This is a genomic window from Nitrosomonas supralitoralis, assembly GCF_003011925.2.
GTDB lineage: Bacteria > Pseudomonadota > Gammaproteobacteria > Burkholderiales > Nitrosomonadaceae > Nitrosomonas > Nitrosomonas supralitoralis.
In genome coordinates, this window is the sequence record NZ_PXXU01000005.1 from 1 (window position 1) to 57,671 (window position 57,671).

Sequence of the window (57,671 nt, forward strand, 5' to 3'; positions counted from 1 at the left end):
TGAAACTGGGTATATAGGTGTCGCTTCAGCGGCTCGCAAACAGCCCCTTTGAGGGGCTCCAGCGATAAGCCTCCGGCTCTGCCGGAGGTAATTTAACTTGGCAAAAGAAGTATTTCAGATTCACGGGGTGGATATACACGGCAAGGCTTTGCTACGTAAGCAACTGCGCCGCAGCGAGATGGCGAGGTTCTTTGCCAATCTGGATCCCTGCCTGATTGGCATGGAAGCCTGCGGTAGCTCACACCATTGGGCGAGAAAGCTGGGCGAATTTGGGCATACTGTCAAACTCATGTCACCCCAGTTCGTCAAACCTTATGTGAAGACCAACAAGCATGACATGGCAGATGCAGAAGCGGTTTGTGAAGCAGTGAGCCGACCCAACATGCGTTTTGTACCGATCAAAAACGTTGAGCAACAGGCCATCCTGTCGATACACCGTGCTAGACAAGGCTTCGTCAAAGCCAGAACCGCGCAGGCAAATCAGATGCGTGGTTTACTCTCTGAGTTTGGTGTTGTGATACCTCAGGGCATCCGATCCATCAACAAACGTATACCGGATATACTGGAAGATGCCGAGAACGGTTTACCAGGTACCCTGCGCAAGTTATTGGAAAGACTGAACACTCACCTCAAGGAATTAGATCGACAGGCGGAAGAGCTTGAATTGCAGATCAAGCTATGGCACAAGGAAAACGAAGCCAGTCAAAGACTTGAAGCCATTCCCGGCATTGGTCCGATCACGGCGAGTGCCATTGTGGCAACTGTGGGAGATGCTGCGGGATTCAAAAACGGAAGGCAGCTTTCGGCATGGTTCGGATTGGTTCCAAAAGCCAATGGGTGAAAAAACCCATCAATATCCTGATTAGCGGCCCAACCGGCGTTGGTAAATCCTGGATCGCTTGTGCCCAGGCAAACAAAGTATGCAGAGAAAGCCATACCGCTTGGTATCAGCGCCTGCCAAGATTGTTGCAGGAACTGCCATTGGCCAGAGGCGATGGCAGTTATGTCAAGCTGTTGGCACGTCTGGCCAAAACCGATGTCCTGATTCTGGATGATTGGGGACTGGAAAAATAAATTGCAGAACAGTGCCGTGATTTGCTGGAAATCCTGGAAGACCGACATGGATCACGCGCGACGATCATCACCAGTCAATTACCCATGGATCAATGGCACGCCATTATTGGTGATGCAACCTTGGCAGACGCCATTATGGATCGATTGGTTCATAACGCCTTTAAGATCAATTTAAGAGGAGAATCTATGCGAAAGAAACAAGCTAAATTGACAGAAACTGACTAACCAAGTAAAAATAAAAAACCTGCGTCGCTTCGCTTCGATAGGGTGGCAGCTTTTACCGATTTAGGTGGCAGCCTTCGCGTGGAATCAGTGGCAGCATTCAGTGGAATACGCATCCCGGCAATGGGCTCCTAACTTAACTGGTCTCGATCGATTCTTTTTTACCTTTCATCGATGGCATGCCAATCTGAGAATACTGGAGATCGACGAAATCAAAACGCTCCCCACGTTCCATTTCCTCGAAATGCTAATCGGCACTCTCAGGTGCGAGTATCTTGATCAGGCGGAAATGATGTGTTGGGCAAAGGCAAATATCAACGAGTACCGGTGGAAATCACATTGCCGAGATTTACTTCATACACCGATGGCAGCGTGAATTGTAATTCGCCACCTACAGGCATGCCAGCTATCTGTTTCAAGCCGCTGGTTTTGAGTAAAATGTTAGGAAAGGTCCAAATGTTACGTAGGTAATTTTCTCTTCCTGATTTTTACCCAAAGTTATTTTGGATTAGTTGTTTACTTTAAAATTGATTCAAAATTTTGATTATTTTAATAAATATAGAGGAATAAATCATGGGTATTGAAGTAAGTGGCCTTTCTGGTCTTATTTTATTAATCCTTAATGTATGGGCGATTGTTAAGGTTGTACAAAGTTCAGCGGGCACAGGAAACAAAGTGCTATGGATCGTACTAATATTGCTTCTGCCTATAGTTGGTCTTATCCTATGGTATTTTTTAGGTCCTAGATAGATAAGTGGCATCGCAAATTCAGACAGTACGTTAAGCGGTAAGTGATAATCATGCTCAACTAAAACCGTGTAATAGTAGGCAAAAAAGAGCGAGTATGCAAAAACCAAGAAGTAATCACACCCTGGAATTAAAAGCCTAAGGGGAAATAGTGAGATTACGAATGACAAGATACTGGCTGAGTTAGATGCTCGATTTGAAAGGCATCCGTATAGGATTTCGGAATTGAAGCGTGACACACCACGCTGAATGGCAAAACGCTCAATGGGTGCTACTTCGAGGACTCCTACAATGCAAAAAAAATCGCCTAGGCATTAACGCAAGATTCAGCTAAAGATATGGGAAAAATTGTCAAGTTAAGAAAGACCGCTTCTCAAAAGATAAGGCGACAGAACTATTCTCAGATTAGGGGCATTAAAACTCTTTATGAAGATTAAGAGTAAATACATAAGTTTGGTACATAGCTATCAGCCTAGTGGTGGTGATCTTTTTCATAATGATTAATATTTCAACAAACTGGCGCATTTCAACGAAATGAACGTGATAATACAAAGTATTTAAAACATGGGCATTCAGCCGAATTTCTTTTTCCAATCCTTTTTCATTTTTTTATATTTTTCGTTGGCTTCAGTTTCTTTCCATTTTGCATAAAATATTTCCGCGCTTATGGCTTTTTCAGGATCATCGGTTCCTTTCTTGTTAACTTCATAATTGTTGTCATGATTATATTTCTTCCCCCCTTGATAATTGGCGTAACGGCGCGCACGTGTGAAACCCATTTGCAAATATTTACGGGCCATATCAGCCCCTACAAATTCGTCATTATTTAAATATTTATTGAAAAGATTATATATCTTTGTACTGCTCTCATTTGCCAAATTAGCAGTTTTAAAACGCCAATGTTGGCCAATTTCGCTTTTGTATGGTTCGCAGATCAAAACATCTTGTTCGCCCTTGCCAACCCGATATTCTTCTGGTTGATTACGGTAATTAACATCATCCCTCCAAGCGTAAGATGATTTGTCAAAATGTAAATAACTTGGCATCTCATTTTTCTTCGTCATAGCTTAAAGGCATCTTCTAAAAGGTTATTTTCCTCTTTTTATAGCATAGATAAAAGCAGCGGATAATTTGCGGGTCGTCCCAGTCCACTTAACATGAAAACTTTTGACTGAAATATGTTGACTAATCTGTGTCGAATATTTTATAGAATTGAGATATGTAATGAATAGCTAAGCCTGAAACTTCGCCTAACGCTTTTTCAACCAATTGTCTGGTGTGAAAGCTCAGGGCAAATGCCCGAATTTCTTAATAATTCCTATTTTACTTAATATATTTGCGTTACGGTTGCATTACATAATTAGGACAGGTGCTATGTCATGTTTGGCTGTTTCGTTATAAATTATAGAAGTTATGATTATTGGCTTTATTTAAATGATTCAAAATGACTATGGGAAAAAACAACCTCAGGCACTTGCTAATGAACGATGGCAAATTATCAAACACCATTAACGTTTGCAAGTTAGAGCTCAAATAATTATAACGATAGGTTAGCACCCGCACAGAAGATAAAATTTACAAGCAGGATAATAATCTAGACTCCTAAGCGCGTAAGTCTTTCGCCCTTGACGCACGCGCTAATTTTATGGGCGAAACTGTATAAGATAGGAAGACGTTTGTTCTCCATCAGCCCCAACTCTTCCCGCACAGTTTCGCCCACCCTTTTATAGCGATCCCTGCCTGAAGATAAAAATGCGAAAAGTAAGTTTTATTAGTTACTAAATTATTTATGATGTTTTGTGTAACAAGAAAATATTTTTCATTGGTTTCCCAGAAAGATTTCATGCGTATCCTATTTCTTTTCGTAGATGGGAGCTACGCAGCGCTAATCAGGTATAGTTTTATACCGTTACTGAATCGAATAAAATTTTTCTATGCGCGAGTTAATTGTTTAATAAATTTAAAGATAAGTTAGTCACCGCACAGAAGATAATTAAACATGCGGGATAATTACTACTGTGATATTTCTATATTCTACTTGTATAAAAAAATCACTTCCCTTCCAAATGGCGCGTGTATATCTCCTCCCTTGATTGCACGCGCTGCCTATTTCTACGGGCGAAATTGTTTATGAAGATATCGGATTTCCTCGTTTATCCGGCACTTATTAAACAGTTTTGTCCACCTCATTTCATAACAATCTTAAAAAAACAATTTATAAATAGAAATTTGCCAGCAGACGTGAACGGGTAATCATTGACAGCAGTTAAGTCAAAAGAAAGGAAAGTCTACAGCCAAGTTGATGTTTTGCTTGTGGCAGAGTAATTTGCTAGCTGTAGCTTAAAAATAATAACTCGCATACGACAAGCTAGAGCAATGTTTTTCATGTTATTGTAGAAAAAAGAAAACAAGAAATGGATTTATTTGCTTACGCTTCAGATATCTCAGAAAACCTTTTGACCAAAGACGGTCAAGTGAATTATTACGGGCCGATTTTATCACTGGAAGAATCGGATAATTTTTTATCGAGGGTTTTGAGGAATATCGCATGGACGCCTGATGAGGCGATTATCATGAGCAACACATTTTCACCAAACGTCTTGTCGCATGGTATGCGGATTCGGCGTCTAAATTACCTATTCGAAAATCACCAGGCAAGCTTTGCCTTGGACACAGAATTTACTTGATTTGAAGGCTACTGTCGAACAGGTTAGTGGTGAGAAATTCAATTCATGTTTGCTCAATCTTTATCATGACGGCTCTGAAGGGATGGCATGGCACAGTGATGAGGAAAAGGATTTAAAGAAAGATGGTGCAATTGGTTCCTTAAGCTTCAGAGCGGTACGGAAATTTTCATTTAAGCATAAAAAGGACAAGCAGACGATTTCGCTTATGCTTGGCCATGGCAGCCTTTTAGTTATGAAAGGAACAACCCAAAACCACTGGGTTCATAGATTACCTCCATCCAAATTAGTACATACATCTAGAGTAAATTTTACATTTAGAATGATTGTAAGTAACAGCCTGGATGCGTCATGAAAATACTGTCTAGTTAATTCTCATAGTGAACCCCAACGCTGGAATTCTTGCCTTTATGCCAAGTTCACATCTAAGCCATCAAGTCTCCTTTCCGGTAATGCCAGATGACGTCCAAGTTTAATAGAGCAGGGGCGCCTAAGAATCACTTAGCTAGATCCTTTGCATGTCTTGATTCAACCATTCGTGTAGTAGTATTCGGACAAAATACTTGAGAAACTATTTGATAATTTAGCCACACGGAATGTTATAAGATATTTTTTTTAGGTGCGCCACCGTACATATTTAATTGTATGAAAACGATACTGTAATGAAATAGATTCTTTATGGAGATCAGTTGAGATTAAATGAAGAATCGAGACGTGCCCCGACAATCTAAGTAGTGGCCGAAAAAGAAAATAAATTTGTAGGCCTTTTGTAAGGGAAGTACGAAATGGTAGGACTTTTTAGCCAATGCGATTAATAACGACAGTATTTTTATTGCATATGCAGAATAAACTTTTTTAACTATTCAGTAGGAGCAATTGATATGAGTATAAGTATAGATGATGAATCCACCGGGCAAGATGATTTTACTGGAGACGATAATAATGACCATTTCCACGCAGGTGACGGAGATAATACTCTCACTGGCGGCGGGGGCGATGACGGACTTGATGGTGGGGCAGGCAATGATGTTTTGACAGGTGATTTAGGCAATGACGTTCTCATTGGCGGAGAGGGGAATGATAATCTCAACGGCGGTGAGGGCGATGATCATTTGGACGGAGGTGAGGGGGATGATATTCTCTTAGGGGATTTAGGTGATGACGTACTCCATGCGGGTGGGGGTAGTGATGATTTAACTGGTGGAGCCGGTAACGATCAGTTCAGTTTTTATGCTGCTGGTAATTACACCGTGCAAGACTTTGAAGCTTCCGCAGATTTATTGATTTTTGAATCAGATTCTACCGGTATTGATAGTCTTGAGAAATTAGTATCAGAAATTAGTAGCTTCGAAGATACCAGTGAAGGTGTTGTTGTTCATTTTGTTAATGATGTCGCATCTATCACTCTAATCGGAATACAGTCAAGTGATTTAACTGCCGACATGGTTGGCTTTTCTTAATGAACCAGCCTAAGCTTTTAAGAATACTGCCAAGTTAACTTAACCTGAGCGATAATAATGGGATCAAATATTTAGCGACACAAATACCATCGATTACCACCAAAAATCATTCAGTACGCAATGTGTACGGGTAAAAGAACGGGGAGCCTATGGTTCCAGTCTAAGGTACAGACGCAGCGATTCTTTGCGTCCATATTACTATGGTGTGCAATCTATTTAATCTTGGTCGTCATTTAGCCATTACCGAAATCTGAGACAAGGAGTCTTTGCGTTGTGGAAAAGGTACTGGTAAATTAAGGTCATTAAATTCCGTGTCTTCACCATCCTACGAAAGTTAACTTGGCAACACCCTTACATAATCAGGCTGCATATCGAGTAGCCTTCTTGCGATGGCGCTCGATTCATTTACGCGGCCTTTCAACTCCTCAAGAGAAATTAGTTCTCCGACATTTTCTATACTTGTTGGTGTTAAGCCAAGGATACCGAGAATCGTAAAAGTGCCGTCCTTGGCTTCGGTGACAGCAATTGGGCTATGTGCCACGATATTTCTAAAGGTTGTGAGCTTAAGTGCCACTTCAAATGTCACCATCGCTGCCGAATGCTTATCTTTATCCTCGCGCGGATAGTGCTTTCGGACGAAGCCGATACGCGCAGCTAAGTTATCTGAGAATATCGGCGCGCTATCACTGCCCGTGACTTTCACGATGATTGACCTGGTGGCCATTTCGATGGCCCCCATATTGAGCAAGTATCGGCCGACCATAGTTACCCATTCATCGTCCTGCGCTCCAAACAGTGGTTTGATCATGGTTGCTAACGTTGCAGGTATGTGGCGTACCGTAGGCACATCCGTTTGATCGACGGGTTAGGGGTCAGTAGTTGCTTAGGCTTGAATTTGTGCATCACTACTCCCCGATCCGAAACCGTGAAAGCATGCTTCCATCAACTGTCCAAACTGCATCGGTTCCGTCAAGAGATCGGGTAAAGAATGAACTACCGTCGGGCGCGAATGCCACGCCGATGAGTCTGTCTGATCAGCCAAGCGGGATATTTCTCGACCGGTGTGCAGATCCCAGAGCAGTGCGGGCATATCTAGGCTGGCATTAAGAAGCGATGCTGCGTCTGGTAAGAATGCTAGCGCAGTCACTGAATCTGAGTGTCCCTGCAGTTCAACGAGCAGCTTGCCAGTTGAAGCATCCCAAATCTTGGCTGTTCCATCGGTGTGGCCTGTGGCAAGTCGAGCGCCATCCGGTGAAACTGCTAATGCACTTCCCCCGGCTGATGAATGGAGGATCGCGGCTAATTGAGCAGGCAGCGTTGCTTGACCTTCCCTTAGTGTCTGTAGCACGGCTGGGCTGAACTTGGTCGGAGAATTCTGGTTGAGGAGATCTGCTGCCCACGCGCGCAAGGGATTGTCTGTTTTGTCTTTAGGCTCTTTGAGAATTGTGACGGCGAGCTTCACGTATTCTTGACTGACGCTTCGCTCGGCCAGCGAGCTTTGAATCAACCAGCCGCCAACACAAAGTACCACTGGGATTGCGATGAGCGAGAAAAGCTTAGCGATCCTCTCCGCTCCTTCCCAAAAGTTGCTTCGATTCTGGGGCGTTTCTTCAGTTTTAGGGTCGGTCATGATGTGAATCGGTGACCCCTAAATAAGACAAATCAGTTGCACAATAATCCGATGAGTTTGTCTTATAAGTCCAGTTGTATATGTTTAAGTTGTTAATATTATGTCTATTCATGGATTCAGCACTCCAAATGATGATGATAAATATGATATTCAGATGAACACTCAAAAGTGACAACATTTTACAAGAAATCAAATCAAATTCTACGTCCGAATCAAATAACTTGTCCAATAATATAAAGTGATATCGCGGTTAATTCATCGGATTCTTCAGATTCGTAATTAGGATTATCACTTTTAACAATAAAAGTACCGTTTATTTTGCGCTAAATTCGCTTAATGATTAGCTCGTTCTCTAATTGCAGTACGAATAGTGAGTTATTTTTCAAATGAGACCTTTTCACACCAGTAAGAATCAGGTCATTACTTCTCAAAGTCGGTTTCATGCATTTCAATTTAAGGGATGAACATTTGAAATGCAGAACTGTATCCCCTCAGCGTAAGTTGGACTGTTGGCAGTCTGATTAAAAAGATGTTTCAGCTCACATTGGGTTTGGTTTGAAAGCATTTTTATTGATTATCGCAATCTATTCAACGCAGAGGATTAATTACCAGTTTGAGTTCTGCATAAGTTCAGTTCGGTACTGATCGTCATTCTGCCAGCCTTGATTTCTGAGGATGTGTGTCGCTAACGATCTGATTTAGAACCTCTTGCTATGCTCTAAAATAAAAAAGGGATTAGCGTTTAAGCTAACCCCTGTTCTATTTGGTAGGTCGTGCCAGGATCGAACTGGCGACCAACGGATTAAAAGTCCTAAATTCCATACATACCCACGGATTAATAAACATTAATGTACGTAAATATAACAGTATGTTATCATTGAAGTGACATTAACGGGGTTACACGAAAATTAACAGTATTTTCTCTACAATGTAACCCCGGTGTAACCCCAGTGTAACCCCAGTGAGGAATTATGGATAATAAAATCAATTTCACCAAAATAATTATTGACGCATTGCCAACCCCAAGTCCTGGCAAGCGAGACACATATCATGATAAGGAAACTTCAGGTTTACAGCTTCGAGTTACTTCGAGCGGCATCAAAACCTTTTCAGTTTATCGACGTATTAAGGGTGGCGATCCGGAGCGGATTACTTTGGGGCGTTATCCTGATATGAAGATCGAACAGGCGAGACGTGAAGCATTAAGAATAGCCTTTGAAATTTCAGATGGCAAAAATCCGGCAGAAGTAAAGCGGGGAAAAAAGGCAGAATTAACTTTTGCTGACTTATTCTGCGAATACTTAGAACGTCATTCAAAACCAAGTAAAAGAACTTGGCGTGAAGATGAGTCGAAATATAAAACTTACCTCGAAGAATCTCTTGGCAGGAAAAAGCTATCAATAATTGATCGTAGGGATATAGCATTAATTCATAGCAGCATAACCAAAGCAGGGCATGACATTACAGCAAACCGAGTGTTAGCCTTGGTATCTAGTATTTTCGGGTGGGCAATTTCAGCAGGACTTTGGGAATTTAATCCGGCCATTGGCATAAAGCGAAATAAAGAAAAAAGTCGAGATAGATTTATTCAGGGCGATGAGTTACCACGATTCTTTGAAGCAGTCGCAAAAGAAGAAAACGAAGCAATTCGAGATTATGTCCTGATGTCATTGTTAACTGGTGCGAGACGATCCAATGTATTGTCTATGCGGTGGCAAGATATAAATTTTAATAGAGCAGAATGGCGAATTGAAGAAACTAAGAACGGCACACCTCAAACAGTGGCACTCTCACCCGAAGCTTTAGAAATATTGCAAAATAGAAAGCCTTCAGATAACGCCATATTTGTTTTTCCCGGCAGCGGTAAGGCTGGGCATCTAATGGAGCCAAAGAAAGGCTGGAAGCGAATCCTAGAGAGTGCGGGAATCGAAAATCTACGCATTCATGATCTAAGGCGAACGCTCGGAAGCTGGCAGGCTAAAACAGGCGCATCTATGGCAATCATAGGTAAATCACTCAATCACAAGAATCAAAACACCACGGCTATATATGCTCGACTTGATCTTGATCCGGTGCGTGATTCAGTCAATAAAGCAACAAGTGCAATGCTAACGGCGGCGGGATTAAAAAAATCTGCTGGTACTGTACGGATTAGACGGTCTAAAGGTGGTGATTTTGGTAAATAAAAATTGGACAATTGAAGAAGCGCAAGCAGCAAATGATGCAGTGCTGCTTGAAAGCCCTGAACGATCATTTGCCGATCCAACTTTACCACTTTCTCAATGGGCAGCATTGCATAACTTAGATAATCTACACACTCAATATATACAAGGAAACAAGTTTGCTTTGATGCAAGCAATAAGAGAATGTGCTCGTTGTGACTTAGTAATGCCACCTTGGGTGGGATCTGCCTTTAGAAAAGCTTTTGACACTATAGCGAATTATAAAAGTGACAATTGGAATGAAGTATTTGGAGATCCAATCCCTAAAGGGGCACACCTCAATGCATTAAAAAAGAAACGTAACCTTAAATATGCCGTACATTTGGAGGCCATAAATATTCTTCAAGCAGATGTGGAGCAAGCAATTGATGCGGGTTTGTTTGAAAGAATTGCGGAAAAATTTCATATTGGAAAAACTCAGGCTGAGGAATATTGCCGTGATGTGGAAAAAACTACAGGTTTTTTTCTGAGAGAAGCAAGGGCAGTTAGTCAGTTTTATGATCGCCTGAATGGACAATCCAAACCAAAGAAACGAAGAAATCCCACGAAATTGTAAAACTTTGCGGGATTACATTAACTTTCTATAAATTTAAGCTTCACGTGTTTGCTGAGAATTTTTCAGCATTAATCAAACATGAGGAAGTTTATATGCAAGCACAATCATCAATTTCAGCAGTTATCAAGAATCAATCCAGCGATCCACTATTCACACCAAAAGAAGCATCAGAATATCTAGGCGTTTCAAACGACACCTTGTCTGTTTGGCGTTGTGTTGGTCGCTATAACATACCATTTATAAAAGTAGGCCGATTAGTCAAATATCGTAAGAGTGCGCTTGATGCTTTTCTTGATAGTCGCACTCATGGCGGGGAGGTGGCTTAATGAAGAACGCCCTTCTGACAAAGGGCGCGGGTGTTAACAAATACAAGATAAATTTTAACACATTCGCGCAAAACTATACATCAATCGAGGAGCAATTTCGCCAAGCAATGCAAGCTGCTGGAATTCATTATTCTGGCAAGATTATTGCTGATGGGAAACTTCATCGATTCAGCACAAATATTAATAGAAAGGATGAAACTGGCTGGTATGTATTACACAACGATAATCTACCTGCCGGAATCTTTGGTGATTGGCGTGCAGGTCTTCGCCAAAATTGGAAAATGCTCGGGCAAGGTTACCGGCAAGTACCACAAGAGCTTATCAAGCAAATCAAGGAAGCCGAGCAGCAGCGAGGAGCAGAGATACTCCAAAAACAAGCAAAAGCAGCAAAGAAGGCCCGTTATATTTGGAGCGAATCAAACAGCCTAATAGAGCATGCCTATTTGAAAAGAAAAAGCATACAGGCCCATGGTGCGCGGTTATATCTTAATGAGTTGGTGGCAATCCCAATCTATAACGAATCTGACCAGTTAGTTAACCTTCAATTTATTAATCCCCAAGGTGAGAAACGTTTTCTTTCAGGTGCCAGAAAGCGCGGATGTTTTCATATTCTTGGCGATCTGACAGACAGAATACTGATTTGCGAAGGCTTTGCTACGGGTGCAAGCCTTTATGAAGATTGTGGGCAGCGTGTTGTCATTGCTTTTGATGCCGGAAACTTGCTACCAGTTGCACGGAATATCAAAGAGCTATCACCAGATAGTGAAGTGATTATTTGTGGTGATAACGACCTTTCAGGCGTAGGACAGACCAAAGCGCGTGAGGCGGCGTTATCTATTGGCGGTAAAGTATTAATCCCGCCTGTACCCGGTCAAGATTGGAATGATTACCTGACAGGGGGGAATCATGCTTAATTTAGATAAAGCAGAAGATCCAAACAGTAAATCATTTAATTCAAGTGACAAAGTTTTAAATAAAGTTAAAAAATCCAGCACAGGCAGCACTTCCAGCACAGATAAGGCTTTCAGCGATAATAAAGCAGCACTAAAGCAGCACCAAAACAGCATTATGCCAAACATTAACAGTGATTCATTGGTGATAGTAGTTAAAACACCTAATGGCGAGCGTGAATCTTTGCTCATTGAATCAAAAGCTGCGCTGATAGTAAAAGATTCTTTAAACGGTTTTCTTGCTCACGATATTAAATCGCAAACATGGTATAGATTTGTAGGTAGTCATTGGGAGCCGCTGGAATCACCTCAACATGCAGATGGCTTGCTTATATATTTGCTTTATAAAGGGACTGGCAAGCTTGGATTTAAACCGGCATACAAAAACGGAATTAAATTATTTGTTACCGAAGGCAACATGCTTCCATTACCACAATCTGATAAGGAAAAATTACCTTTTAGAAATGGATTACTTAATCTAAAAACTAAAAAGCTGGAATTTATAACACCAGGAAATGCGCAAACGTGGTGTTTAACTTATGAGTATATGGCTGGTGCTGATTGCCCCAATATCAAAGCATGGTTAATGCAAGCGGTAGATGGCGACATTGCAACCGTTAATTTTCTTAGGGCATGGATGGCGGCAGTATTGCATGGTTTAAATGATCTCCAAAAGTATCTGCATTTAAAAGGCAGTGGCGGCACTGGTAAAGGTGCGTTTATCCGATTACTCACAGCATTAATTGGTGAAATAAATACCGCTAACACGAGCCTGGATCAATTAGAGCAAAACCGCTTTGAAACAGCAGCGCTTTACAACAAAAGATTAGCCGTAATTTCTGATTCTGACAAATATGGCGGATCAATCAACAATCTCAAAGCAATTACCGGACAAGATCATATAAGGCTTGAAAGAAAGCACCAGCAGCAGGCAGGAAGCTTTATTTTTCAAGGTTTGGTAGTCATGGCTAGCAATGAATCTTTGCAGGTTACAGATCACACAAGTGGCTTGGATAGGCGACGGATAACAGTAATTTTCAATCGTAGAGCCAGCAACCAAGAAAAAGAGGCATGGCAAGAGCGAGGCGGTGAAGAAGCGGTTTTACATAGTGAATTGCCTGGGCTTGTTAATTGGTTGCTAGAGTTATCACTCGAAAAAATATCACAAATTATTCGTAACCCACCCGAGCGCATACGCGATGCTGATCGTGATGCAATGACTGCCACAAATCCGATTGCTGATTGGTTACTTGAATGTATTGAGCCAGATATAAACGCATGGACACAAATCGGTGATAAACGAGAAATTAGAGAGCCAGGATATGAAACAGCTTATGAAAATTCAGATTCTTGGTTATATGCCAATTTTCTTCAATGGTGCTTAAGGTCAAACAAAACACCACTTTCAGCAAGGCGTTTTAAAGATTTATTGATCCAGACTTGTGAAACGTTAGGTATTAGTGCGCATGAATCAAGGCGCGGAAGTGGCCGAGGAATTTCCGGAATTAGGATCAAATCATGATCAAAAAAAACTCAAGTGCTGTCATATTGCCGGGAAAGTGCTGTTTTGGTGCTGTAAATGCTGCCATGAAAGCCGCGCCAATGCTGGATATGCTGGAAGTGCTGCATTTTTCGCTAACTTTGTTTTGTGAGAAAAAATATGCAAACTGAAATGATCATCATTGAAGATTCTGATTGTACAACAAACGAATCAATTCAAATCGAGATGATCCGAGCCTGGCTTCATAAGATTGGAGAGCCAGAAGAAGATCATTTTATTGTACTAGATAAATGCAAGAGAGACCCTGAAGCAGTGCAGTACTTTTACAGACACGCTACAGGTGAATTTTTAATAAAATAAATGTGGAAAAATAACACATAACCGTTTTAAATCAACGTGTTATGTGTTATAATGGATAGAATACTCAACTAACGAGAGGTTGGTTTGAGTGACGAGAGCATAAGCCAAACGGGAAGTTGGTAATGTTATCGAAAAAGAATGAAATATCGAGTTCTGGATATGATTACCGAGACGGCGGTGTTCAAAACGAAATATTCATTTTGTAGCAAAAACTTTATTAATTCAAAAAGAAGGATGCTTATAAAATGAAAGAACAACAACAGCAAGACCCAATGAAAATAGTGATGGAAGCCTTCGGATCTTTCAAAGCTGCACATGACGAGAAATTCAACGGACTGCAAGAACAGGCTGACCGTTTGGAAGAGATTTTAAACCGGCCATTGAATGGTACTCCAAAGGCGGAAGTATCCCAGCCGAATCGATTTGCCGTAACTGTACAGGGTAAAAAGATTCCAGTACTGGGGCGGGAAGATCGGCTAGCGAGCTATTTTCGCCCTCAACCTTCAAATGGTGATCAGGAGTGGAGCCTTTCTGGATTTGTACGTAATAGCATGGGATTGGGACATAATAATTCTGTGCTGGAAAGGGGATCGGCAACGGTGCCTGAATTTCTAGCGAGTCAGATTATTGACAGTATACGGGCAAACAATACCCTAATTAAATCGGGTGCTCTCACTCTACCCCTAGACGGTAAAACGGCTATAGGAAGAATTGACACAGACCCTATCGCATATGCGCATGTGGAAGGTATAAGCGATATAAGCGAATCATTACCTGTATTCTCACCGATCGTGTTAGATCCTGAAATGATAGCCGTACAAATCCCATTATCGGTTGAAATTGTTGCAGATAGCGCAAACCTTGACTTGCTGTTAAGGACAAGTATCGCGGCAGCAGTGGCGAAGAAATTGGATACTCTTGGCATTACTGCATTGCTGGCTGATGCGAACATACCTGAATCAGCGGCCGGTGAAGATACTGAGACCTGGAGCGGTTTGATAGCGGCGGCAGGTAGTCATATCGCTGCAGATGGTGACTGGCCAAAGGCTGTTATTTCTAATGCTGCCGATTATACAAAGCGTATCTCTCAGCTAGCAGGAGACGGCCATTGGATATCTAAACCGCCTGAATTATTGCCAATGTCAGACTTATTCACTAGCTCTATGACTGCAGGCAAATCGATCATGGGATCGTTTGAGAAAGGTTTATTACTAGGAATGCGCCAAGAGTTACGGCTTGAGGTTGTACGCTGGCATCAGGCCGCCTCAGCTTCACATTTACTCGTAGCTTACATGCGCGGTGCTTTTTACACGGTGCAGCCAAAAGCGCTCTACAGACAGTTGAAAGTAGTAGTTTAATAACAATGCATCAACTCCTGGCCGCTAGGAGAGATTATATAAGCGGATGTGCGTTAGACGGTTAGAGTGGCACATTGACAAATAACCCCGTCATCCCGCGCTTAGACTATGCTCATTCCAGTGAGTGTAGTCTTTGGTGGCGGGAATTAAGAGGCTATGCCCCTTTCTTCAGAGTAAAAACTCAAAGTACCGCCATTAGCCTTTCTGTTACTAATCATAACCAAAAAAAGATTCAGGAACTGGGGCGGCCTTGGATCTTTAGAGTAAAAAACTTAAAGTATCGCATCGCTCCCATTTAATCACACAGTCAATTGAAGAAAAGGAGTTAGTATGGCAAGACCACGAAAACCACAAAGTTTAAAAATAGTTTCTGGTACCGCTAGAAACGACCGCCTTACTGAATCAGTTAAATTTCCACTTATTGTTGATATGCCAGCTACACCTGATTGGCTGCCTAATGCTTATGCTGTTAATGAATGGAATCGACTCGTACCGCTCTTAATGGCCAATAAATTGCTTACTGAGGGCGGCTTATCAGCTTTGGCTATACTTTGCTCGTTGCATGGAAAGATCGTCCAATTGTATGCTGCTGGTGAGTGCCCCACAGGACACCTAAGCGCACAGTATAGAAATTTAATTAATGACTTTGGATTAACACCTGTATCACAAGGAAAGGTTAAGCCATTTACTGGTGAGGGTAGACCGAATCCCTTTGCCAATAATGGTAAGCGGCCTGGTGCCTAGTCTTATAGGTTTTGATTTTACGCTAACTAAAAAAATGAAAACAAAACTACCACCTCAGATATTAAGCATGGTTAACCGTAAATCACATATTTTGGGGGTTAACTATGCAGAGCAAACGAAACAACAATTTCTCGCTGAATTAGAAAGTATGCGCGTCAATGGTGCCACATTAAAAGATCTTGAAAAGTATATAGGCAACAGACCGCCACCAATCTTTACAGGCAGAGCCATTGATTGCTGCTAAGGCAAAAGAAAGGCAGCTTTCAACATTAAAGCAGTTTACCGATCAGGCAAATTTGCCGGAACGGTCGCATGGAGAAACCAGAGACGAATTATCAACAATGTCTGGCGTGTTGTATCGGAATACTCAATGAAAGAAAGTAGCCAGAGGGATTCAATAAATCCCACTGGCTTTCGTGGAGGGGTACACGAAGCGCAAATATAAGTGCATTCTTTATATCGGCACTGGATCGAAAAATTATGCATTCAAGAGAATTAATAATTATTTTGAGATAAGTTAGCCACCGCACAGAAGATAATTAAGAATGACGGATAATTGCGACTGTGATCATTTATATTCTCGCTGTATAAAAAAAATCACTTCTCTTCCAAATGGCGCGTGTAAATCTCCCCCAAGATTACACGCGCTATTTCTCATGGGCGAAACTGTGCTATGGGTTAAAAGAAGTTTTAATCCTCCTTTAGGTTAACTCTTCCCTCACAGTTTTGCCCACCCAGCTTTATACAATTAGTAAAAATAAATTATATAAAGCAATACTTCATGCTTAAGTGAAAAATATAAGCTAAGCAAGTTAAATCACTGTTAGCTGCGATAACTAATAAAGTAGAAGATCTCCTAACGATCAAAATAGAAAATTATCAAATTCAACAACAACTTACCTAAGGAGATAAATATGATATCAGAAGAAATCCTTGACTTAATTCAATGGCCAGCCATGTTGGTTACTATCTCAGCTGCATGGTATGTTGCAGCAGAAAGAAAAGATAATCGGAATTGGGGATTTTGGTTATTTCTGCTAAGTAATTTATTATGGTTAATGTGGGCAATACCGCAAGCAGCTTGGGCCTTAGCCATTTTACAGATAAGCTTAGCAGCTATGAATATTAGAGGGGTTTTAAAGTCCAAGAAAAAGTAACACGCTCAAAAAAGATAAAAGTTTTAACCCGTCCGAGTGGCGGGTTTTGGTTGTGTGAAGCTGCCAAGGTTAACGAAAGGCAGTTACTTTGGTATTAAATTTGATGCTACAAATACTATATCGGGATATTTTGAATAACTTTAGGAATTTAAAATATATAGTTAGTAATTTGTTTTTATAGGGTTTATTTTTATAAGTATTGTTTTGTAATGTAACCCCGGTGTAACCCCAGAAATAAAAAAAGGGATTAGCATTTAACTAACCCCTTGTTTTATTTGGTAGGTCGTGCCAGGATCGAACTGGCGACCAACGGATTAAAAGTCCGCTGCTCTACCGGCTGAGCTAACGACCCAAAGCGCAGAATTATACCTGATTCAACAGCCGATATAAAAGGGTTTATCGTGTTGAATGTTATTTTAAGGATTATTCATGCCTTTTAATAATTGATATCATAAAGAATTATCCATTATTAACATTGGCTTTCGTAATTTTTCCGTGAATGTCTAATTTCAGTTTTGCGTAAGGGCGCATCTTTCGCCATCGATATTAAATTGCTTCTACGAAAAAGCCTTTTTTACTAAGATGGAGTTGTGGCGGTCAAATTATCTGCTATTTACTTAGCATCAATTATCAGTAAGTTGCATCGTAAGTGCAATTCGCTTACGTTTCTCATCAACTTCTAATACTTTGACTGAAACTACTTGACCCACCTTAACGACTGTATGCGGATTTTTGACAAACTTATCTGATAGCACCGAGATATGCACCAAACCATCCTGATGTACGCCGATATCAACAAATGCACCGAATGCGGCAACATTGGTGACGACACCTTCGAGTATCATGCCAGGATGCAGATCTTTCATCGTTTCAATGCCTGCCTTGAAAGCGGCGGTCTTGAATGTGGAGCGGGGATCTCGGCCTGGCTTCTCGAGTTCCTGCAGAATGTCCTTAATAGTCAGTAGACCGAATTGCGCATTGATGTATTTTTCCGGGCGGATCGATTTCAAAACTGATTGATTGCCGATCAATGTGGAGACATTCAGTTTTACGTCATTTAGTATTTGCTCGACCAGCGGATACGATTCTGGATGAACAGCGGAAGCGTCGAGTGGATTTGTGCCAGCGGGAATGCGCAAAAATCCGGCGGCTTGCTCAAAGGTTTTTACGCCCAAGCCTGTCACTTTCAGTAAGTCGTTACGTTTGACGAACATACCCTTGGCATTGCGATATGCGATGATGTTGTGCGCGATTTTGCTGTTGAGTCCAGCAACATAACGCAGCAAGGCCGGTGACGCAGTATTGACATCGACACCGACGGCATTGACGCTGTCTTCTATTACGGCATCGAGGGTGTGCGCTAACCGGCTTTGGTTGACATCATGCTGATATTGGCCAACACCAATCGATTTTGGGTCGATCTTGACTAACTCAGCCAGCGGATCTTGCAACCGCCGTGCAATCGAAACCGCGCCGCGTATCGATACATCCAGATCCGATAATTCTTCCGAAGCGAGTTCAGATGCGGAGTATACTGAGGCTCCGGCCTCGGATACCATGATTGAGGTCAGTTTAAGTTGTGGATATTGTTTGATTAAATCTCTGACTAGCTGGTCGGTTTCCCGCGATGCGGTGCCGTTGCCAATCGCAATCAGAGAAACGTGATGCTGCTCTGCCAATAGCTTTAAAGTCTGGATTGCACCATTCCAATCACTTTTAGGCGGATGCGGATAAATTGTCGCAGTATCTAGAACTTTGCCGGTGGCGTCGATGACAGCAATCTTCACACCTGTACGTAATCCGGGATCCAATCCGATGGTGACACGCGCACCGGCAGGTGAGGCGAGCAACAGAGCTTTGAGGTTTTGCGCGAACACCCTAATAGCCTCGGTTTCGGATCGCTCTTGCAAGCTGTTCATCAATTCGGTTTCCAGATGTGCGAAAATTTTGTTGCGCCAGGCTGAATGCACAGTATCAATCAACCAATTATCTGCCGCGCGCTTTTGATCACTAATGTTAAATTGTTGCGCGATCCGTTGTTCGCATGGATTGAGTGCCAAATTCCGATTCTTTTCCTCCAATTCGGAATCCAGCCGTAATTTCAGTTTCAAGAACCCCTCGCGCGCTCCACGCAGCAAGGCTAGTGCGCGATGTGAAGGAATTTTACTGATCGCTTCCTGATAATCATGATAACCATTGTATTTGGTGTCGCTGCTTTCTTTTTCCTTGACGGCTTTGGCGGTCAGAATGCCGTGCAAACGTAAGTATTCGCGCAATGTTTGCAGCAACGGTGCATGTTCGGCGAAATGTTCTATCAGAATATGTTGTGCGCCTTCCAGCGCCTGCACGATATCGGCTACTCCTGGGTTGTCACCTTCGTCTGTGGTGAAAGGGGCTTTCAGGTATTTGGATGCTTCGATTTTCGGATCGAGTCTTGAGTTATTTAGCAGTGCATCCGCGAGTGGCTGCAAGCCGGCTTCAAAGGCGATTTGTGCTTTTGTGCGACGTTTTTTGCGATACGGGAGGTATAAATCTTCGAGATGGGTCTTATCTTGTGCATGGGTGATCGCATCCAGCAACAGCGGAGTCATTTTGTTTTGTTTTTCAATTGCGGTGATGATGGCCAAGCGCCGTTTTTCCAGTTCACGCAGACTGTGCAGGCGTTCTGCTAATTGACGTAATTGCACGTCGTCCAATCCGCCAGTGGCTTCCTTGCGATAGCGAGCAATAAAGGGAACCGTGGCGCCGTCATCCAGTAATTGTATGGCGGCCTGGATTTGTATCAGTTTTACCACAAGCTCTGTGGCAAGTCGTTGTTCAATCGATGGCAACATAGGAGTTATCAAAATTATTGTTTAAGAAAGAATAAAATGATGGATGAGGATCCATCACACTCTGATTGGATTGTTTATTCTGGAGTTCTGGCTTGGTACAGGGCAGTCTCTAATCCTGAACCGCATTTCCAGCATAACTGAAAATTGGCCGGATTCTCCTCATTACAGGCAGGGCAGCGTATGATACCGGTTGCTGTCGGTGTTTTTTCGTAGGTTTCAATGACACGCTTACCGCGTTCGAAATCTTCTTCGCGTATGATCCAAACTTCCGGATACGCATGCGTGAATGGGATTTCACTGGTACAACCTTGTGCGTGCTGATTAAAAATTCTCGCCGGAATATAGGCGTGTTCGAGCAGATCAAGTACTATCTGCGCTTCCATCAGATGGCTGGCAGAGTAAATTTTTTTCATGCAGTGGTGATGGTAAAAACAATCAACAAGTTAATAAAAGAGTAAAACTATGTGGTTTCGAAATTTACAAGCTTATCGTATTAGCAGTGGAAATATAACACTGAATAGCCTTGAAGAGGCGCTTTCTCAACATGCATTGCAAGCTTGCATGCAAATGGAAATGCAAAGCCGTGGCTGGGTACCGCCACGCGATGAACAGGATAATTTTATTCATGCTTATGGCCAACAATGGTTGATTGCTTTGGGCGTGGAGAAGAAGTTATTACCGGCTGGAGTGATTAATCAGCACGCCAAAAACCGTATTACCCAAATTGAAAAAATGCAAGGCTATAAGCCGGGCAAGAAACAAGTTAGAGATATCAAGGAAGCCACGATTATCGAATTATTGCCACGCGCTTTTACACAATGCCATAAAACCTACGCCTGGATCGATGCGATTAAGAATCGCTTGATTATCGATACAGCGAGCACTCAGAAAGCCGATGAATTGGTTGAGGTGTTGGTTAAATCGCTACACGGCCTTACGCTGGCACCTGTGGAAACACAGGTTTCGCCTTCTGCTGCAATGACACGTTGGTTATCCGGTGATGATTTGCCTTCAGTGTTCAGTATCGATCGTGATTGTGAACTGCAAGGCATGAATGATGAGAAAGCGACCGTCAAGTATACTCATCATGTCTTGGAAACTGAAGAGACTGTGCGCCATATCCGTACGGGGAAAAAAGTGATTAAATTAGCAATGACGTGGGATAGTAAAATCTCATTTGTGTTGCACGATAATCTGCAACTGCGCCGGATTGCGCCACAGGATATTCTGAAAGAAGAGTCAACTGAAAATGCTGAAGAATTGTTTGTCAGTGATTTTGCAATTATGACCGGCGAACTAAGTCAACTTATTAGCGAAATAATTGATGCGTTAGGAGGTGAAGATTTAAGTTAGGATATCGCTAGTCATGAAAATTCTGTTATTTAGACGGTGGATGGCTAGCGATACACTTAATCTATCTGATTTGATGATAGCTTTATTTAGATTTGTCTTTGATTCCAGATAGTATGCCTTGAGTAATTTTACTGATAAATTCGGTTGTTTTTTGCGCCAGAGTAGCTCCGGTCTCTAACTGAGATTGCCCAACCGCTGCAATTTGTTGTGCGAAAATGGCCAAGGTTTCTTTTAATTGCGAGCCTACTGTAGTTCCGTTATTTTTTGCATGATGACTTAAGTCGAGCAGGATCTCTGAAACCACCCCTTGCGCTGCTGTACCGGTACGATGCAATGTATCGAGGAATAGGCTTTCCAAGCCTTCGAGGTCGGAGCGTGTGCGCTTCAACTCGGTTTCAGAAAATTTCTTGGCCTGACTTGCTGCTTCTTGAACAGCTAGCTTGGAAGCTTCGGCAAATCCAGCGAGCGCAGAATCGAGCCCTGCAACAGCTTCAGTAATTTGTGATTTTGCAGCCTGAGCTTGATTGGATGCATGCAGTAGCTGATGTGTTGCACCGTCCTGCACACCATCCATTACCGCGGTGATAATTCGTTGCAAGGATTCCAGATCGACATGTTTTGCATTCATGGCTTCCAGGGTTAGCCGATGCACGGTTTCCTTTATATGAGTGCCATTGGCGATCGCTTCACGAACCTCATCCTCAAGTAATTTAAGATCGTTGTCATTGCCAGACGGGTTGCTAGATTGACCAGTATGTTCATTTTGCATGATGATACTTCCTATAAGAAGAGTGAATCGTTGTGCTCAGTTTTCATTTTGCGCCGCTACTCCCGAGTTGGTCAAGACCATTCATATAGGGACGCAAAACTTCCGGTATGGAGATGGTCCCATCCGCATTCTGGTAATTTTCCAATACAGCTACTAACGTGCGACCGACGGCTAGACCGGAACCATTTAATGTATGTAGTAACGTTGGTTTGCCATTAGCATTACGAAAGCGTGCTTGCATGCGGCGAGCCTGGAATGCTTCACAATTGCTGCAGGAGGAGATCTCTCGATAAGTATTTTGAGCCGGCAACCAAACCTCAATATCATAAGTTTTTGCTGCCGAGAAGCCCATATCGCCGGTGCATAAGGCCATGACTCGGTATGGTAGTTTCAGTTTCTGCAGAATCTTTTCCGCATGGCCGACCAGTTGTTCCAGTGCTTCGTAGGATAGATCCGGGTGAACGATATGTACCAGCTCTACTTTATCAAATTGGTGTTGGCGAATCAGACCGCGCGTATCTCGTCCATAGCTACCGGCTTCAGAACGGAAGCAGGGCGTATGCGACACATATTTGAGCGGAAGTGATTGCAGCGGCACGATCTCATCACGAACCATGTTAGTAATCGGCACTTCTGCAGTGGGAATGAGATGATATTCAGGTAAATTTGCCACTGTGGAAGGTTCTACGACCCCGGCGCTGACGGCAAATAAATCTTGCTCAAATTTGGGGAGCTGCCCCGTGCCGCGCAGGCTTTCCCGACTTACCAGATAGGGTACATAGGTTTCGATGTAACCATGCTCCAGTGTATGTGTATCCAGCATAAATTGAGCCAGCGCCCGATGTAAACGTGCAAGTCCGCCTTTCATCAAGCTAAAGCGTGCGCCACTGAGTTTGGCAGCGGTTTCAAAATCCAGTAGTCCCAGGCCTTCGCCGAGACTGACATGATCCTTAATATCAAAATCAAATTGGCGCGGATCACCCCAGCAGCGAATTTCCACATTGTTTACCTCATCTTTACCTTCAGGTACGCTGTTATGCGGCAGGTTAGGAACTTCAAGCAGTATTTTCTGCAATTCATATTGAATTTGCTCCAAATGATTTTCCGCTTGCTTCAATTCATCACCTAGATGCGCTACCTCAGCCATAATCTCTGAAGTGCTCTCTCCTTTGCTTTTAGCATGACCAATTTTCTTTGATGCTGCATTACGCTGCGCTTGCAGTTCCTGAGTCTGGGTCTGAATGACTTTGCGTTCTGCTTCAAGGGCATTAAATGCTTCGACAGGAAAGATGTAACCTTTTTTGGCAAGCTGTCGGGTAATGTTGTCCAGATCGGTGCGTAGTTGTTGAATTTCTAGCATGCAAAAACTCCAAAATAATCGGTATTAATTGAACTTATAGCTTACGCTTTGCTTGTTTATCTAAATTTCGCAAATGGGACAATTTTTCTTGAATTTTTTGTTCTAGCCCGTAAGCTGTCGGTTGATAGAAACTCACTTCGGACATTTCATCTGGAAAATAATTTTCACCTGCTGCATAGGCCTCCGGGCAATCATGCGCGTAGAGGTAAGTTTTTCCATAGCCGATATCTTTCATCAGCTTGGTGGGTGCATTACGCAGGTGCATCGGGACACGACGCGATTTGTCCTGGGCCACCAAGGAGCGTGCTTTCTTGTATGCCAGATAGGCGGCATTACTTTTCGGCGCGCAGGCCAAATACAAGGTGGCTTGTGCCAGAGCCAGTTCGCCTTCCGGACTGCCTAGCCGCTCATAAGTCTCACAGGCATCCAATGTTAAGTGCAGAGCACGTGGATCAGCCAGACCGATGTCTTCAATGGCCATACGAACCAATCTTCGCCCGATATACAGTGCGTCGGCGCCACCATCCAACATACGGCATAACCAATAGAGCGCTGCATCAGGTGAAGATCCACGAACGGATTTATGCAGCGCGGATATTTGATCATAAAACTCGTCGCCGCCTTTATCAAAGTTGCGTGAATTACGTGATAAGGCGTTGAGAACGATATCTTTGCTGATTTGCGTAATGGATTCGGTTTTAGCTGCAGTGTAAATTTGTTCCAGCAAATTCAGTAAACGCCGGGCGTCACCATCAGCAAATTCGATCATTAAATTCCGTGCTTCATCGGAAAATTGCAAATTAATCAGCATAAAATTTTGAGCACGCTCAAACAATTGGGAAAGTTCTTGCTCAGACAAAGCGGTGAGAATATAAACTTGAGAGCGCGATAACAGCGCATTGTTAATTTCAAATGATGGATTTTCCGTGGTGGCACCGATGAAAGTAATTAAGCCTTGTTCTACGTACGGTAAAAAAGCATCTTGTTGTGATTTATTAAAGCGATGCACTTCGTCGACAAAAAGAATAGTATGTCGATCGGTTTGTTGTAGGGCTGATTGAGCTTGTTCGATCGCACTGCGAATGTCTTTGATGCCTGATAGTACAGCAGATAATGCTATGAATTCACAATTGAATTCTGTTGACATGAGGCGTGCTAGTGTGGTTTTCCCGGTTCCTGGCGGGCCCCATAAAATCATGGAATGCGGTTTACCCGATTCAAACGCCAATCGCAGTGGTTTTCCTGTGCCTAGCAGATGGTTTTGACCGACGAGGTCGCTTAGTTGTTTGGGGCGTAGCAGTTCTGCCAGGGGTGCTTTCGGTGCGTTGGTCGAAAAAAGACCTGCATCATTCACTGATGACGTCCGCATTGTCCGGAGGAGTAAATTGGAATAAATCTGCGGGTAGAGTAGGGTTTTTATCTAACTCCGAAAATGACAATAATGTTGTTTGCCCAAAACTATCCCGTAATGCCATGAACTTGAGCATACCCTCTCGAGTGAACCCCATTTGGATGAATTCAAAAGTGCTTTCCTTGCTTTTGGGAATTGCCTCGAGCCATTCAAGTTCGTTTTGTACACCTAGTTCAATCAGTTCGAAATTATCTTCTATCGTACTGCTACCGGCGAGTAATGCGGCCGGACTGCTGCCGATGGCGATGTTGAATTGGCGTACGGTCACCTGATTAAGATCATGATCATAAAACCAGACTTGCGTGCCGTTGCCAACAATTAGTTGCTCATAAGGTTTTTCGTAGACCCATCGGAATTTTTCAGGGCGCTCGAATTGCATGGTACCTGTTGATTCTTGGATGGCGCGAGAATTTTTATCATATAGTGTTTGTGAGAAGTTTGCGCGGACTGTGCGAGTTTCCTGGATAAAAGTTTTCAGGCTGTTAATAGCGGTAGCTTCAGTCAAAGTCGGCATCAGACAGCATAACAGCAGGAAGAACATGGAACAGCTTAAACGGGTCATAAGGTTCCTTTAATGAAATTCGTATGTGAGGTATGCATACCAGTTGTAAATTGGATTATTCGTTACGTGCCGGAGCCAATACTTCCCGATTACCGTTACTCTGCATTGAGGAAACCAAGCCGGCCCGCTCCATATCTTCAACTAGACGGGCTGCGCGATTATAGCCGATTCGCAGATTTCTTTGCACGAGAGAGATGGAGGCGCGGCGGGTTTTGATCACAATGGCAACTGCTTCGTCATAGAGTGGATCAGCTTCACTTTCGGATGGCTTTTTAAAATCGAGTGAGCTACCGGCATCGCTTTCTTCCTCATCAATTTTAAGAATTTCTTCAATGTAGTTTGGTTCTCCATGTTCTTTAAGGTACTCAACCACCTTATGCACTTCATGATCGGCGACAAAAGCACCATGAACACGTTGCGGATAGCCGCTGCCAGGTGGTAAATACAGCATGTCTCCTTGACCCAGTAAGGCTTCAGCTCCCATTTGATCGAGGATGGTGCGCGAATCAATCTTGCTCGACACTTGAAAAGCAATCCGGGTCGGAATATTTGCTTTAATCAAACCGGTTATCACATCAACGGAGGGGCGCTGGGTTGCCAATAACAGATGAATGCCGGATGCACGCGCTTTCTGTGCAAGTCGGGCAATCAACTGCTCAACTTTTTTTCCCGCGACCATCATTAAATCGGCTAATTCATCAATTACCACGACAATGAGTGGCAATTCTTCCAGATACTCAGGTTCTTCGTCAGGTAGCGCTAATGGATTAACTATGGGTTCATCTCTTTTAACTGCTTCTTGTATTTTTTGGTTGTAACCGCCGAGATTGCGTACACCTAATGCAGACATCAGCTTATAACGACGCTCCATTTCCGCAACACACCAGCGTAGCGCGCTGGCAGCTTCACGCATATCAGTGACAACCGGTGTCAGCAAATGAGGAATTCCTTCATATACTGATAGTTCCAGCATTTTGGGATCGATCAGGATCAAGCGGGTTTGATCAGGAGTGGTTTTATAAATAAGACTTAGAATAACTGCATTGATCGCAACTGATTTTCCTGAGCCGGTGGTCCCTGCTACTAGTGCATGGGGCATTTTAGCTAGATCCGATACTACCGGGCGACCGCTGATATCTTTACCGAGTGCAATGGTCAACTGTGAGGCAGAATCGGCATACACCTGTGAGCTGAGAATCTCCTGGAGTCGAACAATTTGTCGTTTTGGATTGGGAATTTCTAGACCCATGGTAGTTTTCCCCGGGATAGTTTCGACTACCCTGATGCTGGCAACTGATAATGCACGTGCCAGATCTTTAACCAGATTAATGACTTGATTGCCTTTAACGCCAATAGCGGGTTCGATTTCATAGCGGGTGATAACTGGGCCGGGAAAAGCGGCAACGACTTTAACATCAACACCAAATTCCTTGAGCTTCCGTTCGATCAAGCGAGAAGTAAATTCAAGAACTTCCTTGGACAGCACTTCAAAATCTTTTTCCGGTTCATCCAGAAGATGCAGAGGTGGCAACGGTGAATCAGGAAAATCTGAAAATAACGAAGTTTGTTTCTCTTTTATAATGCGCTGAGATTTAACAATATTTGTTGTCGGTGGCTCGATATGCAATATCGGATTGCTTTCCATTCGTTTTTTTTCGTATTCAACCGCTTTTTCACGGACGTGCGAGGCCACGAAGCCCGCAAATTTATCTTGTCTTGTTTCCCATGTATCTCTTAAAAATAATAATAGATTTTCAACACTCTCGCCGATCATCTCTACTAATCGAACCCATGACAATCCAGTAAATTGACTAAAACCGACAGCGATGAGAATTAGCAATGTCATAGTTGCGCCAGTAAATCCTAGTATTTTCGAAAGATAAAAGCTAATTGTGCTGCCCAGCATTCCTCCCGGCATCAAAGGTAGTGAAATATTAATGGAGTAAAATCTGAGTGATTCCAATCCACTGCTGGCTGATAGCAAAAGAAAAAAACCACCAAGTGAAAATAACAGTGAATGTCGATCAAAAATTCCGACGGTATCTATTCGGCGATAGCTCCAAGCTATTGCAGATAAAAAGAAAGCAACCCACCACCATGCTGACGCTCCAAAAAGATACAGTAATAAGTCAGCCAACCATGCGCCGGCGTGTCCACCTGCGTTCTGGGTTTGATTAAAGTCGCCGCTATGCGACCAGCCGGCATCACTTTGGTCATAACTAAAAAATATTAATACCAGATAAAGCGCGGCGCCCATTAATATCAATAACCCTGATTCACGTAATAATCGGGCTACTCTGGGTGAGAAAGATTGGCCGCTTGATTTCTTGGCCATCGGCTTGTTCAATAAACTCATGGGTGTCTCAGCTCAGAAACTTGGAATTTTGTCTGATTAATACACCCGATTATATAAGAGAATTTGAAGTAATTTCTTCAATGCATCAATAAATGCACTTTTTACTGCAGATGAAAAATTGGAATGAGCGCGCAGATGATACAGTTGTTACTTATTTTGGATCAGCAATAGGGAGTCAGCCAGATCTCGAACGCGACAAGATCGCGGCGACAGTGGTTTTTTCCTTATTGAGGATCAAAGGCAAGGTGACGACTTGGTGTCCTCCATTTTGCTTACATATAAAAAGTGCATCTTCTGCGCGCTTATATAGTTTTCTTTTGTCATCCGTTTCTTCCAGCATTGTGATACCGATACTTATCATTATCTTGTTTTCAGTATTCTTATCCACACTGAAAGAAATCTTTTTGCGTATGGCTTCACATATTTTTTTAGCTTCGAACAAGTTTGTTTCAGGAAAAACAATTGCGAATACATTGATATCAATGCGATAAAATAAATCTGTTACTCTGATGTTGGTTTTAATTTCCTGTGAGATTTGTTTAATATAATTATTCCTGTTTTTATAATCGTAACTGTCATTGAATAATTCCAGCAGATCAATATCGATAATTGCTACCGATAAGCTCCGACCATATCGTTTACTGCGCAGTATCTCGGAATCCAATTCAGTTTCAAATGCCTGTCGGTTTTTGTATCCCGTAATTGGATCAGTCAATATCTGATTCATTAACGTCGAGATATCCACATTTGCTCTTTTGATTTTGATCACCATGTAAGCGGAGCAAAGTATTAACAATAGAGTGATTCCCCGATTGAACAATACAATATTTACGGGGACAACTAAGTGCTGTGATAAAAAGTATCCAGCAATGGTTAGAACAAAACCCAGAGTAGCAATTAGATAGGTAAACTGAACTCCACTTACCCATAAACTGGCAAATATTACCAGTGCATAAGGAACACCGGCGGCAACACCTAGAGGAAGGCATAAGTCAATGATGAAAATGGCTATTGTCGCGGCTAGGATCACAAAGCTGTTAGCTAGAACAGAGCTTTCTCTAAGAGAAAGTTTCGCGCTAGTGATTGCTGAGATATTTTGGATTTGCATTTGTTTGAATGATCGCTAATGTAGAAGTTTAGTAGTTATATTAACGGATTATTGAAACCAATCTTTATAGACTAATTATTCGCGCAGTGAAAATTATAACAATACGATTAGTATACACTTTTTTATGGTTGAGATTAAAATCGTGCATGAAAATTCTATCGAAAGAGCAAAATAATGGATTGTTCATCAAAATTAAGATTAGTTGATTCTGATCAAATTCTAATTTATGTCTCGGAATTAGGTCTAGTTTGATACTATTATCGGATGAATAATGGCTTTAAGTTGCGGTTTATCATACAGATGGTCCTAGTTTCTCTAAGTTTTTTCAACATGCTGAAAACTGTATAGAGGCATATCTTAATTTGTTTGAAAAATAATGCGGGTTCCCGCTATGCGGTCATGTAGAAATTGGTGGTCACGATCAAACAGCGCCCAGATGATTCCGCATCCAAAAAGGAAAATACCTGTTATTGCAAGGAAGTAACGAATAATGGCCTGTTTTTTTGATAAGCTGCCGCCATTTGAGGTCACAACACGCATCTTCCAAGTTTGCATGGCTAATGTTTGTCCGCCATGTGTCCAAAACCAAGTAAAATAATATCCCATCACCAATAGTAGATAGAATTGAAATAATGGTCTGAAATAAACAGCTTGCGTATCTCTAAATATAAGATGAAAAATAAAACCCGCGAATAGTAGAACGGCCAATAAAAGCAGAAACTCGTAGATCAGACAAATGATGCGGCGCCAGAAACTGGGTGTAGAGATAGTCATGTTTGAATTAGATCGAAAGTAAGCGCACTATCTATCAACCTGTATGATGGAGAATTATATGAATGATACGTTTTTCTATATGGTTTTGACAAATTATCCAAGTATTAAACTATATCTGGTGATTGATAATTATTATCGTTTGCGTTATTATTAAACACTGGTTAGTTTTATTTATGGTTCGAATAGCTTAGAAAAGAGCAAAAAGATAGATGGTTATACATTTATTTACAATGAATTGTAGTCTCAGCACATTTTTGTGCGTTTTTTTCAAATCAATAATGAGTAGAGAAAGAATTTTCCTGGATATGTTATTCTGTAATGCAATCATTAGCTCGAAAAAATAGTAGATATTTTGAGCAGCAACGAAACCTTATTTCATTGCCGGGATTGTTGTTTGTAATAATTGTGCACGCCGTCTTATTTTATTTTTTATGGAATCAGCGCTTAATTCCAGCCCCTGACCAAATGGTTACTTTATTTGCTGAATTGATTACTCCTTCAATATCAAGCACAGTTCCTAAAGCACTGCCAGAACCAACGCCTGTTAAACTTCAGCCCGCTAGAAAGCCTGTAATCAAACCTAAACAAGATCGACTGGTTGCGAAAGCGCCTGCAATTCCAAAGCAAGAGTATGTTGAATCGATTCCAGAACCATCACCCACACCGGCTGTTCCTGAGCCTCCTCGGGAACCTGGATCCCTGGCTAATGCTGCACCAGCACAAATGCCAACTGGGCCTGTGACGCTGGCTGCGGAATTATCAGTTTCTTGTCCAAAATTATCTCCACCTGCGTATCCTGCGATCTCGCGACGCATGGGTGAAGAAGGTAAATTGGTGTTGCGCGTAGAATTAGATGAGAGTGGGCGTATTGATGAAGCAAAAGTGATCAATAGCAGTGGCTATGAACGTCTGGATACTGCCGCATTGGCTGCAGTGAAAAGCTGGCACTGTAATCCCTCGTTGCGTGATGGCCAGCCAGTTCGGGCAGTAGCTTTACAACCCTTTAACTTTGTACTGCAAGGAAATTAATTAATGGAACAAGGACTTGGCTTTTCCCATTTCCTCAATCAGATTGATGGGGTAGGGATCAGTGTATTGGCATTACTGTTGTCACTATCGGTCGCGAGCTGGTATTTGATTATCACAAAAAGTATCACAAATCTTATTGCTAAACGACGCGCTGAGGTTTTTCTAAAACATTTCTGGAGTTTTGATTCACTTCAAACGGCACATATCGAATTAAAAAACACTTTGCCAAATAACGCATTTTCAGAGTTGGCTAAGCTGGGTATTGATGCGGCGGTTGATTCCAAGATACACAGCTCGCATAAATTAGCTGCTGCAGGAGGAACGAGTGAGTTTCTGACACGCACTTTGCGCAACGGTATTGATCAGGAAGCTACTCGAGTTGAGAATGGCCTGACATTAATCGCATCAGCAGGTTCGGCAGCACCTTATATTGGTTTATTTGGAACGGTATGGGGTATCTATCATGCGCTGATACAAATTGGACTTTCTGGGCAGGGCACATTAGATAAAGTTGCGGGGCCTGTGGGTGAAGCGTTAATCATGACAGCATTAGGGCTGGCGGTAGCTATCCCGGCAGTGCTTGCTTATAACGCTTTTGTACGTCGTAATCGTATATGGTTGGCTCAGTTAGAGGCCTTTGCTCATGATCTGTTCATACTCATTACAGTTGGTGATAACAATGATGCAGCTGTTACTTCCCAGCATTCACAGAATGAGATAGATTCGAATGCGATTGATGTTGTTATGGAGAGGGGTCAATAATGGCGTTTGGAAGTATGCAGGATAGCGGTCGACAAGCTCCGATGTCAGAAATCAATGTAGTGCCGCTGGTGGACGTGATGCTGGTTTTGTTAATCATTTTTATTATTACAGCACCGCTCCTAACGCACTCAGTCAGGATAGATTTACCAAAAGCTGAGAATGTTCCAAATATTACCCAAACTGAACATGTGGAATTGGCTATTCGCGCAGATGGTAGTCTGTTTTGGAACGGAGAGCCCGCGGAACTGAATCAATTAGCGCCGCGCTTTGCAGCAAAAGTAGGTCAGGAACCTAAAACCGAATTACATTTACGTGCAGATAAATTGGCACATTACGAGCAAGTTGCAAGGGTAATGAGTATTGCCGCCAAGGCAGGTATGACCCGCATCGGTTTTATTACAGATCCTTCGTCACAATAAGGGTAATATTTGTCGGGGTTTTGCGATGAATTGTTAGCTCCGCGCTAATCTGCTCGATTTAGCAATCGAACCTTATGTAGCTCTAAAGCAGGTGCATTTTTATAGTCAATATCTTTTGATATGACGATTCCAGTATCCCTCATATATATCAGAAAGTTGCTTAAGCTGTGGTGTTTTAGGCTAATCCGAACTGTTCAAGAGCGATTTTATGGAAGGGCATATTTAATCCATTGGTGCACAATTCGTTTAGCAGAACACCCAAAGGAATACTGATATTACTGAGAATAAAAAAATCTGATTAGTATCAGTTTTAATTCTAAGTTTCGGGTTTAAGTATGTATGAAATTAAAATATTATCTACTGAGGAGTGAAAAAATTGGAGAAATCAACACGCGAGAAATGTCGTAATTGACCGAGGGCTTGGAGAACTAATTCCATTAACTTAATTATGTTTAGACTTTTTTTAAACGGCTATGATAGCATTATCAAGCATGTATCGATTGGGATTGCATACCCGGGAGACTGTCGATAATTTACAGGTTGTTTTTTCTCTGCGGTGAATTACCGACAATAGTACTTATTTTTCTTTCAACCCTGCCACAAGCTGTTATTCTGATTGTTGAAGTATAGTGATAACGCAGACAGAAGTCAGTCCAATTATTGCTTCCATTGCCTGGATAGAATTCAAATTAACCTCGATAGGAAATTCTTTGCCGCTTTTATGTAAACCATGCAGATCTAGTCCGTATCCAACGGCACATTTACTGTGGTATTCCAGAGAATTACCTTTTAATTCCTGATGGTGTGTGCGTTGTGAAGCCGACATTAATACTTCTATATGTTGTCCTGAAATTTCCTGCGTGAATAGTTAAACAATTCTTCAGTAGTGGATTAACCCTCATAATTTTCCATCTATGATCTGTCATAATCATACCGTTGGACTAAACACCTAATTATAGTTTTATATTTTTTAGTTGATCTGGGAATTCTCGAATTAGACCGGGGATTTTTCCCGGCACAACTGGCTTGCTGAACAAGTAACCTTGCAATTCATGGCAACCTTGATTGACGAGAAAAACAGTTTGATCAAATGTTTCAATGCCTTCAGCTGTTACTTCCAGATTAAGCTTCTGAGCCAACACCAGAATAGTCGTTGCAATGGCGCAATCATTCTTGTCCTGTGGAATTCCTTTGACAAAGCTTTGGTCGATTTTTAATCGATGTATAGGGAGATTTTTCAAGGAACTCAGGCAAGAATAGCCTGTACCAAAATCGTCTATGGTAATAAGAATTCCCAGTTGTTTCAATTGCTCCAGACAGGAAATGTAAATTAATTCATTTTGCAGACAGGATTCTGTGATTTCCAGCTCAAGCAAATGCGCTGGAAGTGAATACTGATGCAGTAAACTTGCAATAAATTTTTGCAAGTTTTTGTCCGCGAGTTGGCGTATTGAGACATTGACGGCCATGCGCAAATTAACCAAACCCTCCATCCGCCATTGATGAAGTTGTCTGCATGCTTCCGTAAGGATCCAATTGCCAATCTCAATAATTAACTTATTAGTTTCAGCAACAGGAATAATTTCTGCAGGGGTCAATAACCCTTTCTTAGGGTGATTCCAACGGATCAGGGCCTCAACCCCGGTTATTTCTCTATTTAGCAATGAAAATTGTGGTTGAAAATGAAGCAAAAATTCATTATTAATTAAAGCGCGATGTAGTTCTCTTTCTCGTGTGAGATGATGGGCAGCTTTCTGTGTCAAACGAGGATGGTAGAAGGCGTAACAGTTGCGGCCGTTATTTTTTGCTTCGCACATGGCCGTATCCGCCATTTGCACTAAATGATCAGGATGAACGGAGTGATTTGGGTACAGACTGATACCAATGCTGCACGACGGAATTATTTCCATATTGCTGATGATGACTGGCTTCGAAATGCAATTCAGTATCTTCTCAGCAATTCTGCCCACGGCATCAGAGGATTCAACATTTATAACAACAGCAATAAACTCATCACCGCCCAATCTTCCTAATGAATCGCTTTGACGCAATACAGATAATATTCGATGCGAAAGAAGGCATAGCATGGAATCACCTTGATTATGCCCAAAAGTATCATTGATCCGCTTAAAATTATCCAGGTCAATAAATAACACTCCCAACATCGATAAATCTCGTGCTGCTATTGCTATGGCGTGATTAAGACGGTCCATAATCAGTATACGATTAGGTAAACTCGTGAGACTATCGTTAAATGCTAAATGTGATAATTGTTCCTGTGTTTCACGGATTTTTGTGACATCCGATATCATCACAACAAATCGCCTTTCCATACTTGTCTCGTTGGGGATGAGTCCGATCGTAAGCCAAATATAGACTATTTCTTTGTTTTTTTTAAATGCTTGGATTTCACCACGCCAATGGCCACGCTTTTCAATGCTTTGCCATAAGTCTTTGTAGATGGTTTCACCCAGTGACTGATTAGTAAGAAAAGGCAATTCTTTATTTTTAAGATGGCGCTCTTGGTACTTGGTAATGGAATAAAAGGCGTCATTGGCGCAGTGAACCAATTTATCGCTATTGAGGATGATGATACCTTCCGTGGAATATTTAAAAATGGTGGCTACCTGTGCCATACAGTATTTTGCAAGACGATTTTCGGTAGTTTCTTGCAGTATGCCGACAACTTGATGCCTGACAGCATTGCCATTTCCCAATGATTTGCCGTGCAACTTATACCAAAGTTTTTTTCCAGTTTCTGGTTTTACACAAAATTCTATTTCAGCGGCAGAATCTTTTTTTTCACATAAACTATTTATAAAATTACTCACTTCTCGTTTGTAGCAATCATCGATAGTAAGAAAAAAACTTTCCCAGTCGGATATGGATTCACGACTTCCTTTGGAATTTTTATCTATAAATATCTTACGTGAATCTTTTGTCACCCCCCAAGTGCCCATTTGTGCCGCTTCCAATGCAAGACGTAAATGGTGTTCTTTCTTTTTTAACAAAAAATCGCTTTCATGGCGTTCTGTACTAACTTGGATAATAATATCTAATTCCCGGTCGGAAAATGGTTTTATTAAATATCCATAAGGCTTGGTTGCCTTTACGCGAGCTAAGGTTTGTTGTTCCGAATAAGCAGTGAGATAAATGACTGGAATGCTATATGTTTTTTGTAAAATACTGGCCACTTCAATTCTATCCATAATTCCCTGGATATGAATAGCCATCAAGACAATATTGGGCAAATCCTGATTTACTAACGCTAACGCTTTTTGACCACTAGCAGCCATTCCGGTTACTTGATATCCTAACTTGGTCAGGCGTCTTTTTAAATCAAGAGCAACTATTTCTTCGTCTTCGATGATGAGTATTTTGGTGCAATTACTCATTATTGTGAATCACAGGTATAAAATAATCGATATTGATACTCATCCGACATAGTTCGAGATGAAGGCAAACAATATCCTTCTGTCAGAAGCAAGGATGTTGATAATCATAGATATTTAAATTTCTAGTGCTCTTAGAGGCTAATGGATAATTTTGCGTTAAAACTAAGTTAACATAAAAACCGAATAGATTAGTATCAGTAATATCCTACGAAACTTGGTTAATAACTGCCTAACAACTGATCTCGCTCTCATGTCAGATATTGTTTCTTGAGATCGAGTTCTTAATGGTTTGAGAGAGGTGGGTAGTGCATGTTAAATCCTGTTGATTTAAACACATTGTTGTTCCCGGCAATGGTCAGTGATGCATGCTGTCCATGCATACAGTGTTTAAATTATTTCTTGATTAATCTACCTCGGATGTAAAATGCTTTGTAGATAAGAAGGAAATATGCTATTTATTGTTTATTTCGAGATAAAAATAATAGTATTAAGATATGTGTATATTAAAATAAGGCTTAGGAGTTGAGTCAGATCGGGGTGGGATTGTTTTGTAAATTATAAGATTTCCTCATTTTGATTAACATTTGGAAAGGAGGGTAGGTTGATTCAGGAACGAACTAGTACTGATGGAATGCATCTTTTTGCAGTGTTTTTGTTGTTACTAATTTTGTCAAACTCAGTATTGGCCAATCCTCGCTATTCTTCCATCGTAATTGATGCCGACACGGGTGTAGTATTGCATGAAGCCAGCGCCGACGCCAGTCGTTATCCGGCTTCTCTGACAAAAATGATGACACTGTATATGCTGTTTGAAGCAATGGAGCAACGCAAGATGACAGTGGAGTCTCGAATGCCTGTATCAGCGCATGCAGCAGCAATGCCACAAACCAATATTGGACTCCGCACAGGGGACAATATTAGCGTTCGTGATGCGATTCCTGCACTGATAGTGCGTTCAGCTAATGATGTGGCGGCAGTAGTCTCAGAGTCACTAGGCAAAAGTGAAACTAATTTTGGCCGCATGATGACCGATAAGGCACGTAAGTTGGGTATGCGTTCAACTACGTTCCGCAATGCTTCCGGTTTGCCTCATAGTGAGCAGAAAACTACAGCGCGCGATATGGTCATCCTATCAACACGGCTGATGAAGGACTTTCCTAAGTATTATCATTATTTTTCTACACAATCATTCAGCTATAAAGGTGTCACATATAACAGTCACAATCGTATGGTGCGCAATACCTCAGGTGTGGATGGCTTGAAAACTGGCTTTATACGTGCTTCTGGATTTAATGTGGCAACTTCTGCCAAGCGGGGCAATCGTCGTGTAGTTGCAGTGGTGATGGGAGGGAATACCGCGGCCGCGCGCGATCAGCATATGGCACAGTTGATCGATCGCAGTTTTAATCAAGGAAATCAAGTAGCCCAAGTGGCAAGCAATCACAAAAATGCTCGTGTTGTTGCGGTTGCAAACGCGACAGCCGCAAAAATAAATGCGCCGACTCCTGCGTTGAAGCCATATCCAGAGCAACAAAAGAGGCCGGATTCTACCGTTAAACAGTATGTTATTCCGTCTGTAACCAATACGCAGACTGCGCAACTGCAAAAAGTTTCATTGCAGACGAATAATGATTGGGCAGTGCAGATCGGCTCATATTATGAATCCGATCGAGCGCATGCGCATGCTCAGGCGGTTGCTCGTTGGATTCCGGGCGAAGTAGCGATAACCGAAGTGAAAATCAGTAATCGCAAGCTATATCGGGCAAGATTGGTGGGGTTGCAAGAAAATCAAGCACGTAGTGCTTGCCAAAGTTTAGCGCGACAAGGAATTGAATGTTTAGTGGTGCGATCCTGATGTGGATAAGCTAATAATTCTTTATCAAATCGTTCGATAAACTCCCTAATTCCATGATTGCTATCAGGAAGTCACCCTAGGCAAGGCTATTTGAGAGGGTTGCTAAGAATAACCGTATTGGGCGATTTATCTCACTTCTACTTAATTACTCCATCTTCTAATTCAACCACTCGATCAGCATTTCCGCGGCTTGGTTGCTTCAACTTCAGCTTTTCTCTTGGCGTACTCCGAGAGTATTGCTAAATTATCACCTGCTTTGACTGACTCGGTTTCTTGAAAAAAACGTTTCACACGAACGCCTTCAGGTCCTGCATTATGAGAATTTTTATCACCCGGGAACGCGGCTATATTCGGCACAACGCACCAATTCCTTGCTGCATATCCAATTGACAGAATATCTCGGCAGATACGCTGGAGCACATAACTGCAATTAGCTCCGTGCTGAAAAGTAAAAACTAGTTTTAAAACCTATGAGACATTTCTCAAATAACAAATGCGCGACTTGCACCATTCCCTGTTATACCGTAGCACTGAATGCCATTTGATTAGATGGCAATGATTTTCATTGGTTTTGCCGTGCTGCGATGTGACTGGCTGTCGCTTATTTTTATGCGATAGCGATGCCGTTGCTATCACAGTGGGTAGTTTTTATTTTTGATACTTGACACGACCTCAAGTGTTTAGTTGTATGACGTTGAGAGGATAGGGGATTCAGTGCCTCAGAAATATTAAATCCCAAACGCCATGTCCAAGTTTTAGTCCTCTTTGTTCGAACTTAGTCAGTGGCCGGCATTCCGGACGTTGCGCATAATTGGTTACGGTATTGATAAGCTGTGAATCCTGGTTAAAAACGTGCAGAATTTGTGCGGCATAATCTTCCCAATCGGTGGCTGCATGAATATAGCCACCCGGCTTTAAACGCTTACATAAACGGGTGACCAAAGCAGGCTGAATCAATCTGCGTTTGTGGTGTTTGGCTTTAGGCCAAGGGTCGGGGAAAAAAATGTGAATGCCATCTAAGCATGCGGTGGGCAGCATGTGTTCTAATACTTCTACGGCATCATGTTGAATGATGCGTAAATTGTTCAGTTCCAACAGTTCGATTTGATTCAGCAGGCTACCCACTCCAGGCGTATGTACTTCAATTCCGAGATAATCGTTTTCAGGATGCGCCTTTGCAATCGTTGCAGTACTTTCACCCATACCAAATCCGATTTCCAGGATTTTAGGTGCTTGACGACTAAAAACATGGTTCAGATCCAATAAACTCTTGTTAAATGGAATACCATACCGAGGCAGCAATGTTTCGCAAGCGCGACGTTGCGCATTGGATAGACGCCCTTGACGAAGAACAAAGCTGCGAATGGTTTGTTGCATGAATTGATGAATTAGCGACAGAGAATTCGACAGTTAACTGGATTTGTTGTTTGTCGGATGTTTTATCGTTGTTTCAGCACGTGCAATGACGCCTTCTGTGGGTGAACTTGGACTGGCGCTGTATAGTTTTTTTGCCATGCGTCCAGCCAGATAGGCTTCTCGTCCGGCTTCGACGGCTTTACGCATCGCCGATGCCATCAGCACCGGATTTTGCGCTGCGGCAATGGCGGTGTTCATCAGTACGCCATCGCAACCCAGTTCCATCGCAATGGTCGCATCGGAAGCTGTGCCGACACCCGCATCAACCAGCACGGGGATTTTGGCATTATCGATGATGATCTGCAGATTCCACGGATTCAAAATGCCCATACCGGAGCCAATTAATGAAGCCAGCGGCATCACGGCGACGCAACCCATGTCCTCCAATTGTTTGGCAATGATTGGATCATCCGAGGTATATACCATTACCTGAAAATCTTCCTTGATCAGAATTTCAGCGGCTTTAAGGGTCTCCACCATGTTCGGGTAAAGTGTTTTCGGATCACCCAGCACTTCCAGTTTGACCAAGCTGTGACCATCCAGTAATTCTCGTGCCAGGCGCAGTGTGCGCACCGCGTCTTCAACGGTATAACAGCCCGCCGTGTTGGGTAGCAAGGTGTATTGTGAGGGCGGCAAAACTTCCAGTAGATTGGGTTCGTTAGCATTTTGCCCAATATTCGTGCGCCGGATCGCAACCGTGATAATTTCAGCGCCACTGGCTTCGACGGCTGCGCGTGTTTCGATAAAATCCTTGTATTTACCTGTACCGACCAGTAAGCGGGAGGTGTATGTTTTTCCGGCAATAACTAAGTTATCCATGAAGTTCTTTTTAGTATCTGAGTATGTTTGCTGAATAGCGGAATTTAACCGCCACCGACCGCGACCACTACTTCCAGTTGATCTCCATGCGATAGCGTTTGTTCCGAGAACTGGCTGCGCGGAATAATTTCGCCATTGCGTTCGATGGCGATGCGTTTGCCGTGCAATTCGAGATGGTCGATAAGCTGGGTAACGTTTATCGGCGATTCAAATTGCTGCGGTTGCCCATTAATAGTGAGTTGTATCATAGATGATAAAGCTGGGATTGATATTTCAGGTTAGCCGGATGAACAATCAAAAATTAGGGTTAATATTATCATGTAGGGGATGGAGAATTGGAATAATTTATTAGAAGTTAGAATCAATCTGCACTGATCTTTGGAACATATTATAATTCTTATAATATGTTGGCTTCTCTAAATAATGGGTACTGTCGCATTTGTTTGAACGATTTGTCTGCTGATTTTAGGTTATAAGAAATAATAACAATAGGATAGTGAATGTTGATCAAGAATATGCGACAGCCTTTTAGAATTACAGGACAAATAATGTCTTCAATTTAGAGATCTATGTGAGCATTAAAATTTTTTACTCTTGGCAAAGTGATATCGACTCAAAATACAATCGTAATTTTCAAATTGATTGCATCAAGGCCGCTATAAAAAAGCTAAATCGGGAACTAGAACTAAGAGAGCCAATTAGATCGGACCATGATACAAAAGACGTCCCGGGTTCACCGGATATTACCTCAACTATCTTGCAAAAAATTGAAAGCAGCGATGTATTTTTAGGTGATATCACGTTCATAACTTTTTCAGAAAAACGCTTCATATCTAATCCTAACGTACTTATAGAACTAGGGTATGCTTTACATTGTTTGGGAGATGTGCGGGTCATAAATATTATGAATACTGCGTTTGGTGAACCTGATGGCAATATTCCTTTTGATCTAGCCCATAAACGCTGGCCAATAACATATCTTCTCAATGAAGATAACTATAGTGATAAAGCAATAGTTAAAAAGGAGTTAACAAGTAAAATTTCTGCTGCTCTAAGCCCTTATATTAACAAGCCAAAAATATCGGGGCCAAAGTTTGATAATAATGGGGAAAAAATACGACATCAGGAAAAGATACGATCTGAAATTGGTTCATATATTCAGAGAATTAATGCTGGTAAATTAAGGCGAAAAGTGATAATCCGCGATATCGACCGTGCACACTCATATCCGGAAATTATTGATGGGGATGGAATATCTCCTTGGTTTAAAGTTGAATTAGCACAAACCTATCATCGTGGAGTGCAGGTTTTTCTACAAGCTGGCACACTTGTAACTCGCGATGGTGGCAACTTACGATTTAGGAACCTAAAGGCTGTAGAAAAAGGTGATTTACAAGTATTTCTAGTTGGCGAGATACCGTTTTCAAATATAGAAGTTATAAACTGGGAGGGAGATGAATATGATTATTTTCCTCATTTTTACTGTCACTTCTTTGGCAAGAGTAATGAGCCATACGAAAGGATAATTTTTTGTACGGAAGTGGACATGGGTAATGGACACAAGTACTATTCTGAAGTTGATACATTTGAGAATGTACAAAAAAACAGTGGTGATGTGCAGCAATTTGCCTAACAATCGGTTGGTTGCAGCCGAACAAAGTGTCCTCTACGCGCGTACTTCGCAGCTGCCGGGGTCAGCGCAGACGGGGTTAGGTCGCGAATTAAGAAAATAAACGGGATCGCGATCCGATATAGTCAGCTCTTTTTTAATTGAGTGCAAATATACTGATCACTTTTATCTTGAAGCGAAACCGGGCAGAGCTTCTTTATTCATGTGCTCTGTTCTGTAAACACAAATCCCAATAAGGCAACCCTTCAAATCGCTTGACCAGAAAATCGACGAATGCGCGAACACGCTGGGAAAGGTGGCGGGTTTGCGGGTAAATGGCATAGGCGGCGAGGGGTGAGGATTTGTACTGAGTCAATAGCGGTACCAATGCACCGCGTTCGATTTCTTTGTATACGATAAATGTCGGCAGCAGTATGATGCCCAGTCCTTCGACCGCGGCATCGCGAAGAAATTCGCCATTACTGGCTTTTAGATAGGCTGTTATTTTAGTTTTGATCAGTTGATCTTCGGCATCGTACAAATTCCAGTTTTCATAATTACTAATCAAGCTGTAGACCAAACATTGATGATTGATGAGTTCTTTTGGCGATTGCGGTGTGCCCATGCGTTTTAGATAAAACGGGCTTGCGCACATAATAGCTTGAATAGGCGTGAGACGACGTGCAATCAGACTGGAATCTGGCAAACTGGCGATACGAATAGCCAGATCGAAGCCTTCGGTCAGTATATCTACTTGCCGATCATTAAAATCCAGATCGAACGTGATTTCTGGATGGATTTGCAAAAACTCATTAATGGCGGGGCCCAGGTGCATCAAGCCAAAACTCAGTGGCAGAGCTACTTTCAGGTTACCTTTTAAGGCACCATGAAATTGCGAAGTAGCATGTTCGGCTTCGAGGATGTCGGCAAGTATACGTACAGATTGTTGATAAAAAGCGCGCCCGCTATCGGTTAAATTCATTTGCCTTGTCGTGCGATGAAATAATTCAACACCGAGATGTTCTTCGAGTTCTTTTAAACGTCGGCTAACCACTGACTTTGCTACATCCATGCGATCCGCAGCAGCACTAATGCTGCCGGCTTCAACCACGCGCACAAACGCATTCATATTTTCAAATCGATCCATTTTTAATTAATTGTTGCTTATACAAGAACAGTTATTTCTAATAATGACTATTTATTCTTAATGTAGCAACGATGATAATACTCTTTGAATTAACGCATAACAATTTTTACCGAAAAGGAGAATACGATGGATGCAATAAAGAATTCTTCACGAATAATTCCGGCAGTAGCAGTGCCGGAAGGTGCTGGTGTTACCGTATACCGTACCGTTGGTACTCCAGTATTACGTGATTATGATCCATTTTTGCTGTTGGATCATATCAGTAGTAATAATCCAGATGATTATATAGCCGGGTTTCCGTCTCATCCACATCGAGGATTCACTACATTCACGTATATCATTGATGGCCATATGGAACATCAGGACAATATGGGCAATAGCGGCGACTTGGGTCCCGGTTCTGCGCAGTGGATGAAAGCTGCCAGCGGCGTTATCCATTCCGAAATGCCCAAACAGGAGAACGGGTTGTTACGTGGGTTTCAGTTATGGATTAACTTGCCCGCAACCAACAAAATGGATCATCCTGAATATCAGGAGTATTCTGCAGAAGCATTTCCGGTGGTGAAAAAGGCGGATTATACGCTGAAAGTTTTGATCGGTCGCTTTGCCAATTCGAGTGCGCCGATCATGGATAACATCACGAATGTGACTTATTTCGACGTGCAAGTACAGCCCGGAAAGCATTTTCAACATCCTATGCCGATCGGAAATAATAGCTTGCTTTATGTTTTTGAAGGAGAGGGGCAGCTCAACGAACAAACCGTGCCGTTGCATTCCCTCGTTATCTTGGATTCAGAAGACAATTCGTTCGATTTTATTGCAGGAAAAAAGGGAGTGCGATTTATTGTCATCAGCGGCAAACCGATTCATGAATCGATTGTTCGATATGGGCCGTTTGTGATGAACACTCGAGAACAAATTGATCAGGCAATGCAAGATTTTCAGTCCAATAATTTTGTGCGCGATCGTGCCTGGATCAAACACGATTAATAAAAATCATTAATCAATTTTTAAGGAGATACAAATGGAAAAAATTAATCAACTGATTGCACGAGTCTTTCTCGGGCAGATCTTTTTAATTTCCGGGTTTTTCAAGATCAGCGGATATGAGAGCACACAAGGATATATGGAAGCGATGGGTGTGCCGGGTATGGTATTGCCGCTGGTGATAGCGTTAGAAATGATTGGTGGATTAGCCATTATGGCAGGATGGCAAACCAGGCTGGCGTCGATGGCATTAGCAATATTTACTCTAGTGGCTGCAGTGATTTTTCATAGCAATTTTTCCGATCAAATCCAGATGATCATGTTTATGAAGAACATTGCGATTACTGGCGGATTCCTGCTCTTGGCAGTTTATGGTGCAGGCGCGTATAGCCTTGATAGTTACCGCAACAAATTATAATGTGCGTTAATATTAATGGAAAGTCTATAGATATGCTGAAGAAGTAAGGCGTTTACTCCAGAGAAAGTAAGTCGTTATAAAACAAACAATCCGCCGTGATATTGCTACACGGTGGTTTGTTTATAAAATTGAAGAAATGCATCATTATTGTTATGCAAGACTTGACGCTCTTGATTTCTCGCATGTACTAGTTCATTTGTAATCTAAATTATGCATTGACAGGGCATCAATCATTTATCAATTTCAGAGTCAGTGCTTTTACTACGAATCAACTTCCAGTACAAGTTTTCCAGCTGGATGGTCTTGTTCTAGAAAGCGCTGTGCAGCAACAGCATCCGCCAATGTAAAAGTACGTGCAATTTCTACTTGTAGTTTATGAGCATCAAACAATGTCGCACATTGTCGCAGTATTTCACCTTGATGACGTTTAGCGTCTTCCAGTTCGAGCAAAACCGGCGTCAGCATTAATTCAAGGCTGAAGCGGACATTGCGTATGCGAGCCTCGCTCCAGTCAGTATCCGGAGTGGACTGCAGAATGGTTACGACGTCACCATAGGGTTTGACGCAGCGAAAACTGTTTTGTAATACATCCGGGCCCACGGTATCAAACACAATATCCACCCCGTTATTGTCTGTCCAGTGCAATACTTCTGCGACTACGTCCTGTGTTTGATAATTGATGATCAGATCTGCGCCTAATCGCTTTACAAAATTTGCTTTGTCTTCATTACTTACTGTGGTTATCACGTTAGCCCCGGCCAGTTTGGCTAATTGAATGGCGGCATGACCAACGCCGCCTGCTCCGGCATGGATCAATACGGTTTGATCTTGAGTGATACGTGCCCGGTCATGCAGTGCTTCCCACGCGGTAATAAAAATCAGTGGTGAGGCGGCAGCTTGCTCGAAAGATAATGAATGCGGTTTTAAAGCAAGCAAACTGTCGTCGACCTGCACGTATTCAGCATAAGTTCCTTGGCGATTGTTAAAACCTGGTTGTGAAAAATATACTTCGTCGCCTGGCTTGAATTTATTTACACGCGAACCGACGGCTTCTACAATCCCGGCTCCATCGCATCCCGGGATCACTGGAAAAGTGACTGGAAATCGTTCCGGAGTCGTGCGAATTTTACAGTCGATTGGGTTGATGCCGATTGCTTTGATACGGACTAAGACCTGATCCTCAGTGCAATGATCCGAAAATGCGATATTGCCAAAATTCAAAATATCCGCTGGCCCGCCTGTATCAAAATAAATTGCTTTCATCGATTGCTCCGACCGCATAGTCGATTACCCTAGGACTATAGTTTGTTGAAAAGTAATGATTCAAATAAATTTGGCTGCATGAGGTTGCGTAGTCGGTTTGAAGGAATTTGAATTTTGCGAATAAGTTACTCCAAACGCTAGTTTCTTTCTTGACGACGCATACCAGCATTAAGTATTCGTAATTATTCCGTATAGTTTGTCTTTATGTAATAAACGTTTCTTTTTCAATTCTTCAAGATACTCATCAGTGGTGTTTTCGATACCTTCTTCAATCCTGAGAATTTCGCGATTGATATCATGATATTCCTCAAATAAACGGGAGAAATGACTATCATGCGTTTTTAACTCATGAATGCGATCATAGTGTTCAGGAAACTCATGATGTAAATCATGTTTTTCTATCATGGCTGACTCCTTTCTTGTTAGTTTCGTTGATGAAAAAAACAGGTTTTAGACTAACAGAAATTAATGGCATTTAGTAAATCGTCATGACCATTAGCAAGTATATCAGTCTGTTTTCCATCATCACTCAGATTCTTTCAGATGGAATTCAGAGTTTACTGATATGCCGTAAGGCTTTGCAAGCTAACTTTTGATAAAATTCCAGAAGAACCCAAAAGGGATTTACAAGAAATTTTTCAGCGAAATTGCGCAAAATAGCACTCCAGATTCAAACAATTTCGGTCTTATGATGAAAGTACTCGTGGAATTTTAATAACTAGACTGTAGATTGAAAGTGCTAGATCTAATTACAGTGTCGCTAAACCAAACATGGTAGCAGTTAAGCCGATTCTTTTTGAGTAAGCGGATTCAACTTCGATGCGCTATAATTTTGCGTTTATGCTACCGAAAGGTTCAAACAATGTTGCAAGGGGTTAATCTTGCTTGTGTTCGCGGTGATCGCGAACTTTTCAAAGATGTCAATTTTTCTCTCGAAGCAGGCAGTTTGCTGCAAGTTCGTGGCCCGAATGGCAGTGGTAAGACCAGTTTATTACGCATGTTATGTGGCTTATCAAATCCCGCTGCTGGTGAGATTCTCTGGCGTGATACTTCTATACGCTCGTTAAATGGAGACTATTATGCCGCAGTGACCTATATTGGTCATTTGAGTGGTACTAAAGATGATTTGACGGTTATCGAAAATTTGCGTATTTCAAGTGCTTTGGCAGGCTCTGAGATTAGTATTAAACAAGCAAGTGAGGCACTAAAGCATATGGGACTTAGAGGAAGGGAGGCATTGCCTGTCAAAGTCTTATCACAAGGACAGCGTCGGCGGGTTGCTTTAGCGCGGTTGCTGGTATGTAATACGTCATTATGGATCCTCGATGAGCCATTGGTTGCTCTAGACGTCATGGCGGTCAAATTAATCCAAGAAATCTTGGAGCAACATTTGCAGCGAGGCGGCCTGATTGTAATGACAACCCACCAGGAAATTATGGTGACTGCAACATCTATAACGCAACTGCATTTGGCCTAATATGTTCATGTGGATTATTAAACGCGATTTACTATTGGCAATGCGGCGTCAATCGGATGTGTTGACTACCCTGTTTTTTTTCATCATTGTAGTGAGCCTGTTTCCGCTAAGTGTTGGACCTGAAATGAATATGCTGCGTACTATGGCGCCCGGCGTAGTTTGGGTCGCAGCCTTGCTGGCTTCGATGTTATCTTTGGGGAGAATGTTCTCGAATGATTATCTTGATGGCACTTTAGAACAGATGCTGTTATCACCTCAATCATTATCACTATTGGTGCTTGGTAAGTCATTTGCGCATTGGCTGGTAACCGGGGTGCCCCTTGTTCTGATGGCCCCCGTGCTGGGCATTCAATACGATTTGCCGACAGATGCATTACTGGTTTTAACTTCAGCTTTATTATTGGGAACACCGGTTTTAAGTCTGATCGGAGCAATTGGCGCAGCATTGACTTTGGGATTGCGAGGAGGTGGAGTGCTTGTTTCGCTATTGGTTTTACCGCTTTATATTCCCGTGCTGATTTTTGGTGCCGGCGCAGTTGAGGCTAACATGGCGGGAGTTGAGTTTGATGCGCATTTATCTTTGATTGGCGCATTTTTATTAGTATCGATTGTATTTGCGCCTTGGGCCGCTGCAGCATCCTTGCGAGTTTCTTTAGAGTAGCATAGATATTTTTTAAGTTCGCTTCAATACCTTGAAATCAATCGAGGGTAATTTATTGCACGTTTTAAATAATTTTCGTTTTTTTGGTATAAAATTACTGGCTGGGCAAATTGAGATAGTTAAGGAGCAAGATATTAACATGAAGAATTATAATATTAAATATGGCGATTAATTGGTTTAAGTATTCTTCTCCTGCCAGTTTTTATTCATTGGCAGGGAAGATGATTCCGATATTTGTTTTTATTTCGGTGATATTGCTGGTAGCAGGGCTCTATGTTGGTTTTTTTGTGGCGCCAACCGATTTTCAACAGGGTGAAGCTTATCGGATTATTTTCATACATGTGCCTGCAGCGTGGATGTCAATGTTTCTATATGTTGTGATGGCATTTTGGGCAGGCATTGGATTGGCTTTTAATACAAGGCTGTCATCTATGCTTGCAACTGCAATTGCACCCACAGGTGCCATGTTTACTTTTATTGCGCTATGGACCGGTGCGCTATGGGGTAAGCCTATGTGGGGAACGTGGTGGGTATGGGATGCGCGATTGACTTCTGAATTAATTTTGTTTTTTCTTTATATTGGTTTTATGTCCTTGCAGGCAGCAATTGACGATCCGCGACGCGCTGATAAAGCGGGTGCGATCATTGCCTTGGTCGGCGTAATCAATATTCCAATTATTTATTTCTCAGTGCAGTGGTGGAATACTTTGCATCAAGGAGCGTCGGTAAGCATTAATCAAGCTCCTGCGATGGCGACAACTATGTTGACCGGTATGCTAATTATGGTATTTGCTAGCTGGATGTACTCTATTGCAGTGATATTAAAGCGTACGCGCGTTATAATTCTTGAGCGAGAAAGTCACGCATCCTGGGTAGCAGAACTGCAAAAGAAAGGAGCTATATAGTGATTTGGTCAAGTTGGTCCGAATTTTTCTCAATGGGCGGATATGGGCTCTATGTATGGGGGTCATATATTGTGACTTTCATATGTATAGCAGGTGAAATTCTGTTAATTTCTAATCGCCAACGAACTTTAGAAAGACAATATAGTCACATCCAGGACTTAGATAATAATGAGACAAAAAATGAAACCACGCCATAAGAAGCTTGTAATGATAGTCTCTGGAGTGACTGCATTAGGAGTTGCTGCAATTCTAGTATTGAATGCTTTTCAGAGTAATCTGGTTTTTTTCTTCAGCCCAACTCAGGTTATTGCTAAAGAAGCACCAATTGGTAAAAGTTTCCGCATTGGTGGATTGGTTGCGGAAGGTAGTGTTAAGCGAGATGATGGATCGACTACGGTGCATTTTGCTGTGACCGATACTGCAGAAACGATACCTGTTGTTTACACAGGGATTTTACCAGACCTGTTTCGAGAAGGTAAAGGTGTGGTAGCGCAGGGAAAAATATCCAGTGAAGGCATTTTTGTGGCTGATGAAGTTCTTGCCAAACACGATGAAAACTATATGCCGCCTGAAGCTGCAGATGCCTTAGAAAAAGCAGCTAAAGCACAGAAAGCATCTTTGACGCAATAAAGTTTTCCCTGAGAAGCTCATGCTCCTTGGGGAAGTTCAATTTTTAATCCTGAATAATTTTTAATTTTTAAATAAAATCATGATTCCAGAAATTGGTAATTTTTCTTTAATACTTGCTCTCCTCTTAGCCACTTTACAAGGAACGTTGCCTATTATTGGTGCGGCACGTGGTATTCCTTCTTGGATAGCATTGGCGAGGCCAGTAGTTCAGGGGCAATTTGTATTTATACTGATTGCATTTTTTTGTTTGGCATATTCTTTTGTCAGTAGTGATTTTTCTGTTCTAAATGTAGCCAATAACTCGAACACGGAGTTGCCATTTCATTTTCGCTTGGCAGCAACGTGGGGATCGCATGAAGGCTCTTTATTGCTATGGGTTTTGATGCTTGCTAGTTGGTCCGTTGCGGTCAGTGTTTTTAGCAAGCAGTTACCAGACGATGTTGTGGCAAGAGTCATTGGAGTTTTGGGGCTGGTCAGTATTGGTTTTTTGACGTTTATGTTATTTACATCAAACCCATTTGATCGACTATTACCTGCTGCAATGGAAGGAAGTGATTTGAATCCTCTGTTACAGGATTTTGGTATGGTAGTGCATCCGCCTATGCTTTATATGGGGTATGTGGGATTTTCTGTTGCTTTTGCTTTTGCTATTGCAGCATTATTGAGCGGAAAGCTGGATGCGACTTGGGCGCGCTGGTCGCGACCATGGACGATTATTGCGTGGGTATTTTTAACGATTGGGATTATGCTCGGTAGTTGGTGGGCATATTATGAATTAGGTTGGGGTGGTTGGTGGTTTTGGGATCCGGTAGAGAACGCATCGTTCATGCCGTGGCTCGTTGGTACGGCTTTGGTTCATTCGCTGGCAGTTACCGAAAAACGCGGCAGCTTCAAAAGTTGGACAGTTTTATTGGCAATTACCACATTTGGGCTGAGTTTACTGGGAACATTTTTAGTGCGTTCTGGAGTTTTAACTTCTGTACATGCATTTGCGACCGATCCTGCACGTGGGGTATTTATACTTGGTTTCCTTGTGATCGTCATTAGTTGCGCATTGTTGTTATTTGCATGGCGAGCACCCAAGGTGGGTTTGGGAGGTAAATTTGATTTGCTTTCGCGCGAATCGATGCTATTGGCCAATAATATATTGCTCCTAGTGGCAGCGGCAAGCGTGATGCTGGGAACACTGTACCCATTGATTATTGATGCTCTTGGCTTGGGTAAACTGTCAGTAGGTCCTCCGTTTTTTGAAGCAGTTTTTGTTCCTATTATGACACCGGCGATTTTCTTGATTGGTATCGGACCGATTTCTCGTTGGAAACAAATGAGTTTGCCAGCATTGGCAGTTCGTTTGCGCTGGGCGTTTGCTATTAGTATGATTTCTGCCTTAATTACACCGTTCTTTATGGGTGAATGGAAACCAATGGTGAGTTTTGGCTTATTGTTATCATTCTGGATAATTGTTTGTGCATTTGTTAATTTAAAACATCGCCTAAATAATTCGGGAGAAGGCAATTTATTTATTAGATTATCTAAACAATCAAGAAGTTATTACGGAATGCATTGCGCACACATCGGGGTGGCGGTATTTATTATCGGTGTAACCTTGGTAAACAGCTATGAAACTGAAAAAGATGTGCGCATGGAAATTGGCAGTAAGGTAACGGTTGGTGATTATGTGTTTCAGTTTAATGGCACCAGTGATGTGGTTGGTCCTAACTATAAAGCAATTAAAGGCGATCTTTCTGTATTCAAGGATGGCCAGTTTATACGTAATTTATATCCAGAAAAACGTACCTATAATGCTTCGGGTATGGCTATGACTGAGGCAGCCATTGACACAGGTTTATTTCGTGATCTTTATGTTGCGCTGGGAGAGCCATTATCGAATGGGGCTTGGGTAGTTCGCGCTTATCATAAACCTTTTGTCGATTGGATTTGGTTTGGATGTTTATTGATGGCAATGGGCGGTATTACATCAATTACTGATCGACGGTATCGTCTGAAGGTTACCAAAAAGAAATTGGACAATGCAAGCGATATTGAATCAGAAAAGCAATCAGCAGAGGTTCCCGCAACGACTGTATCTGCGACAACTAAAGTTGAATTGGCGACGGAGACAAACAAGGTATGACACGTTATTTAATGCCTTTAGCATTTTTTATAATATTGGCAGTTTTTTTGCTGATTGGATTGACGTTAAATCCGCGGCAAGTGCCTTCACCTTTGATTGATAAGCCGGCACCAAAATTTCAACTTAACCAGTTGCATGTGCCCGAAGAAATTATGTCTTCAGATGATAATCTCGGCAAGGTATGGATGCTCAATGTATGGGCATCTTGGTGTGTTGCTTGTCGGGATGAGCATCCTTTGCTGGTGCAATTGGCAAATTCTGGAATTGTTCCTATTTACGGACTCAATTACAAAGATGATCGAAATACAGCATTACAATGGTTAAAGCGGTATGGCGATCCATATGCTATAAGCATAGTGGATACTGATGGTAAAGTTGGTATTGATTATGGAGTTTATGGTGTTCCGGAAACATATGTAATCGATAAAAAAGGAATTATCAGACACAAACAAATTGGGCCAGTGACAGTAGATTCGTTAGAAAAGAAAATTCTTCCGCTCATCAAAGAATTACAGAGTCAAGCATAAAAGATTTTAAATTCAATGTAAGGGTCCAATTTCATGATGCATCAATTTAGTGCTGTAGTGAAAGTTACAATTTTTGTTTTTGTATTATTCTTAATTTTTCCACTTAGCACATGGTCAAAAGAAGCTTTACCCGTTGCTGAAGATCCGGAAGTTGAAAAAAGAATGCTGGCATTGACGGTGGATTTGCGCTGTCTGGTTTGCCAAAATGAATCCATTGCTGATTCCCGGGCAGAATTTTCAAATGATATTCGTCGTGAAATTCGAGAGCAAATAAAAGCCGATAAAACGGATAAAGAGATTGTACAGTTTTTAGTAGATCGATACGGAGATTTCGTTCTTTATAATCCACCTATGAAACCCACGACAATTTTGTTATGGTTTGGTCCGGTCATTTTGTTTGTAATCGGAGTGAGTTCGTTGATTGTTTTTTTGAGACGTCGACGTTTACAGATAGAGGATGTAACACTTTCGCAAGAGCAGCTAAAGGAAGCGGAAGCGTTACTGAATGAGAATAAAAAAGGTAAGAACGTATGACGGCTTTTTGGGTTATTTCTGGAATTTTCATTGTCACAGCATTATTATTTATTATTCCAACGCTATTACGGAATAAAAATACTCAGGTTAAAAACTTGGAACACGATGCGGTTAACATTACGGTATACCGTGATCAACTTGTTGAACTCGATAAAGACTTGGAGAATGATATTCTAAGTCAAGAACAATATGATAAGAGCAAGCAGGAGCTTCAGCAACGCATGCTGCAGGATGTTACGCAAGTTGAGGAAGTAACTCTTCAGAAGAATAAAAAAAGTCATAATATTGCGCTTTCAACGGTGATTGCATTGATGCTGCCACTAAGTGCAGTTTTTTTGTATTTAAATATTGGTGATACGCGTGGATTATTGTCGCAAGAGCAGCTTGCCAGTGCAACACAAATGAATCGAACTGACGGTGGTGAAGATACTGAAGGTCATGATTTTTCGGCTGCACTGGAAACTCTTATTGCCAGATTGAGTAATAATCCTGGAGATATTGAGGGTTGGGTGATGTTGGGCCGCACTTACACAGCTATGGAGCGTTATACGGAAGCAAGTAACACTTATGCAAAATTGGCGGAACTGGTACCTAATAATCCACAAATCCTAAGTGACTATGCACGTGTGTTGGGATTGAAAAATCAAGGAACTTTGGCTGGAAAGCCAACAGAATTACTTTATGAAGCGCTTGCGATTGATCCTCAGTTCCCGCCGGCATTAGCACTTGCTGGACATGCGGAATTTGAACAAGAAAAATACAGTGAAGCCTCGACTCTTTGGGAAAAATTATTGACCACCATACCTCCCGACTCTCCGCTGGCGAAATCTGTCAGGGATAGTATTGCAGAAGCCAAGCTCTTGGCTTCTGACGGAAAAGGAGAAGTTTCAGACCAGCCAATTGCGGCGAGTGAACCAGCAGTGGAAACGGATGTACAGCCAGTTAATAACACTGCAGCGGATACATCTGAAACTACTGCATTAGCTGTTTCTGGTCAGGTAAACATTCAACCTGAATTGGCTTCCAAAGTAGCACCTAATGATACCCTGTTCATTTATGCACGTGCGAGTACTGGGCCAAAAATGCCATTAGCAATTCTTCGTTTGAAGGCAAGTGATCTGCCCGCAACTTTTACACTGACAGACGATATGGCCATGATGCCAACAATGAAAATGTCCAGTTTTCCGGAAATTGTTATTGAAGCAAGAATTTCTAAATCAGGACAGGCTGTTCCTGCGAGTGGCGATCTACAAGGATTCAGTAAACCAATTAAAGTTGGCAACGATAATATTGCAATCGTGATTGATAAGCAAATACCATAAAGATGCTAACAATTAATCAGGCAGTAGAAAATTTTATTTTGCCTTCGACTAACAGTGAAGAATTTTCGCTGGCTAACTATATTGGAAAAAATGTAATTATCTATTTCTATCCAAAAGATGATACTCCTGGATGTACAGTTGAAGGTCAAGATTTTCGAGATCATTGGCATCTTTTTACAGAAATGAATTGCATTATTGTTGGTATTTCTCGTGATAGCATCAAGTCACATGAAGCCTTTAAAGCGAAAATGCAGTTTCCTTTTGAATTATTAAGCGATATTGATGAAAAAATATGCGATTTGTTCGGCGTAATGAAATTAAAGAATATGTATGGTAACCAGGTTCGTGGCATTGAACGGAGTACTTTTGTAATTGATTCACATGGTCTCCTGAGAAAAGAATGGCGTGGAGTTAAAGTGCCTGGACACGTACAAGAAGTTTTAGATTATATTAAAACAGTCAGTAATAATTCACATAAATAATTGATTCTCTTGTAACCATGCCTTGGCATGTTACTTATGCTGCTGACAAAAAAGGGTAGTATGTGATAACGAGACGCTTACTTCTAACTGCAAACCCTGTATACAGGATAAATTTAGTTGTTATATAGTCCCAACCTATGCCAGAACTTATATAAAGTTGACACTGGTATATCCAAGCACGCCAGCCAACCATCATAGCGCTGTTCCAGCGGCTTAAATGATGCAATAAAACATCCGCAATTAAAATAGCATTATAGATCGATGCCTTTTTGTGCCTGAATGCCGGCACGAAAGGCATGTTTTATGTCGACCATTTCAGTGACTGTGTCCGCAATTTCATATAGTGCAGTGGGTGCACCACGTCCGGTTATGACAACATGCTGCATAGGCGAGCGATTTTTCAGATCGTTCAGTACGGTAAATGTATCCAGCCAGCCGAATTTTAGAGGATATGTCAGTTCGTCAAGTACGATCAAATTTATTGAAGGATCGCACAGCATTTCTTGCACAATAGTCCAGCCTCGCTGTGCCGTTTCGGTGTCACGTTCGAGATTCTGCGTATCCCAAGTGAATCCTTCACCAAGAACGTGCCAGATGACATTGTCCTGTTTGCTGAAAAACGCTTCTTCACCTGTATCCGTTCGTCCTTTAATAAACTGCGCCACGCCTACACGCATGCCATGACCGAGTGCTCGCGCAAGCATGCCAAAGGCCGAACTGGACTTTCCTTTGCCGTTACCCGTGAGAACCAGTAGTAAGCCCTGTTCACGATCCGCGCTTGCTATCGCTTCGTCAATAACTACTTTTTTACGTTGCATGCGCGTACGGTAGCGCTCTGCGCGGTCAGACTCCATCATATTGTTAATTGGTTGTGTTGCGTGGACTAAGTTGTTGAGAGATCAACGTAAATAGCGTGTGCATTACGACGGCAATACCAAGATAAAACACGAATGTCTCGATATAGAGTGGGAAGTATTTGATAAATTGATCGCCGAAATCATTGAAGCTTGTTTCTGCAATGTGACCGGAAAAGAAGTAAAAGCCACCACTGGAAAATAGCCCGCACAAAGTTAAACCGACTATGGCACCGATGGAAAGTGTCATTAAAGTGCTGGGTACGAATTGATGTCGTTTAGTGTACCAGCGACCAGCCAGCCATAAAGAAGCGTAAGCGGGCAGCAGAAAAATATACGCTGGGGTCAAGCAGTAATCACTGACGCCTCCCCAGTTGGTGGCGGCAAAATCCAGCCACCAGCTCAATACAAAAAAACCAAATAATGGCCAAGCGGAACGCAGATATACGCCGGCAAGAAAGAAAATGGCCCAAGATGCATCGGCCATATAATGTATCGAGGCAAAATGATGACTACGGGTGATTATCATTATTGATACTAACAATATTCCAATAGCCATTTGACTGCGAGCAGATAAAATCAACATGATTGACTCCTTCATTAAGGTTGATAACGTACCATGGCAAAGAAATTCCGCCCGGGCTGATTATAGAATGCTGCTGTTTCATATCGTTCATTAAATATATTTTCAATACGTCCTTGCAAACGCCAATGTCTATTAAAAATATATTCAGCGCGAAGGTCAAATTTAACATAGCTATCCAGTTTGCGGGTATTGGCGAGATTATCATAGCGCTGACCTTCAACCAATAGCATCGCACCCATCGTGTATTGACCGAATTGCCGATCGGCATCCAATCGGAATGATTGTTCGGCACGTCGAGGCAATATATTACCGCGATTTAACCCGGACAAAGGATTTTCTGGATTAATGGACGAACGATCTTCTGGATTCAGAAGTGTCAGGTTGGTATTGAATTGCCAGCCTTTGATCTGTGTGCTGAATATACCTTCAAATCCGCGGATACGCGCTTTGTCAACATTAACAGGTGCAAAAGTTTCGGCATCAAATGCAATCAGATGTTTAATATGGGTTTCAAACAGATTCAACGACCAATTGCCCCAATTAGTCTTGCCACGAATGCCAAACTCATAACTGCGTGAATCCTCCGGACGCAGATTAGGGTTGCTGGAGAAAGGATAATACAACTCGTTAAACGTTGGAGCTTTAAAGGCACTGCCAAAATTAAAGAGTAACCGGGTGTTTTCCGTAAGCGGGTAGCCCCAGCCAGCTCCGCCTGTCACTCGACTACCATATTGCTGATTATCATCATGCCGCAGCGACAACTGAAAATCATGCTTGGCAATAGTTGCCTGATGTTGTGCAAAAACACCCCAGTTATTACGCGAATGCACGGTGAAATCCTGTGTGCTTCTGACATGGTCTTTCTGATAATCCATGCCGATGGTTAATAAGTGATTAGGGTTCAAGGTGAAATCATTCAATACGGAAATCGTATCACGGATCGTATTAAACCGATCTTGAAAAACAGTACCAAGAAAATTATCTGAATCCTCCCGGCTGCGACCACCAATCAAATTAATACGCCAGAAATCCAATGGGGAGTATCGCGCTGTACCACCTAAAACCTGCTGCATTAAAACGGCCTTGTTGGCGAAGCTACCATCAAATTGAGATTTTCCGGCAGATTGCATAAAACTACCGTCTATCTCCAATCCGTTCTGAAAGCGATATCCGGCGCGTGCAGAGCCGGCAACATTGCGATAGCCATCCCGATCAGGCTGAGGTTCATTAATAAAGCAGCCGGCACTGCTAGAACCGTTACAGGCATTAAAACCTTGGGTGCCGATACCGCTGGCAGTCATATTAAACCAGCCTTGCTTGCCGCCATATGACAAACCTGTGGAGCCTTCCAGTGTACCGAAGCTGCCGCCGCCAAAACCAAAATTCTGCTTTAATCCGGCACCATCTCCTTTGCGTGTAAAGATATGGATGACACCACCGATAGCTTCGGAACCATAAAGACTTGAGCGTGGACCGCGCACAATCTCTATTCGTTCAATCTGTTCAATCGGAATGTTTTCAAACGCGGTCGTGCCTGATGTGGCGGATCCAACCTTGATGTTGTCGATCATCACCAGAACATGATCAGACTCAGTGCCACGCATTTGAACAAAGGTTGCTTTGCCGGCTCCACCCTGATTGACTACATTTATACCGGGCACACCACGAAATAAATCCTGAATCGAGCGTACTTGCTGGCGTTCAATGTCTTTACGGGTAATCACTGTTACCGAAGCCAGCGCAGCATCGACAGTCTGCGCTGTGCGTGTTGCGGTAACAATAACCGGTTTTTCCTGATGATCCGCATTCGCAGCGAATACCGATGTGGTTATGCCCAACCATAGCACGGTCAGTGCTGGAAAGCGGCATTTTTGCATGATATGATTCCTTCGCGCACACCCGCGCGTTGTAAAATTTATAAGCCCGGGAATGCGAAGGGTAAATTAGGAAAGAGACAAACAGATCAGTCTGTAAGAAAGCCGATCGAAATGCCACCGATTGCCCTCCGCAACACCGCAGTATGTTTATTTCAGGCCGGTCTCCGGACTCATGAGCGGAATAAATTCCTGATCTGCGCCTTCCCGTATTGTTACAGTGGCCTAAAGCAGATGGGTTACTCATTTACCGTTGCGGGGGCAGTGCTGGCATTGCTCGAATTTAATCAAAGCGCACCAGCTTCCCGTTTATCTTTCAAGGAAAAACTTGAAGGCACCTGAAATGTGAGGACGGAACTTACCTGACCTGTGGCAGGTATGTCAAGGAAATTGGTGGATTTTTCATGTGGCGCAACGTACTAGCTATTTTGTCAAGAAGCGACGAGCGAGCAATCTGTTGCTTTCAAGCTCGTCAATCTGGTAAGTCATGATACGCAGCAATCAGTCTCACTTAATCCGTTTAATTTGAGAATGGCAGCCAACCGGGAGTCACCTGTATTGAAAGAAAAAGCGCCGGCCCGGATGCGAGAAAAATAAGGAATCGCGCAATTTGGTTATCGCAGTTACCAGGTTGTGGACGCGCAAGACTGCTATGTGCGTGGGGTTCACACTGCCACTGCCTACCAGAACGAATTGATGCATTTCGAAGCAGCTATCGAGAGTACGCACATCGAGGCAAATCGGATAGATGCCGACAAAGGGTCAGCCAGAAACCCCAAAATTGGCAGTTTTTAAGAAAATTTACGCAGTAGTGCAGAGATTTTTAGTAGTTTTAGATCAGGGAAAGGGTTGTTCCTTCGAAAATGATTTTAATTTGAAATTATTGTCAGCACTCTAGATTAGAATTAAGGAAAGTTTTCAATAAGCGCAATCCTGTAAGCTTGATCATTTTTGACCTGATTGCCAATCTTTGCTACATTGCTTTCGGGTGATGAAACTGTCATCTTACTTGTATTCGATGGATTCACACCTTCACTATGGATTTTAC

The 57,671-nt window shown here is 42.2% G+C and carries 59 protein-coding genes, 1 tRNA gene, 2 pseudogenes and 1 riboswitch; of the genes and pseudogenes, 37 read left to right on the forward strand and 25 right to left on the reverse strand.

Annotated elements, in window-relative coordinates; all coding sequences use genetic code 11:
* Positions 1-97: 97 nt before the first annotated feature.
* The 4 genes and pseudogenes from C7H79_RS02305 to C7H79_RS19385 all read left to right on the forward strand — a co-directional run.
* Positions 98-829: pseudogene (locus C7H79_RS02305) on the forward strand (IS110 family RNA-guided transposase); the annotation flags it as partial.
* Positions 823-1,299 (forward strand): annotated as a pseudogene (locus tag C7H79_RS02310) (ATP-binding protein); the annotation flags it as partial. The pseudogenes C7H79_RS02305 and C7H79_RS02310, both read left to right, overlap by 7 nt.
* A 100-nt stretch (positions 1,300-1,399) precedes the next feature.
* A complete protein-coding gene (locus tag C7H79_RS17620; RefSeq protein WP_147383554.1) occupies positions 1,400-1,672 on the forward strand; it encodes a hypothetical protein in 273 nt (90 codons plus the stop codon).
* Between the two features lie 197 nt (positions 1,673-1,869).
* Positions 1,870-2,046: a PLDc N-terminal domain-containing protein gene (locus C7H79_RS19385; protein WP_106705688.1), complete on the forward strand. Its 177-nt coding sequence runs from the start codon at positions 1,870-1,872 to the stop codon at positions 2,044-2,046.
* Positions 2,047-2,615: 569 nt separating this feature from the next.
* On the opposite strand, the gene C7H79_RS02320 is transcribed toward C7H79_RS19385, so the two are convergent.
* Positions 2,616-3,107 (reverse strand): DUF4385 domain-containing protein, encoded by a 492-nt coding sequence (locus C7H79_RS02320; RefSeq protein ID WP_106705689.1) that lies wholly within the window; start codon positions 3,105-3,107, stop codon positions 2,616-2,618.
* A 1,350-nt stretch (positions 3,108-4,457) separates the two neighbouring features.
* Between C7H79_RS02320 and C7H79_RS18375 the strand changes: the two genes are divergently transcribed.
* From C7H79_RS18375 to C7H79_RS02330, 3 genes are all read left to right on the forward strand, one after another.
* Entirely contained in the window at positions 4,458-4,730 is a 273-nt protein-coding gene (locus C7H79_RS18375) for a hypothetical protein (protein ID WP_197714579.1), read from the forward strand.
* Positions 4,705-5,082: an alpha-ketoglutarate-dependent dioxygenase AlkB family protein gene (locus tag C7H79_RS18380; protein WP_197714580.1), complete on the forward strand. Its 378-nt coding sequence runs from the start codon at positions 4,705-4,707 to the stop codon at positions 5,080-5,082. Before C7H79_RS18375 ends, C7H79_RS18380 begins: the two co-directional genes overlap by 26 nt.
* A 526-nt stretch (positions 5,083-5,608) precedes the next feature.
* A complete protein-coding gene (locus C7H79_RS02330) occupies positions 5,609-6,187 on the forward strand; it encodes a calcium-binding protein (RefSeq protein WP_106705690.1) in 579 nt (192 codons plus the stop codon).
* Positions 6,188-6,521: 334 nt separating this feature from the next.
* Here the strand turns inward: C7H79_RS02330 and C7H79_RS02335 are convergent, their stop codons facing one another.
* A complete protein-coding gene (locus tag C7H79_RS02335) occupies positions 6,522-7,034 on the reverse strand; it encodes a hypothetical protein (RefSeq protein ID WP_147383555.1) in 513 nt (170 codons plus the stop codon).
* Positions 7,035-7,070: 36 nt separating this feature from the next.
* On the reverse strand, positions 7,071-7,817 hold the full coding sequence (locus C7H79_RS02340) for a WD40 repeat domain-containing protein (RefSeq protein ID WP_106705692.1): 747 nt from the start codon (positions 7,815-7,817) through the stop codon (positions 7,071-7,073).
* 971 nt (positions 7,818-8,788) lie between these two features.
* On the opposite strand from C7H79_RS02340, the gene C7H79_RS02345 reads away from it, so the two are divergent.
* The 11 genes from C7H79_RS02345 to C7H79_RS02385 all read left to right on the forward strand — a co-directional run bounded on the left by C7H79_RS02345 (position 8,789) and on the right by C7H79_RS02385 (position 16,991).
* Positions 8,789-10,003 carry a tyrosine-type recombinase/integrase gene (locus tag C7H79_RS02345; RefSeq protein WP_106705693.1) on the forward strand — a complete coding sequence of 405 codons (1,215 nt, stop codon included), beginning with the start codon at positions 8,789-8,791 and terminating at the stop codon, positions 10,001-10,003.
* Positions 9,993-10,595 (forward strand): hypothetical protein, encoded by a 603-nt coding sequence (locus tag C7H79_RS02350; protein WP_147383556.1) that lies wholly within the window; start codon positions 9,993-9,995, stop codon positions 10,593-10,595. Before C7H79_RS02345 ends, C7H79_RS02350 begins: the two co-directional genes overlap by 11 nt.
* A 92-nt stretch (positions 10,596-10,687) precedes the next feature.
* Positions 10,688-10,921, forward strand: coding sequence for a helix-turn-helix domain-containing protein (locus tag C7H79_RS02355; protein WP_106705695.1), 234 nt, complete (start codon positions 10,688-10,690; stop codon positions 10,919-10,921).
* Positions 10,921-11,835: a toprim domain-containing protein gene (locus C7H79_RS02360; protein WP_106705696.1), complete on the forward strand. Its 915-nt coding sequence runs from the start codon at positions 10,921-10,923 to the stop codon at positions 11,833-11,835. The genes C7H79_RS02355 and C7H79_RS02360 overlap by 1 nt, the downstream gene beginning before the upstream one ends.
* Positions 11,828-13,393 carry a DNA primase family protein gene (locus tag C7H79_RS02365; protein ID WP_106705697.1) on the forward strand — a complete coding sequence of 522 codons (1,566 nt, stop codon included), beginning with the start codon at positions 11,828-11,830 and terminating at the stop codon, positions 13,391-13,393. The genes C7H79_RS02360 and C7H79_RS02365 overlap by 8 nt, the downstream gene beginning before the upstream one ends.
* Positions 13,390-13,542, forward strand: a complete 153-nt coding sequence (locus C7H79_RS17825) for a hypothetical protein (protein ID WP_172592328.1) — start codon at positions 13,390-13,392, stop codon at positions 13,540-13,542. Before C7H79_RS02365 ends, C7H79_RS17825 begins: the two co-directional genes overlap by 4 nt.
* Positions 13,532-13,732 (forward strand): hypothetical protein, encoded by a 201-nt coding sequence (locus C7H79_RS02370; protein WP_147383557.1) that lies wholly within the window; start codon positions 13,532-13,534, stop codon positions 13,730-13,732. Before C7H79_RS17825 ends, C7H79_RS02370 begins: the two co-directional genes overlap by 11 nt.
* Before the next feature lie 245 nt (positions 13,733-13,977).
* Positions 13,978-15,090, forward strand: a complete 1,113-nt coding sequence (locus tag C7H79_RS02375) for a phage major capsid protein (protein WP_106705699.1) — start codon at positions 13,978-13,980, stop codon at positions 15,088-15,090.
* A 330-nt stretch (positions 15,091-15,420) separates the two neighbouring features.
* Positions 15,421-15,834: a hypothetical protein gene (locus C7H79_RS02380; RefSeq protein ID WP_106705700.1), complete on the forward strand. Its 414-nt coding sequence runs from the start codon at positions 15,421-15,423 to the stop codon at positions 15,832-15,834.
* A 34-nt stretch (positions 15,835-15,868) separates the two neighbouring features.
* A complete protein-coding gene (locus C7H79_RS17625; protein WP_147383558.1) occupies positions 15,869-16,078 on the forward strand; it encodes a hypothetical protein in 210 nt (69 codons plus the stop codon).
* Between the two features lie 670 nt (positions 16,079-16,748).
* Positions 16,749-16,991, forward strand: coding sequence for a hypothetical protein (locus tag C7H79_RS02385; protein ID WP_106705701.1), 243 nt, complete (start codon positions 16,749-16,751; stop codon positions 16,989-16,991).
* Between the two features lie 276 nt (positions 16,992-17,267).
* Here C7H79_RS02385 and C7H79_RS02390 read toward each other — a convergent pair.
* From C7H79_RS02390 to C7H79_RS02400, 3 genes are all read right to left on the reverse strand, one after another.
* A tRNA-Lys gene (locus C7H79_RS02390) sits at positions 17,268-17,343 on the reverse strand.
* Positions 17,344-17,614: 271 nt separating this feature from the next.
* On the reverse strand, positions 17,615-19,825 hold the full coding sequence (locus C7H79_RS02395) for a Tex family protein (RefSeq protein ID WP_106705702.1): 2,211 nt from the start codon (positions 19,823-19,825) through the stop codon (positions 17,615-17,617).
* Positions 19,826-19,899: 74 nt separating this feature from the next.
* On the reverse strand, positions 19,900-20,238 hold the full coding sequence (locus C7H79_RS02400; RefSeq protein WP_106705703.1) for a putative signal transducing protein: 339 nt from the start codon (positions 20,236-20,238) through the stop codon (positions 19,900-19,902).
* A gap of 49 nt (positions 20,239-20,287) precedes the next feature.
* Between C7H79_RS02400 and C7H79_RS02405 the strand changes: the two genes are divergently transcribed.
* Positions 20,288-21,178: a recombination-associated protein RdgC gene (locus C7H79_RS02405; protein WP_106705704.1), complete on the forward strand. Its 891-nt coding sequence runs from the start codon at positions 20,288-20,290 to the stop codon at positions 21,176-21,178.
* Positions 21,179-21,260: 82 nt separating this feature from the next.
* Here the strand turns inward: C7H79_RS02405 and C7H79_RS02410 are convergent, their stop codons facing one another.
* The 7 genes from C7H79_RS02410 to C7H79_RS02440 all read right to left on the reverse strand — a co-directional run bounded on the left by C7H79_RS02410 (position 21,261) and on the right by C7H79_RS02440 (position 29,518).
* Complete coding sequence (locus C7H79_RS02410) at positions 21,261-21,947, reverse strand: DUF6781 family protein (RefSeq protein WP_106705705.1); 687 nt, start codon at positions 21,945-21,947, stop codon at positions 21,261-21,263.
* Positions 21,948-21,990: 43 nt separating this feature from the next.
* A complete protein-coding gene (serS, locus tag C7H79_RS02415; RefSeq protein ID WP_106705706.1) occupies positions 21,991-23,307 on the reverse strand; it encodes a serine--tRNA ligase in 1,317 nt (438 codons plus the stop codon).
* 34 nt (positions 23,308-23,341) lie between these two features.
* Positions 23,342-24,676, reverse strand: coding sequence for a replication-associated recombination protein A (locus C7H79_RS02420; RefSeq protein ID WP_106705707.1), 1,335 nt, complete (start codon positions 24,674-24,676; stop codon positions 23,342-23,344).
* On the reverse strand, positions 24,654-25,280 hold the full coding sequence (gene lolA, locus C7H79_RS02425) for an outer membrane lipoprotein periplasmic chaperone LolA (RefSeq protein ID WP_106705708.1): 627 nt from the start codon (positions 25,278-25,280) through the stop codon (positions 24,654-24,656). The genes C7H79_RS02420 and lolA overlap by 23 nt, the downstream gene beginning before the upstream one ends.
* A gap of 55 nt (positions 25,281-25,335) precedes the next feature.
* On the reverse strand, positions 25,336-27,636 hold the full coding sequence (locus tag C7H79_RS02430) for a DNA translocase FtsK (protein ID WP_106705709.1): 2,301 nt from the start codon (positions 27,634-27,636) through the stop codon (positions 25,336-25,338).
* A gap of 175 nt (positions 27,637-27,811) precedes the next feature.
* On the reverse strand, positions 27,812-28,744 hold the full coding sequence (locus C7H79_RS02435; RefSeq protein ID WP_106705710.1) for a GGDEF domain-containing protein: 933 nt from the start codon (positions 28,742-28,744) through the stop codon (positions 27,812-27,814).
* 357 nt (positions 28,745-29,101) lie between these two features.
* Complete coding sequence (locus tag C7H79_RS02440; protein WP_106705711.1) at positions 29,102-29,518, reverse strand: RDD family protein; 417 nt, start codon at positions 29,516-29,518, stop codon at positions 29,102-29,104.
* Positions 29,519-29,836: 318 nt separating this feature from the next.
* On the opposite strand from C7H79_RS02440, the gene C7H79_RS02445 reads away from it, so the two are divergent.
* From C7H79_RS02445 to C7H79_RS02455, 3 genes are read left to right on the forward strand one after another with little or no spacing between them, the layout of a single operon-like run.
* Complete coding sequence (locus tag C7H79_RS02445) at positions 29,837-30,547, forward strand: energy transducer TonB (RefSeq protein ID WP_106705712.1); 711 nt, start codon at positions 29,837-29,839, stop codon at positions 30,545-30,547.
* Between the two features lie 3 nt (positions 30,548-30,550).
* Positions 30,551-31,309: a MotA/TolQ/ExbB proton channel family protein gene (locus tag C7H79_RS02450; protein WP_106705713.1), complete on the forward strand. Its 759-nt coding sequence runs from the start codon at positions 30,551-30,553 to the stop codon at positions 31,307-31,309.
* Positions 31,309-31,728 (forward strand): ExbD/TolR family protein, encoded by a 420-nt coding sequence (locus C7H79_RS02455; protein WP_106705714.1) that lies wholly within the window; start codon positions 31,309-31,311, stop codon positions 31,726-31,728. The genes C7H79_RS02450 and C7H79_RS02455 overlap by 1 nt, the downstream gene beginning before the upstream one ends.
* A 607-nt stretch (positions 31,729-32,335) precedes the next feature.
* Here the strand turns inward: C7H79_RS02455 and C7H79_RS02460 are convergent.
* Entirely contained in the window at positions 32,336-32,554 is a 219-nt protein-coding gene (locus C7H79_RS02460; RefSeq protein ID WP_106705715.1) for a hypothetical protein, read from the reverse strand.
* Positions 32,555-32,681: 127 nt separating this feature from the next.
* A complete protein-coding gene (locus tag C7H79_RS02465) occupies positions 32,682-35,123 on the reverse strand; it encodes an EAL domain-containing protein (RefSeq protein WP_106705716.1) in 2,442 nt (813 codons plus the stop codon).
* A 601-nt stretch (positions 35,124-35,724) separates the two neighbouring features.
* Between C7H79_RS02465 and C7H79_RS02470 the strand changes: the two genes are divergently transcribed.
* A complete protein-coding gene (locus tag C7H79_RS02470) occupies positions 35,725-36,978 on the forward strand; it encodes a D-alanyl-D-alanine carboxypeptidase family protein (protein ID WP_242447103.1) in 1,254 nt (417 codons plus the stop codon).
* A gap of 174 nt (positions 36,979-37,152) precedes the next feature.
* Here the strand turns inward: C7H79_RS02470 and C7H79_RS02475 are convergent, their stop codons facing one another.
* From C7H79_RS02475 to thiS, 4 genes are all read right to left on the reverse strand, one after another.
* Positions 37,153-37,335 carry a hypothetical protein gene (locus tag C7H79_RS02475; protein ID WP_106705717.1) on the reverse strand — a complete coding sequence of 61 codons (183 nt, stop codon included), beginning with the start codon at positions 37,333-37,335 and terminating at the stop codon, positions 37,153-37,155.
* A gap of 354 nt (positions 37,336-37,689) precedes the next feature.
* Positions 37,690-38,355, reverse strand: coding sequence for a tRNA (guanosine(46)-N7)-methyltransferase TrmB (gene trmB / locus C7H79_RS02480; protein ID WP_106705718.1), 666 nt, complete (start codon positions 38,353-38,355; stop codon positions 37,690-37,692).
* Between the two features lie 33 nt (positions 38,356-38,388).
* On the reverse strand, positions 38,389-39,213 hold the full coding sequence (locus tag C7H79_RS02485) for a thiazole synthase (protein WP_106705719.1): 825 nt from the start codon (positions 39,211-39,213) through the stop codon (positions 38,389-38,391).
* Positions 39,214-39,257: 44 nt separating this feature from the next.
* Positions 39,258-39,461, reverse strand: a complete 204-nt coding sequence (gene thiS / locus C7H79_RS02490; RefSeq protein WP_106705720.1) for a sulfur carrier protein ThiS — start codon at positions 39,459-39,461, stop codon at positions 39,258-39,260.
* 323 nt (positions 39,462-39,784) lie between these two features.
* Here thiS and C7H79_RS02495 point away from each other — a divergent pair, with 323 nt between their 5' ends.
* On the forward strand, positions 39,785-40,846 hold the full coding sequence (locus C7H79_RS02495) for a hypothetical protein (RefSeq protein ID WP_197714581.1): 1,062 nt from the start codon (positions 39,785-39,787) through the stop codon (positions 40,844-40,846).
* A gap of 193 nt (positions 40,847-41,039) precedes the next feature.
* Here C7H79_RS02495 and C7H79_RS02500 read toward each other — a convergent pair whose 3' ends face one another.
* The gene (locus tag C7H79_RS02500) at positions 41,040-41,969 is read right to left on the reverse strand and encodes a LysR family transcriptional regulator (protein WP_106705721.1); all 930 of its coding nucleotides are present in this window, start codon (positions 41,967-41,969) and stop codon (positions 41,040-41,042) included.
* A 126-nt stretch (positions 41,970-42,095) separates the two neighbouring features.
* Between C7H79_RS02500 and C7H79_RS02505 the strand changes: the two genes are divergently transcribed.
* Positions 42,096-42,959 (forward strand): pirin family protein, encoded by an 864-nt coding sequence (locus tag C7H79_RS02505; RefSeq protein ID WP_106705722.1) that lies wholly within the window; start codon positions 42,096-42,098, stop codon positions 42,957-42,959.
* 34 nt (positions 42,960-42,993) lie between these two features.
* On the forward strand, positions 42,994-43,374 hold the full coding sequence (locus tag C7H79_RS02510) for a DoxX family protein (protein WP_106705723.1): 381 nt from the start codon (positions 42,994-42,996) through the stop codon (positions 43,372-43,374).
* 261 nt (positions 43,375-43,635) lie between these two features.
* On the opposite strand, the gene C7H79_RS02515 is transcribed toward C7H79_RS02510, so the two are convergent.
* A complete protein-coding gene (locus C7H79_RS02515) occupies positions 43,636-44,637 on the reverse strand; it encodes a zinc-binding dehydrogenase (RefSeq protein ID WP_106705724.1) in 1,002 nt (333 codons plus the stop codon).
* A 168-nt stretch (positions 44,638-44,805) separates the two neighbouring features.
* Entirely contained in the window at positions 44,806-45,042 is a 237-nt protein-coding gene (locus tag C7H79_RS02520) for an HP1242/YdcH family protein (RefSeq protein WP_106705725.1), read from the reverse strand.
* 457 nt (positions 45,043-45,499) lie between these two features.
* On the opposite strand from C7H79_RS02520, the gene ccmA reads away from it, so the two are divergent.
* The 10 genes from ccmA to C7H79_RS02570 all read left to right on the forward strand — a co-directional run bounded on the left by ccmA (position 45,500) and on the right by C7H79_RS02570 (position 53,309).
* Entirely contained in the window at positions 45,500-46,114 is a 615-nt protein-coding gene (gene ccmA / locus C7H79_RS02525; RefSeq protein ID WP_106705726.1) for a cytochrome c biogenesis heme-transporting ATPase CcmA, read from the forward strand.
* A gap of 1 nt (position 46,115) precedes the next feature.
* Positions 46,116-46,775 (forward strand): heme exporter protein CcmB, encoded by a 660-nt coding sequence (gene ccmB / locus C7H79_RS02530; protein WP_106705727.1) that lies wholly within the window; start codon positions 46,116-46,118, stop codon positions 46,773-46,775.
* A 161-nt stretch (positions 46,776-46,936) separates the two neighbouring features.
* Positions 46,937-47,680, forward strand: coding sequence for a heme ABC transporter permease (locus tag C7H79_RS02535; protein ID WP_106705728.1), 744 nt, complete (start codon positions 46,937-46,939; stop codon positions 47,678-47,680).
* 32 nt (positions 47,681-47,712) lie between these two features.
* Positions 47,713-47,877, forward strand: coding sequence for a heme exporter protein CcmD (gene ccmD / locus C7H79_RS02540; protein WP_242447109.1), 165 nt, complete (start codon positions 47,713-47,715; stop codon positions 47,875-47,877).
* A complete protein-coding gene (ccmE, locus tag C7H79_RS02545; RefSeq protein ID WP_106705730.1) occupies positions 47,861-48,310 on the forward strand; it encodes a cytochrome c maturation protein CcmE in 450 nt (149 codons plus the stop codon). The genes ccmD and ccmE overlap by 17 nt, the downstream gene beginning before the upstream one ends.
* Before the next feature lie 79 nt (positions 48,311-48,389).
* Positions 48,390-50,444: a heme lyase CcmF/NrfE family subunit gene (locus C7H79_RS02550; protein ID WP_106705731.1), complete on the forward strand. Its 2,055-nt coding sequence runs from the start codon at positions 48,390-48,392 to the stop codon at positions 50,442-50,444.
* Positions 50,441-50,971 (forward strand): DsbE family thiol:disulfide interchange protein, encoded by a 531-nt coding sequence (locus C7H79_RS02555; protein ID WP_106705732.1) that lies wholly within the window; start codon positions 50,441-50,443, stop codon positions 50,969-50,971. Before C7H79_RS02550 ends, C7H79_RS02555 begins: the two co-directional genes overlap by 4 nt.
* A 33-nt stretch (positions 50,972-51,004) precedes the next feature.
* Positions 51,005-51,505: a cytochrome c-type biogenesis protein gene (locus C7H79_RS02560; RefSeq protein WP_106705733.1), complete on the forward strand. Its 501-nt coding sequence runs from the start codon at positions 51,005-51,007 to the stop codon at positions 51,503-51,505.
* Positions 51,502-52,827: a c-type cytochrome biogenesis protein CcmI gene (gene ccmI / locus C7H79_RS02565; RefSeq protein ID WP_106705734.1), complete on the forward strand. Its 1,326-nt coding sequence runs from the start codon at positions 51,502-51,504 to the stop codon at positions 52,825-52,827. Before C7H79_RS02560 ends, ccmI begins: the two co-directional genes overlap by 4 nt.
* Before the next feature lie 2 nt (positions 52,828-52,829).
* Complete coding sequence (locus C7H79_RS02570) at positions 52,830-53,309, forward strand: peroxiredoxin (RefSeq protein WP_106705735.1); 480 nt, start codon at positions 52,830-52,832, stop codon at positions 53,307-53,309.
* A gap of 251 nt (positions 53,310-53,560) precedes the next feature.
* Here C7H79_RS02570 and cobO read toward each other — a convergent pair whose 3' ends face one another.
* From cobO to btuB, 3 genes are read right to left on the reverse strand one after another with little or no spacing between them, the layout of a single operon-like run.
* Positions 53,561-54,166, reverse strand: a complete 606-nt coding sequence (cobO, locus tag C7H79_RS02575; RefSeq protein WP_106705736.1) for a cob(I)yrinic acid a,c-diamide adenosyltransferase — start codon at positions 54,164-54,166, stop codon at positions 53,561-53,563.
* Between the two features lie 4 nt (positions 54,167-54,170).
* Positions 54,171-54,749 carry a hypothetical protein gene (locus tag C7H79_RS02580; protein WP_106705737.1) on the reverse strand — a complete coding sequence of 193 codons (579 nt, stop codon included), beginning with the start codon at positions 54,747-54,749 and terminating at the stop codon, positions 54,171-54,173.
* 14 nt (positions 54,750-54,763) lie between these two features.
* Complete coding sequence (btuB, locus tag C7H79_RS02585; RefSeq protein WP_106705738.1) at positions 54,764-56,626, reverse strand: TonB-dependent vitamin B12 receptor; 1,863 nt, start codon at positions 56,624-56,626, stop codon at positions 54,764-54,766.
* 138 nt (positions 56,627-56,764) lie between these two features.
* Positions 56,765-56,980, reverse strand: a riboswitch (cobalamin riboswitch).
* 276 nt (positions 56,981-57,256) lie between these two features.
* Here btuB and C7H79_RS17830 point away from each other — a divergent pair.
* Positions 57,257-57,418: a hypothetical protein gene (locus tag C7H79_RS17830; protein ID WP_172592329.1), complete on the forward strand. Its 162-nt coding sequence runs from the start codon at positions 57,257-57,259 to the stop codon at positions 57,416-57,418.
* The last annotated feature ends 253 nt before the right edge of the window (positions 57,419-57,671 follow it).

Excerpts from the sequence above, each read along its gene's own strand:
- C7H79_RS19385 (WP_106705688.1), top strand. The coding sequence starts at position 1,870 with ATGGGTATTGAAGTAAGTGGCCTTTCTGGTCTTATTTTATTAATCCTT.
- C7H79_RS02320 (WP_106705689.1), bottom strand. The coding sequence starts at position 3,107 with ATGACGAAGAAAAATGAGATGCCAAGTTATTTACATTTTGACAAATCA.
- C7H79_RS18375 (WP_197714579.1), top strand. The coding sequence starts at position 4,458 with ATGGATTTATTTGCTTACGCTTCAGATATCTCAGAAAACCTTTTGACC.
- C7H79_RS02330 (WP_106705690.1), top strand. The coding sequence starts at position 5,609 with ATGAGTATAAGTATAGATGATGAATCCACCGGGCAAGATGATTTTACT.
- C7H79_RS02340 (WP_106705692.1), bottom strand. The coding sequence starts at position 7,817 with ATGACCGACCCTAAAACTGAAGAAACGCCCCAGAATCGAAGCAACTTT.
- C7H79_RS02345 (WP_106705693.1), top strand. The coding sequence starts at position 8,789 with ATGGATAATAAAATCAATTTCACCAAAATAATTATTGACGCATTGCCA.
- C7H79_RS02355 (WP_106705695.1), top strand. The coding sequence starts at position 10,688 with ATGCAAGCACAATCATCAATTTCAGCAGTTATCAAGAATCAATCCAGC.
- C7H79_RS02360 (WP_106705696.1), top strand. The coding sequence starts at position 10,921 with ATGAAGAACGCCCTTCTGACAAAGGGCGCGGGTGTTAACAAATACAAG.
- C7H79_RS02365 (WP_106705697.1), top strand. The coding sequence starts at position 11,828 with ATGCTTAATTTAGATAAAGCAGAAGATCCAAACAGTAAATCATTTAAT.
- C7H79_RS17825 (WP_172592328.1), top strand. The coding sequence starts at position 13,390 with ATGATCAAAAAAAACTCAAGTGCTGTCATATTGCCGGGAAAGTGCTGT.
- C7H79_RS02370 (WP_147383557.1), top strand. The coding sequence starts at position 13,532 with ATGCAAACTGAAATGATCATCATTGAAGATTCTGATTGTACAACAAAC.
- C7H79_RS02375 (WP_106705699.1), top strand. The coding sequence starts at position 13,978 with ATGAAAGAACAACAACAGCAAGACCCAATGAAAATAGTGATGGAAGCC.
- C7H79_RS02380 (WP_106705700.1), top strand. The coding sequence starts at position 15,421 with ATGGCAAGACCACGAAAACCACAAAGTTTAAAAATAGTTTCTGGTACC.
- C7H79_RS17625 (WP_147383558.1), top strand. The coding sequence starts at position 15,869 with ATGAAAACAAAACTACCACCTCAGATATTAAGCATGGTTAACCGTAAA.
- C7H79_RS02385 (WP_106705701.1), top strand. The coding sequence starts at position 16,749 with ATGATATCAGAAGAAATCCTTGACTTAATTCAATGGCCAGCCATGTTG.
- C7H79_RS02395 (WP_106705702.1), bottom strand. The coding sequence starts at position 19,825 with ATGTTGCCATCGATTGAACAACGACTTGCCACAGAGCTTGTGGTAAAA.
- C7H79_RS02400 (WP_106705703.1), bottom strand. The coding sequence starts at position 20,238 with ATGAAAAAAATTTACTCTGCCAGCCATCTGATGGAAGCGCAGATAGTA.
- C7H79_RS02405 (WP_106705704.1), top strand. The coding sequence starts at position 20,288 with ATGTGGTTTCGAAATTTACAAGCTTATCGTATTAGCAGTGGAAATATA.
- C7H79_RS02410 (WP_106705705.1), bottom strand. The coding sequence starts at position 21,947 with ATGCAAAATGAACATACTGGTCAATCTAGCAACCCGTCTGGCAATGAC.
- serS (WP_106705706.1), bottom strand. The coding sequence starts at position 23,307 with ATGCTAGAAATTCAACAACTACGCACCGATCTGGACAACATTACCCGA.
- C7H79_RS02420 (WP_106705707.1), bottom strand. The coding sequence starts at position 24,676 with ATGCGGACGTCATCAGTGAATGATGCAGGTCTTTTTTCGACCAACGCA.
- lolA (WP_106705708.1), bottom strand. The coding sequence starts at position 25,280 with ATGACCCGTTTAAGCTGTTCCATGTTCTTCCTGCTGTTATGCTGTCTG.
- C7H79_RS02430 (WP_106705709.1), bottom strand. The coding sequence starts at position 27,636 with ATGAGTTTATTGAACAAGCCGATGGCCAAGAAATCAAGCGGCCAATCT.
- C7H79_RS02435 (WP_106705710.1), bottom strand. The coding sequence starts at position 28,744 with ATGCAAATCCAAAATATCTCAGCAATCACTAGCGCGAAACTTTCTCTT.
- C7H79_RS02440 (WP_106705711.1), bottom strand. The coding sequence starts at position 29,518 with ATGACTATCTCTACACCCAGTTTCTGGCGCCGCATCATTTGTCTGATC.
- C7H79_RS02445 (WP_106705712.1), top strand. The coding sequence starts at position 29,837 with ATGCAATCATTAGCTCGAAAAAATAGTAGATATTTTGAGCAGCAACGA.
- C7H79_RS02450 (WP_106705713.1), top strand. The coding sequence starts at position 30,551 with ATGGAACAAGGACTTGGCTTTTCCCATTTCCTCAATCAGATTGATGGG.
- C7H79_RS02455 (WP_106705714.1), top strand. The coding sequence starts at position 31,309 with ATGGCGTTTGGAAGTATGCAGGATAGCGGTCGACAAGCTCCGATGTCA.
- C7H79_RS02460 (WP_106705715.1), bottom strand. The coding sequence starts at position 32,554 with ATGTCGGCTTCACAACGCACACACCATCAGGAATTAAAAGGTAATTCT.
- C7H79_RS02465 (WP_106705716.1), bottom strand. The coding sequence starts at position 35,123 with ATGAGTAATTGCACCAAAATACTCATCATCGAAGACGAAGAAATAGTT.
- trmB (WP_106705718.1), bottom strand. The coding sequence starts at position 38,355 with ATGCAACAAACCATTCGCAGCTTTGTTCTTCGTCAAGGGCGTCTATCC.
- C7H79_RS02485 (WP_106705719.1), bottom strand. The coding sequence starts at position 39,213 with ATGGATAACTTAGTTATTGCCGGAAAAACATACACCTCCCGCTTACTG.
- thiS (WP_106705720.1), bottom strand. The coding sequence starts at position 39,461 with ATGATACAACTCACTATTAATGGGCAACCGCAGCAATTTGAATCGCCG.
- C7H79_RS02500 (WP_106705721.1), bottom strand. The coding sequence starts at position 41,969 with ATGGATCGATTTGAAAATATGAATGCGTTTGTGCGCGTGGTTGAAGCC.
- C7H79_RS02505 (WP_106705722.1), top strand. The coding sequence starts at position 42,096 with ATGGATGCAATAAAGAATTCTTCACGAATAATTCCGGCAGTAGCAGTG.
- C7H79_RS02510 (WP_106705723.1), top strand. The coding sequence starts at position 42,994 with ATGGAAAAAATTAATCAACTGATTGCACGAGTCTTTCTCGGGCAGATC.
- C7H79_RS02515 (WP_106705724.1), bottom strand. The coding sequence starts at position 44,637 with ATGAAAGCAATTTATTTTGATACAGGCGGGCCAGCGGATATTTTGAAT.
- C7H79_RS02520 (WP_106705725.1), bottom strand. The coding sequence starts at position 45,042 with ATGATAGAAAAACATGATTTACATCATGAGTTTCCTGAACACTATGAT.
- ccmA (WP_106705726.1), top strand. The coding sequence starts at position 45,500 with ATGTTGCAAGGGGTTAATCTTGCTTGTGTTCGCGGTGATCGCGAACTT.
- ccmB (WP_106705727.1), top strand. The coding sequence starts at position 46,116 with ATGTTCATGTGGATTATTAAACGCGATTTACTATTGGCAATGCGGCGT.
- C7H79_RS02535 (WP_106705728.1), top strand. The coding sequence starts at position 46,937 with ATGGCGATTAATTGGTTTAAGTATTCTTCTCCTGCCAGTTTTTATTCA.
- ccmD (WP_242447109.1), top strand. The coding sequence starts at position 47,713 with ATGGGCGGATATGGGCTCTATGTATGGGGGTCATATATTGTGACTTTC.
- ccmE (WP_106705730.1), top strand. The coding sequence starts at position 47,861 with ATGAAACCACGCCATAAGAAGCTTGTAATGATAGTCTCTGGAGTGACT.
- C7H79_RS02550 (WP_106705731.1), top strand. The coding sequence starts at position 48,390 with ATGATTCCAGAAATTGGTAATTTTTCTTTAATACTTGCTCTCCTCTTA.
- C7H79_RS02555 (WP_106705732.1), top strand. The coding sequence starts at position 50,441 with ATGACACGTTATTTAATGCCTTTAGCATTTTTTATAATATTGGCAGTT.
- C7H79_RS02560 (WP_106705733.1), top strand. The coding sequence starts at position 51,005 with ATGATGCATCAATTTAGTGCTGTAGTGAAAGTTACAATTTTTGTTTTT.
- ccmI (WP_106705734.1), top strand. The coding sequence starts at position 51,502 with ATGACGGCTTTTTGGGTTATTTCTGGAATTTTCATTGTCACAGCATTA.
- C7H79_RS02570 (WP_106705735.1), top strand. The coding sequence starts at position 52,830 with ATGCTAACAATTAATCAGGCAGTAGAAAATTTTATTTTGCCTTCGACT.
- cobO (WP_106705736.1), bottom strand. The coding sequence starts at position 54,166 with ATGATGGAGTCTGACCGCGCAGAGCGCTACCGTACGCGCATGCAACGT.
- C7H79_RS02580 (WP_106705737.1), bottom strand. The coding sequence starts at position 54,749 with ATGTTGATTTTATCTGCTCGCAGTCAAATGGCTATTGGAATATTGTTA.
- btuB (WP_106705738.1), bottom strand. The coding sequence starts at position 56,626 with ATGCAAAAATGCCGCTTTCCAGCACTGACCGTGCTATGGTTGGGCATA.